Source organism: Primorskyibacter sp. S187A, from assembly GCF_049800955.1.
Lineage (GTDB): Bacteria > Pseudomonadota > Alphaproteobacteria > Rhodobacterales > Rhodobacteraceae > JAKVBH01.
The window spans coordinates 394,182-451,400 of record NZ_JBNAGA010000002.1; the positions used below are offsets into that span (position 1 = coordinate 394,182).

The following is a 57,219-nucleotide window of genomic DNA, read 5'->3' on the forward strand; positions in this document are numbered from 1 at the left end:
GTCGTGATGCAACTCCGGCGCAGATCCAAATATCTGCTCGCGGATTTGTCCAGCGGGGAGAGCCTTCTGATTCATCTTGGTATGTCTGGACGGATCCTCATCACAGGGACCCAGGTGGGAAGCTTTGTCAAAGAGCATGCAGCTCCCGAGAAACACGACCATGTCATTTTACAAATGGACAACGGCGCGCGCATCACATTCAACGACCCTCGGCGTTTCGGCGCCATGGACCTGCTGCCTACAGCACAGGAAGAAACACACTTTCTGCTCAGGTCTTTAGGCCCGGAGCCACTCGGAAATGCGTTTCACGAGGACTATATGGCCCGGGCGCTGGAAGGGCGAAGTACGCCCATGAAATCTGCGCTCCTTGATCAAAGGATCGTGGCCGGTCTTGGCAACATCTACGTCTGTGAAACGCTGTTTCGAGCCGGAATTTCCCCCAAGCGAAAAGCGCGCAACGTCTCCAGAAAACGTGCGGGGCAGCTCGTTCCGATCATCCGGGATGTTCTGGGTGAGGCGATTGAAGCGGGGGGGTCCTCGCTTCGGGATTTTCGGCAAGCTGATGGAGAACTGGGGTATTTTCAACACAGTTTCGATGTCTATGGGCGCGAAGGCGAACCCTGTCGAAATGCTGGCTGTGACACACTTATTCGGCGGATTGTCCAATCCGGGCGGTCGAGTTTCTTTTGCCCGAAATGTCAAAGGTAGTTGATTGCCCCACCCCAAATGCTAAGCAATAAGGCCGAGAGACCAGCGGGAGCGCCTATCAGATGGCCTATGAAACGATCATCGTCGACGTCGATGACCACGTCGCCACGATCACCTTGAACAGACCAGATGCGCTCAATGCGCTCAACTCGCAGCTGTTGGGCGAACTGGCCCATGCGCTGGATGACGCCGGAGAGAACCAAAAGGTCCGATGCATCGTTCTGACCGGCTCTGCGAAAGCCTTCGCCGCAGGGGCGGATATCAAGGAGATGTCTGAAAAGAGCTTTGTCGAAGCGTTTCGATCAGATCTGTTTTCGGCTGAGCATGAAGCCGTGATGCGCGTGCGAAAGCCCGTTATCGCGGCAGTGTCCGGATATGCGCTTGGGGGTGGCTGTGAGTTGGCTATGATGTGCGATTTCATCATTGCGTCGGACACAGCAAAATTTGGCCAGCCAGAAATCAATCTCGGCGTCGTCGCCGGGATCGGCGGCACACAAAGGCTGACGCGTCTGGTCGGCAAAGCCAAATCGATGGACATGCACCTGACGGGCCGTTTCATGGACGCGGAGGAAGCGGAACGCGCAGGGTTGGTGAGCAGGATCGTGCCGGCCAAGAAACTTCTGGAAGAAGCCCATAGTGCTGCGAAAAAGATCGCCGAAAAATCCATGGTCACCACGATGGCTGTGAAAGAAGCCGTGAATCGCGCGGAAGAAACCACGTTGCGCGAAGGCATCCTCTTTGAGAAACGCCTGTTCCACGCGATGTTTGCGACGGAAGATCAAAGTGAAGGCATGTCTGCGTTTCTGGAGAAACGCGAAGCGCAGTTCCGGGATCGCTAATGGCTTGCATTCTTGCGCCGAATCCGTAAGTAAGCCCCATCACATGCGCGTGCAGCCCGCTTTGGCTTGATCTTTTCGAGACCTGAATTTGCAGGGCTTCGTCACGCAATTTTTGAGTAGACATGAAAAGGTCAAACGCACATGGCAAATTCGCCCCAAGCTAAGAAGCGCGCTCGTCAGAACGAGAAGCGTTTTGCGGTCAACAAAGCCCGCCGGTCACGAATCCGGACATACCTTCGCAAAGTCGAAGAAGCGATCGCTTCGGGCGACAAAGACGCAGCCGTCGCTGCTTTGCGCGCGGCGCAGCCCGAGCTTATGCGCGGTGTGACAAAGGGTGTTTTCCACAAGAATACTGCCTCGCGAAAAATGTCGCGTCTTGCATCACGCGTCAAAGCGCTGAGCTGATTCAGCAACAATCGTTGGTGTTTGAAAGGCGCTCTTTTCGGAGCGCCTTTTTTGTTTTCGTGCAGTTTGGCTGGGTTACGAGATTCTTTTCCGACTTGGCGTGAGTCAAGCGCTAAGAGTTGTTGAAGGGCCCGCGTCGCTCTTGGTAACTTCCTTCCAGCGAGTCACATCGCCATGGGGGGACAGGAGTAGCTCAATCTCTCGGCAACAGAGGGAACTGTGCGAGGCGTTTGTCTTGCTCTGCAGCAGGTACGACCAGTCCAATAAATGTTGGTGCATGCACCGAACAATACAACTCCTTGGCATCTGCCATCTGCGGCAGGTGAACGATGTCGTTTGCTTTGAGGTCAGGCGCGGTGGGGCGTCGTGGCTGGGACAACTGCATTGCGGGGTAAAATGACAAAAGATCAGTGGGGCGCTCTTCAGCAGGATCTGAAAGAGTCGATCGGAGCAAGTAACTATAAAAACTGGATCGAGCCACTTGGCTTCGAAGGCTTGGAAAACGGGGTCGCGACTTTTGCCGTACCGACAAGCTTTCTCGGCAATTACGTTTCTCGGAACTACGGCGATCTGCTGCTTTACAAAATGACCTCGTCAGGCGCGAGCGTCAGGCGTATCGAATTCACCGTACCTGCCAACACTGCCGCGCGCCCTGCGTCGACAGGACAATCACAGAGCACGCCCCAGATGATGCACACACCCGCCTCCGATGTTCTGCCCAGCGCCCCGCTGGATAAGCGTTTTACCTTCGACGCCTTCGTAGTCGGCAAACCCAACGAGCTTGCCCATGCCGCGGCCCGTCGGGTTGCGGAAGGGGGCGAGGTTACGTTCAATCCGCTCTTTTTGTATGGTGGCGTCGGACTGGGCAAAACACACTTGATGCATGCCATCGCCTGGGAGCTGCAAACGCGTCATCCGCATTTGAATGTTCTGTATCTGTCAGCCGAACAATTCATGTATCGCTTTGTCCAAGCCTTGCGCGATCGCAAGATGATGGACTTCAAGGAACTCTTCCGCTCGGTCGATGTTCTTATGGTGGACGACGTTCAGTTCATTGCGGGCAAGGACAGCACGCAAGAAGAATTCTTCCATACGTTCAACGCACTTGTCGATCAAAACAAGCAGATCATCATTTCCGCAGATCGCGCGCCCGGTGAAATCAAGGATCTTGAAAGTCGGATTGCCTCTCGCTTGCAAAGCGGCCTCGTCGTGGACCTGCACCCGACCGATTTTGAGCTCCGCCTCGGCATTCTGCACTCCAAGCTTGCAACGCATCGCGCGACTTATCCTGAGCTTGAGATCGAAGGTAAGGTTCTGGAATTTCTGGCGCATCGCATTTCGACGAATGTGCGGGTTCTTGAAGGTGCTCTAACGCGGCTTTTCGCCTTTGCGTCGCTTGTCGGCCGGCCGATCAATCTGGAACTGACACAGGATTGTCTGGCGGATATTTTGCGCGCCTCGGAACGTAAAATCACGATCGAGGAAATTCAGCGCAAGGTCGCGGAGCACTACAATATCCGGTTATCCGAACTGGTGGGGCCCAAGAGGCTTAGGGTTTTTGCGCGGCCTCGGCAGGTTGCCATGTATTTGTGCAAACAACTCACATCCCGGTCTTTGCCAGAAATCGGTCGCCACTTTGGCAAGCGCGATCATACAACAGTGATGCACGGCGTCCGCCGAATTGAAGAGCTTAAAACACAAGACGGACAAATCGCCGAAGATATCGAAATGCTGCGCCGGGCTTTGGAAGCCTGACAATTCCAAGAAAGTGCCCCCTCACAGCCATTGCGAGGGGGCAATGCCTTGACCCTCCCCCAAAAGCATTAGAAACCTTTTGTCATGGGGTAAGAAAGCAGTTGGACCCAGACCCAACAAAGGCTAGCTTGCCGGTCCCGAAGGTTCGGAGGGTCAAGGGATGAAGGTCAGCATAGAACGCGGCACATTGCTCAAGGCGGTGTCTCAGGCGCAATCCGTTGTCGAGCGGCGCAACACGATACCGATTTTGGCAAACGTTCTGATCGAAGCGGAGGGTGATACGGTCCAGTTCCGCGCGACTGATCTTGATATCGAAGTTGTCGATAAAGCTCCTGCGCAAGTCGAGCGGGCGGGATCGACAACAGTCTCCGCTGTCACTTTGCATGAAATTGTACGCAAGCTGCCCGATGGAGCGCTGGTTGCCCTCACCGATGATGGCGCCTCTGGTCGATTGACCGTGGAAGCCGGCCGTTCCAACTTCTCGCTTGCCACGCTGCCCAAAGAAGACTTCCCCGTCATGGCCAGCTCGGAATATGCGTCCAACTTTTCCGCGCCAGCCCCGGTCTTGCGCCGTTTGTTCGACAAGTCCAAATTCGCGATCTCGACAGAAGAGACCCGCTACTACCTGAACGGCGTCTATATGCACATCTCTGATGCCGAAGGCGGACAGGTGCTTCGTTGTGTGGCCACCGATGGCCACAGACTCGCGCGCATCGATGCTGAACTGCCTGACGGCGCAGCGGAAATGCCAGGCGTCATCGTTCCGCGGAAGGCCGTGGGGGAGTTGCGCAAACTTCTTGATGATGACGACATGCAGATCGCCGTCAGCGTGTCAGAGACAAAAGTGCGCTTTGCAACACCGGACATCACGCTCACCTCGAAAGTGATCGACGGAACATTCCCGGACTACACCCGCGTCATTCCGGCAGGCAACACGCGCAAACTCGAGGTTGATGCGGCGGATTTCGCGAAAGCCGTTGACCGTGTGGCCACTGTCAGCTCGGAGCGCTCACGCGCCGTCAAACTGCAGCTTGACGAGGACCGCGTCGTCCTGTCCGTAAATGCGCCGGACAGTGGCGCCGCGGAGGAAGAACTTGCAGTGGCTTACGGTGATGAGCGGCTCGAAATTGGTTTTAACGCCAAATACTTGCTTGAAATTGCCAGCCAGGTTGATCGGGAGAATGCTGTGTTCCTTTTCAACTCCTCCGGCGATCCCGCACTCATGCGTGAGGGCAACGACACGTCCGCAGTTTACGTCGTGATGCCAATGCGTGTCTGAGCCTTGGCTCAGCTCGCGCTCACCTCTCTGATCCTGTCTCATTTCCGATCTCACAAGCGTGTTGCATTGGAATGTGATGCGCGGCCCGTGGCCCTCGTCGGCAGGAACGGAGCGGGCAAAACCAATATCCTGGAAGCTGTTTCGCTGTTTTCTCCCGGCCGTGGCCTGCGTCGCGCGAGCGCCGAAGATATGACCCGGCGACCCGAAGCGCTGGGCTGGACACTCAAAGGGGAGCTCGTTTCCCCTGACCGCACCAGAGAGATCAAAATCCAAAGCCAGCAAAGTGCCGCACGGCAATTGTGGGTTGATGAAAAGGCGACAGCTCAAACAGCTCTCGGTACCTTCTCTCGCATCTTGTGGCTGGTGCCATCCATGGATCGCCTTTGGATCGAAGGCGCGGAAGGCCGCAGACGTTTCCTCGACCGGATGACGCTGTCTTTCTTCCCAAACCATGCAGAGGCAACGCTCGCCTATGATAAGGCTATGCGTGAGCGCAACCGGTTGCTGAAGGATCAGGTGCGCGACGCAAGCTGGTATGACGCGCTTGAGATGCAAATGGCAACGCACGGCGCTCGGATCACTCAGGCACGCCATGACGCTGTCGCGCGTATCCTTGGGGCCCAGATGCAAGCCCAAACGGCCTTTCCTGTGTCTGATCTGACACTTGTCCATCCGGACACGGAATTGCCCAGAGACCCAAGCGGTCTCCGCGCTGCGCTTGAAGAGGCGCGACCGCGCGATTTGATGGCCGGGCGTTGTCTCGTGGGGCCCCATCGGGTGGATATGCTGGGCACCTATGTGACGAAGAATACCCCGGCGAAAGACTGTTCGACGGGTGAGCAAAAGGCATTGCTCATCTCCCTGATCCTCGCCAATGCGCGCGCCCTCAGAAGCGAATTCGAAGCTGCGCCCATCGTCCTTCTTGATGAGGTCGCAGCGCATCTCGATGAAACGCGCCGTGCCGCGCTCTACGATGAGATCTGCTCACTGGGGTCACAGGCGTGGATGACAGGAACCGAGCTCTCCCTGTTCTCGGATTTTGGCGCACGCATGCAGGCTTTTGAGGTCCGCGAAGAAGACGGCGCGTCCAGCATCGCGGAAATCAGCATCTAACAGACGCGAAACCACAAAATCTTGTGCCATCCACGTGACATTCCTGTGGATAATGCGTATATTTTGTCATCAAACAGAGCAAGGCAGCGCATGTCAGACGCAGAACAGCAATCCGCCGACTATGGCGCCGATTCCATTAAGGTTCTCAAAGGGTTAGAAGCGGTTCGAAAACGCCCTGGGATGTATATTGGCGATACCGATGATGGTTCGGGCCTGCACCACATGGTCTATGAAGTTGTCGACAACGGTATCGATGAGGCTCTTGCTGGCCATGCCGATTATGTTCACGTCAAAATTCACGCTGACAGCTCCGTGTCCGTGCGCGACAATGGCCGCGGCATCCCTGTAGATATTCACGAAGAAGAAGGCGTGTCCGCCGCTGAAGTCATCATGACCCAGCTGCATGCTGGCGGAAAATTCGACAGTAACTCCTACAAAGTCTCTGGGGGCCTGCACGGCGTTGGCGTGTCGGTTGTGAATGCTCTGTCCGTTTGGCTGGAACTGCGCATTTGGCGCGATGGTAAGGAGCATTTCGCGAAATTCGAACATGGCGACACGAGCGAGCATTTGCGCGTCGTGACCGAGGCCGAAGGTCAGTCCGGAACGGAAGTCAGGTTTCTCGCCTCAACCGAAACCTTCTCCAATCTGGAATATTCATTCGAAACCTTGGAAAAACGGCTGCGCGAATTGGCGTTTCTCAATTCCGGTGTGCGCATTATTCTTGAGGATGAAAGACCTGCGGAAGCGCTGCGCACCGAGCTCTACTACGAAGGCGGCGTGCGAGAGTTCGTGAAATTTGTCGATCGCTCGAAAACGTCTGTCATGTCGGATCCGATCTACGTGAATGGCGAACGCGACGATATCGGTGTCGAAGTCGCCATGTGGTGGAACGACAGCTATCATGAAAACGTTCTGCCCTTTACGAATAACATTCCCCAACGCGATGGCGGTGCGCACGTTGCGGGTTTCAGGGCGGCTTTGACCAGAACGATTACACGCTATGCGCAGCAAACCGGGATCGCCAAGAAGGAGAAGGTCAACTTCACAGGCGACGATGCCCGCGAGGGTTTGACCTGCGTCTTGTCTGTCAAAGTGCCGGATCCCAAGTTTTCATCCCAAACCAAGGACAAACTCGTTTCCTCAGAGGTGCGCCCCGCAGTCGAAAACCTGGTTGGCGAAAAGTTGTCGGAGTGGTTCGAGGAAAACCCCAATGAAGCCAAGATCATTGTTGGGAAAATCATCGAAGCCGCGCTTGCCAGGGAAGCCGCACGCAAAGCCCGCGAATTGACGCGTCGAAAGACTGCGATGGACGTCAATTATCTGGCAGGCAAGTTGAAGGACTGCTCGGAAAAAGATCCGTCAAAGACAGAAGTCTTCCTTGTGGAGGGTGATAGCGCTGGCGGGTCTGCACAAACGGGCAGAGACCGGCGCACGCAAGCTGTTTTGCCCTTACGCGGCAAAATCCTGAATGTTGAGCGCGCACGTTTTGATCGTATGCTGTCCAGTCAGGAAATTGGCAATCTTGTCATGGCCTTGGGAACGGGCATTGGCCGAGATGAATTCGATATCTCGAAACTTCGCTACCATAAGATCGTGATTATGACCGATGCGGATGTCGACGGCGCCCATATCCGGACCCTGCTGCTGACCTTCTTCTACCGGCAGATGCCAGAACTCATCGAAGGCGGATATCTCTACATCGCTCAGCCTCCTTTATATAAGGTGGCGCGCGGTAAATCTGAGGTTTACCTAAAAGATCAGATGGCGCTGGACGACTACCTCATTCAACAAGGGATCGACGGCGCAGTGCTTCGTTTGAGTTCTGGCGAAGAGATCGCCGGTCAAGACCTTGCACGCGTCGTTGACGAAGCCCGTCAACTCAAACGCGTTATCGATGCGTTTCCAACGCACTATCCCCGGCATATTCTCGAGCAAGCCGCCATCGCGGGCGCATTTGTTCCCGGCGCTGTGGACCGCGACCTTCAGGGTGTTGCAGATAAAGTTGCTGCTCGGCTCGATCTGATCTCCGAAGAATATGAGCGCGGTTGGTCAGGACGGATCACGCAAGACAAGGGAATACGTTTGGCGCGTATCTTGCGAGGTATTGAAGAGGTGCGGACTTTGGATGGACCAATGCTCCGGTCTGGTGAAGCACGCCGAACAGGCAGTTTTTCTGATGCCCTTCACGAAATCTACGCGTTGCCGTCAACGCTTGTCCGCAAAGATCGTATGCAGACAATTCTAGGCCCCCTTACGCTACTTTCCTCAATTCTTGAAGAAGGCGAGAAGGGCCTGAGCCTGCAACGCTACAAGGGGTTGGGCGAAATGAATCCCGACCAATTGTGGGAGACCACTCTGGATCCCGACGCCCGCACTTTACTACAAGTTCAAGTTGACGACGTTACAGAAGCAGATGACATTTTTTCCAAACTCATGGGAGACGTCGTCGAACCGAGACGTGAGTTCATTCAAACCAACGCTCTGAGTGTAGAAAACCTGGACTTCTAGGCTTTGGCGTCACCTTCGGCACCAACTACAATAGATTTGGAAGCTTTTGAGGGGCTCGTTTGGACAACAGGCGTGCCCCATTTGCTTCCACAACAATGTTTTCTTCATGGACCATAATTTTTCCATCCCCGTAGGACATTGCAGGCTCTAGAGTCAGGACCATATTCTCCTTCAATTCTGTCTCATCAAAACTTGCAAGCGATGGCTGTTCAGTCAGCTGAATTCCCAGCCCATGTCCCAATCGGCCAATGTCTGAGACTTCTGAAGATGCTTTTGAGACAACCTTTGACATCGCATTGAAGACATCGAAGGCGGATTTTCCAGGTTTGATGGCTTCAAGCCCCGCTTCCGTTGCATCCCATAGAACTTCATATACGTGATGAACTTGATCACTGACGTGACCCAGACGCCAGTTGCGATCGAAATCGCAGTAATAGCCATCCCAAGTCAGACCTGTATCAAGCATCAGCACGTCTCCTTGATGCAAAGGCCTCCGAGACGGCGGCGATATCACGTTCCGATAGCCGCCCTGATCCGAAGCGCCTACCAAATAGGGAACGTTGTCGGCACCAAGAGCCAAAGCACAGCGTTTGAATTCGCGAAAAAGCGCCTCCAGTGACATAGCGGGTTTGAAAAGACTGGGGATTTGCTCAAAAGCGGCGGACCCTATCTCACAAGCAGCAGACACTTTTTCGATCTCCGTAGGAGATTTTATCATGCGGATTGACTGGATTTGCTTTGTTGCGTCAGCGACGCGCATGCCCGGCAAACCGTTTATCAAGCGCTCCCAGTCAGCGAGGGGCATTCGAAGATAGGTTTCATGTCCTTTCATGACACCGATTGCCGCATTCCTTTGAGAGAAGGGTAACAACAAGTCGGTTAACAGTGAAATTCCGTCATCTTCAGGGCAAGGGGCCGGCCATGTGCGAATGTCACTCACCCAAGTGTCGCGCATCAAATCCGCGCCGATCTCAGGAATTATCGCCGTTGGGTTACCCTCGCTTGGAACAAACAAAAACCAAGACCTCGTAGGGCTCAGCCAAAACTGCGTCTGGAAACCTGCAAAATACTGAATTTCAGGTTCACTCATAACAAGCAAACCGTCCAGTTCGTGCATTTGGAGTGCTTCCTGAGCCCGGGCTATTCGTGTCTTAAATTCAGCTCTTTCAAACCCGCGACTCGGTAGATCAATCATTTAGGTTTGAGACCTCTTGCAAAATCAGACTTCAAGTCGAGAGACCCAGAACTCGCTTCTTAAGGTTTACCTTACAATAAACTCCGCATGCAAAGCACCTGCCGCTTTTATTGTTTTCAGGATATCTATCATATCGCGCGGTGAAACACCCAACGCATTCAAACCAGCGACAACTTCTGAGAGGCTTGTCCCTTCAGGAACTTCCGCCAAATTTATCCCTGGATCTTCATCGATACCAACATTTGTGCGAGGAACGACGACTGTTTCACCATCTGCGAAAGGGTTGGGTTGAACAGCTATGGGCGCCTCTTCAATTCGGAGCGTTAAGTTTCCTTGTGAAACAGCAACGCGCGAAATTCGTACATCTTCACCCATGACAATCGTTCCCGATCGCTGATCAACGACAACACGCGCTTTCCTTTGGGGTTCGACGGCAATATTTTCAATTCTACTCAAAGCATGCGCTGTGGACCTTTGGCGTGTCCGGGAAATATCAACCGAAACGGTTCCTGAATCTTCCATTTCAGCAACGCGGCGACCGAATGCACGGTTGATTGCCCGCTCAATCCGTTCAGCCGTTGTAAAATCTGGCTCGCGCAGAGCAAGCCTAATCTGTTCCAAACTGCCTAAGGCGAAATCAACCTCGCGCTCCACCCGCGCCCCGCTAGGAATGGTTCCAGCGGTAGGTACACCCTGCACAACCGCCGCAGCATCTCCTTCGGCGGCGACCCCACCAGCGATGATCGTACCTTGAGCAACTGCATAAATTTGGCCATCAGCAGCATTGAGCGGCGTCATTATCAGGGTACCACCGAGTAAAGAATTGGCATCGCCTATGGCTGAGACAGTTACATCTATAGTCGAACCTGCCCGAGCAAAGGGCGGGAGGCTTGCAGTAACCAAAACCGCAGCAACGTTTTTTGGGCGAAATTGCTCACCAGTAACATTGACGCCCAATCGCTCTAGAATAGTAGACATGATCTCCTCGGTGAAAGGAGAGTTACGCAATCCGTCTCCCGTACCATTCAAGCCAACGACGAGCCCGTATCCGACCAGATCGTTCCCTCGCACTCCATCAAATTCGACAAGATCCTTGATGCGAACAGACGATGCTTGGGCGAGGCCAGAGAAGCACAGCGTGAAAACCAAAAACGCTTTTATCAAAAATCCCAATCTCATCTCATGAACTCCAAGAAGGATATGCCAGAAATTCGCACCGTTGCCGCGTAAACCAATTCGAGATTTGTGTTCACGTCTTCAAGCCGACTCGCGGCTTCGAACTTATCGACACCGATCAGGTCCAGCTTTGATTGCTCCGCTGCGCTGGCAGCCGCACTCAGCCTTACAGTTGCATCCTCGATCCGGCTTTCCGAGACGCCGATGCGAGACTGGATTCCAATCACATTATCTTTAGCCTCTAGAGCAACGGACCTGGACGAACTTACAAGGGACGTTTTGTCTGCCCGTGTGAGGGTCAAGGCGTCGGATGCGGCCACATAGGCGTAGGCTGCCGCTTTGAACACGTCTCGAATTGAGGCGTCATCTGCCCGTACTGCGAGATCTGTAGTTTCATTCTCGTCCAGATTGATGGGGGCAATATCTGACGCGCCGCCTTGGTAAATTGCGGCTTCAAACCCCCCGCCAACGTCAAAGTAACTTTCGATTGCAGCTTCGATGTCCGTCAAGTTTGTCGATCCCGCAACGGCGGCGTCTAAACCAGTCAACAGGTCTTCTGTGCTAGCGAGAGGCGCTGTAGCGACTTCCGTGCCTGAAAACAAATAGCGGCCACCAATACTGATATTCAGGCTGGAGATCGCAGCATCCATCGTGCCTATCGCCCGTTTACCCGCCAATTCAAGTACTTGATCCATTGACACTTCTGGTGTCACGGACAAATCGGAAAACAGTGATTGCGTACTATTCACGACAGATTCCAAGCTCACCTGCATCCCTTGAGCCCATTGAGCCGTTTCCCGATTGTTCTGGGCATAGCTTTCAAAGATGGACTGAAATCTGTTTAGGGATGCCAATTGAGACAGGTCCCCACGCAGTTTCTTGACAGGATTTGCAGAAACTCCATTGGTCAGCTCCTTCATCAGGTCAGGTTGTCTCGACCGCAACGACTTTGCCTGGTTTTGAGAAATCAGGCTTCTCGCCACGTCACTAATGTTCACAAAACTCATCTTCAAACAGCTCCAAGCAGTGTATCGAGCATTTCATCTACCGTTCGGATGACCTGGGCATTGGCTGCATAGGCTTTTTCGATGGCCATCAAGCGTTGTAGCTCGGTGCTGGAATCCACACCACGCTCGGCCTTTACGTTGGTAAGCACCGACTTTTGGGCATTCGATGACGCCAAAACCGCTTCGGACTGAGTTTTGCTCGTGGCCAGTACAGAGCCAACTCCCGACACGAGATTAACCAAACTCATGCTCGTACCAGCGAAGGAGCCAAATGAAATCACGCCAGACGTTGTCATCGAGTCCCTCAACCCTTGAACGAGTGAGGCATTCCCCGGATCCCCGCCTCCTCCGGACAAAAGTCCGTCTCTCAGGAGTTGAGAGTTTCCACCTGCGTTCAAGTCGATAGCAAGGTTCACTCTAATTCGATTACTGAAACCATCGATATTGGCAGCATCGACAACAACACCCGCATCAGTAAAGAACCCAAGGTCGGTTGGTCCTCTGGAGGGATCCAAAGCTGGATCATTAAAGCGTTGTGCAAAATCAAATGCAAAGGCATCAACTTCACGTTGGGCGGTGACAGCTGTTTTGTCACGAATGTCAAACAATGCGCCCAGCTCACCGCCAACAAACCGACCGCCAGACCCACTAGCTGGCATGGGCTCTCCAGCGATTGTGATTTGCTTCAAATCGCCAGCAGCCAACGACATGCCTGCCGTTATCTGGCCTGAAGGTTCGAATTCAAGAACCGCAGCCTTGCCATCAATCAAGCTGGCACCACCGACTGAATACACCGCGATCCTGTTGTTGTCGCGCTCAAAGACACGAATGTCAGTGATCGAAGACAGATCATCCAACAATGCGTCTCGCTGATCCAGAAGGGAAACCACGGATTCACTGTCATCCCTAAGAGATGCCAATCGCTCGTTTACAGTTTCGATGTCTTTCAGGATCGTATTTGTGCGTTCGACCCGGTTCTTGATCTGCGCGTCAGCGTTGCTGCGCTCAGCCTGAATTGACGCTCCTATATCGTTGAGCTTTGAGGCAACGTCCTTTGCGGCATAGGCAACGCTGTCCAATCTGGGTGTCAGATCCGGGCGCGTAGCAGCTGCCACCAGGCTTGTCTCGAACTCTGTTAGCTTTGTTTCCAGAGAGTTGACATCGCCCGTCAGTCCAAACGACGCGAAAACGCGGGAAGTTGACGCACTCTCCAGTTCGGCAGAAGACGACCGCGTATTCGCAAGACGCCAATCAGACAGAACCAAGGGGTTCGCTGCTCGAGTTACGCCAGCGAACCGAACCCCGCCCGTTACGCTGTTTTGCTCCAGTCGGATCTCTCTTCTTGTGAACGTCTCGTTGAGAGCGTTCGAAAGATTTGAACCTGTGACCCTGGCCGCAGCCGAAGAGGCGCGCAAACCCGAGAGAGCATTTGATAGAGCACCAGATAAGGACATGGCACGCCTCCTTTAGAGCACTAAGGTACTAGCGCTTGATGTTGGTGGTTTCCTGCAGCATCTCATCTACGGTCTGGATGACCTTTGCGTTCGATGAATATGCACGCTGCGTCTGGATCAGGCTGGTCAACTCGCTTGCGACGTCAACCGTGGATTCTTCGAGCGCAAAACCGATAATATCGCCTGTTGGCCCGTCCGCCGCATCCCACAGATAGAAGGTTCCGCTCTCGGGGGATGGCGTATAGGTTTGTTGATCACCTGCTACGAGACCATTGGGATTTGGCAAATCCACCAGTGGGACCTGAAAAATCCGACGAGAAATACCTGTTTCGAAAAAGGCGAAGACAAACCCGTTTTCGTCTACTTCAACGGATGTCATGACACCCACAGGGGAACCGTCCTTGCTGATAGACAGCGGGCGGAAATCATCAGCAAGCTGCGTAATTCCATCGTTCTCATTCAAACGGCCGATATCAATTGTCATGGCACCACCACCGGCTAGCGGAACGGTGATCTCACCCGTTGCGGCTACGTATGCACCGCCGGTTGTCACGCCAACGCCCGTCAAATTACCGCCATTGCCAGTCGCCGCAGAGAAATCCAGAACGTATTCACCGATGGCGGGACCAGGCTGCGCAGAATCGGTGATGACCATTGTCCACTGATTGGAAAGCCCAGCGCCCGGGATCGTCGGCGTGAATTCGATTGTAAGGGTTTGAGATGTCCCGAGGTTGTCAAAATATTCAATCGAAGACGTTTGCGTTTCTGCCGTCAATCCGGCTCCAGACGCCGTCGCAGGCAAGTTTAGACCCAGATCAACGCGCGTTGTAGGCTCACCGGTCAATTGGTTCACGTTAATGCGCACTGGCTCCAATCCTGCCGCAGTGTCTCGCGGAAAAGATGGAATTGAGCCATCCGGGTTCGCAGGCCATCCCAGCAAAACCAGACCACCGTTGGTACGGAGATACCCGTCCTTGTCAGTTCGGAAAGACCCTGTCGTAGTCAGGAGCATTTCGCTATTGCCGTTGCCAACTTCGACTTCAGACGACTTGGCAACAGGCAAGAAGCCACGACCACGCACGGCAAGGTCTGTTGGGTTGGACGTGGTGACAAGGGATCCTCTTTCATCAACCAAGCGTTGGGTCGATGATGAAACACCTCCTGCTGAGTACTTCCCGCTTGCGCTTCCTGATGAAATTACCATCGACTGGAAATCCGTTTGGACCCGTTTGTATCCAAAGGTCGAGGCATTTGCGATGTTGTCGGAAATTGTCGCGAGGCGGTTTGCATTGGCATTCAAGCCCGCAACACCCGCATTCAACGAGGAGGAAATTGTCATGGATACGCCTTTCTGCTGCATCAATCGAGATTGACGCAACAGATACGCGCGTTCCTTTAACAGGCCGCTAACAGCTAAAATCTGTTCTATTCTCTAGCGCAGGAATATGACTTCCACGCGACTGTTTCGGATCGCCATGGGATTTTTAACAGCGTTTTCGCGATCCGCATGGCCAGTTACCCGCTGGATTCGCTCGGCGTCAATTCCGCGATCAGACAGGAACTGACGAACGACTTGTGCACGCTCTGCTGACCTGTCCCAAACCGTGTTGTTCGCAATAACGATCGGGCTTGCGGGCACATGACCTTCAACAGCGATCTCATTGGTCACCAACGTGGATGCCTCAACCACGAGACCCAACAAGCTTTTCAACAACTCATTCGGACGGTCCTGATCGTCAAAAAGACGCGCCTCTGGGAGTTCGAAGAACTCGATCAAAAGACCCTCGTCAGTCACCCGAGTAATCACATGCTTGAACGTATCATCGGCAACGTGGCTTTCCCCGCCACGGCCCATCAAAGCCTCTTCGATGCGCTTCCATGCCTCTTCCGCGGCTGCCTCAGCCTCGCCTTCATCCATGAGGCCCGTATTGCCCTTGGCTTGCGCGTTATCTGTTGTCCTTAGGTTGGTCGCTCCCAGCCCGTCCTGTGGAAGAACGCGCTCTGAGAAAATATTCTCGCCCCCGAAGGACCCGTCACCGCCGCCCGAAACCCGTGCGATCGGAATGGTCGGCGAGAAGTAATCCGCAATCCCGACCCGTTGCTGCTCTGTCGTCGCATTCATCAGCCACATCAGCATAAAGAAGGCCATCATGGCCGTCACGAAATCCGCATAGGCCACTTTCCAGGCACCACCATGATGCCCATCGCCGCCAACGACTTTCTTACGCTTGATGATAACTGGTGCGACATTGCTGTCGACACTCATGTCTCACCACCTTTTTTCACCCGAGTTAAGGGATAGCGAGTAAGTCTTGCTGTGCGGTTAAAGAACAAAAGTTTAGGGATTTGCGCGGCGCTTTGTCTTCACGCTTTTCCCATGCCCATTGTTACGCTCGGGAGCTGTCCGGCAGTACGGGCGGCGTCGGAGCTTCCTCGTTTCCCAAGAACCGAGCCCACTTGGTGCTCAAGACATTCAGGTCTTCGAAATGATACGCTTCGATCGCACGGCCAATGTCCTGCAAAATCGTTGCCATTTCGATCTCGGAAGGATGCACTTCTTGGGCCCGCAAGATCTTGGGATGAAGCGTCGTAAGCATATCAGAGCCGATCAACAACTCTTCTTCCAGCTTCTCACCGTCGCGCAATCCCGTGATGAGGAGCTCGATATCTCCCTGCGGGTTGGCTGCATCGCGCACCTTGAGGCCACTGGCTTCAACAAGGTTGCGAGCAAGATCGCGTATGGGAATGGGAGCGCCCATATCCAAGACGAACACATCGCCCCCACGTGCAAATGATCCTGCCACAAGCACCAGCCGGACAGCCTCTGATACCGTCATGAAGTACCGCGTCACATCTTTATGTGTGAGCGTTACAGGACCACCGCGTGCGATCTGCTCCTGAAACAACGGAATGACCGACCCTGAAGACCCAAGAACATTCCCGAAGCGCACCATGGACATACGGGTTTTTGATGTTCGCGTCGCCATATCCTGAACCAGCATCTCGGCAAAACGCTTGGAATACCCGAGCCAACTCCTGGGTCTGACGGCTTTGTCTGTCGAGATGAGAATAAAGCTCTCGGACTCGTGGCGCATGGCAGCTGCCGCGACCACGCGCGTGCCCAGAACATTGTTGCGCATACCTTCGATCGGGTTTGTCTCAAGCATCGGCAATTGCTTGTAAGCCGCGGCATGCAAGACAACGTCGACGGCATGGCCCTCAAAAACGTGCTCGACGAGATTGGTGCTGCAGACAGAGCCAAGAATGGCTGACTTTTCTACATCTGGAAAACGCGCGCTCAGCTTGCGCTCAATCTGATAAAGCGCGAACTCGCTATGATCTAGCAACAGCAGACATCTAGGCTGCGACGCCGCAACCTGGAGGCAAATCTCAGAGCCGATAGAGCCTCCAGCACCTGTCACCAAGACAACTTTGTCGCGATACATATCCCGAATGCCCGGCAAATCGGCTTCGAGATGATGACGACCGAGGAGCTTGGAAAAATCCAAAGGTTCGGTTTTTTCAATCTTAGCCCGGTTCATGACCAGAGAGGCAAAGGAGGGCAGCGAGTGCACTTCGCATGCCAAATGACTCAGACCTTCCGCGATCGCAGCCTTCTCGGATTCGGACACGGAAGGCATCGCCAGCACGATCCGGTCAATCCGGCTTTTCTCGATGCGCTCGCTGAGATTGTGAGTCGAATGAACCTTCAGGCCATAGATCGTCAAACCGTGCAGCGCGCGATTGTCGTCAACATAGGCTACGGGGCGAATTTCATCATCGCGCTCCAACGCCGCCGCAAGCTGCTGACCTGTGCGCCCAGCGCCATAGATCAGGACGCGAATGGCGCCGCGCCTGTTGCGATAGATCGCCAAAACGATCTCTTTGAGCAAGAGCCGCGCCGTCACTGACATCAAAAGGAACGCCATCGAGACAAAAACAAAGAACGAAACGGAGATACCCGCGCCCCGGGCAACACTGACAGACAGGCCTGCCATCCCGGCCATGACCGCAACGATAAACGTCTGCAGCATGGCTTTGCGTTCGTAGTAATTCAGCGGAACGCGGTGCAATCCAAACAGAACGGTAAAGAACCCCGCCATCGGCACCATCGCGGAGAGATAGGGAACGGCAGGCCAGAAGGTTTCTCGCAAAGATGCGCCGCCAAGCAGCAAGGCGTTGATGGACAGCAACGAAATCGCGATCAACAACATATCCAACGCCAGAAAGACGATGCTTTTCTGACGTCGTGACATGGATGTGAGCAAGCGATGCAGCATTGCTGTTTGAACCCCCAGAGCCGCTGGACCGACTGCGCATCAGGCGCACGCCCGCTGCAAGATGGACACTACCGGCTATTAGACAAACTTACAGGCGGCGGCGGCCGCGGATCGTCATTTTGCGGAAAACTGTGGCGAACATGAGCCAAATATCCCAGCATAGGTGGCGGTTTTTTGCGTAAAGCAAGTCCAATCGGGCCTTACGCGGCACACACCTGCGCGCGTAAATGCGATCCGTGTCTTCCCGCGTTTCACAACCAGACAGCAGGCGTTCTTCAGTTTTATGATAGACGAGCGTCGCCAATCCAGTGATCCCCGGCCGGGATTTCAGAACCTCGGCATATACTTCCGGAAACCGTTCGACGTAGCTCCGCAAAGGCGGTCGCGGTCCGACAAAGCTGATGTCACCGGTCAACACATTCCAAAGCTGTGGAAGCTCATCCAAACGGCGTGCGCGCAATGTTCGGCCGAGAGCCGTGATGCGGTCCTCTTTGTCTTTTCCGGAGACACCACTGTCCTGTGCAACGACGGTCATGGTGCGAAACTTCAAAAGGAAGAACGGTTGATCCACGCCGCGCATCCTCTCCGCTTTGTAGAGCACGGGGCGGCCATCCCGAAGCAAGATGGCCACGGCCACGACGGCGATGAGCGGCCATAGGATAGTGATGAGAAACAAGGCCGCGGCGATATCAAAGCTGCGTTTCTTCCAATCCATCAGGTTTCAACTCGTTCGGAGGCAAAACTGGCAAGGTGGCGCGGCGAAGCAGAGGCTTCCAAAACCACGCCCAAGTCTCGCAGCTTCGACACGTCAAGCACGTGTAGCGGTAAGGCCGTCTTTGGCGCATCTCGAAGAGAGAAGGGCACGCGCGCGGCATCAACAATAGCCTTCATGTCTACTGGTCTCGGCCCGGCAATGTTCAGAATGCGCGGAAGGCGCTCTTCCAGAACGAGCGCTTTCAGGGCAACCGCAAAATCCTGAGGCGAGAGATATGATCGGCGCGGCGACAAACCATTTTCGAACTGATCAAGGGTGATAACCTCATCGCGTCCCATCGCGCCAAACAAAGCATCAGCGCCGGCGACATTTGCCAAACGCAGGACGCAGGCCTCAAGGCCACTGTCCAAAACCACATCTTCCGCGCGCTTCTTCTCCGCACCATAGGCGCCCAAACCCGGGGTTGGGCTGTCCTCATTCTGAGGATTGTCCGCCCGTCCGTAGACAGCTCCTGTCGAAACAAAGAGCACCCGCTGCGCGCCGCAAACTCCGGCAATCTCAAGTGATTTTTGGGCCAGAGACGCATTCTGAGCAAGTTCGCCAGGCGTCCCGCGAGTGATGCCCCACAGCACGAGCACGGCGTCACACTGTGGCATATTCTCCACAGAACCAACATCATCCAGTGAAATTGTGCCGTCTTTACAAGATCCTCTCGCGACGCGGACGGTATCGATAAGTCCCTGAGAATACTGCGTCCAATAGGGTTCAGACAGCTGCCAAACCTGTGAGGATGCACCCAGTACCATCAGTCTTGGGACTGTTTGAAAAGGGCGCATGCGAGAATTCCGGTCTCAGGAGCGTGTCTAACGATTGTTTATCACCAAGCAAACTGGCTAGAAAGGTGGCAAAAGACAAACGGTCTGGGGATCAAAGTGCTCGCATATCTTGCTCGCGCCTGTGCGCTCATCGCAATATCTGGCTTGGCTGCCTGTTCCAATCTCCCTCGTGGCGCCGCGCTTCAAAGTGAAGTGGTCCGGAATGCAGATGAAACCGTCCCCCCCTTCCAACTCGTACAAGTGACACGCGATATCGTTCCTGATTTGGCAGCATGGCCCGCGACCGGCTGGCATGGGCATTATCACTGGATTGAAAGCAGCCATGGCCCCGCGTCGAACACGCTTCAGGCCGGGGACCTGGTTAATCTTCGGATTTGGGACAATCAGGTCAATTCCCTGCTTACCGGCCCCAACACGAACATGGTCAGTATTGATGGGATCACCGTTTCCCCGTCCGGTACGATATTTGTGCCCTATGTCGACGATGTTGTCGTCCGTGGGATGACACCTGACCGCGCGCGTCGCAAAATCCAGAACGAACTCGCTCCGATTGCGCCAGATGCGCAGGTGCAGCTGACGCAGGTTCAAGGCGCCAGCAATTCGGTCTCAGTCGTCGCAGGCGTCGGTGCTCCGGGCAGCTTCCCCCTTCCCAATCGCAATACGACGATCCTGAACGTGCTCGCACTTGCCGGCGGCATCAATGATGACCTTCGCAATCCCATCGTCTCTCTCGTGCGCGGCTCCAAGACATACACCATTCCTGCTGCCGATCTCTTCGCGTCAGCGGATAAAAACACCCGCGTGCGCGGTGGCGACAAAATCCTCGTCGAAGAAGACGACCGCAGTTTCACCGCGCTTGGCGCCAGCGGGATCGAAAACATCATCTACTTCCCGAAAGAACAGGTACATGCGATCGAGGCGCTTTCCCTCATGGGCGGGATAAATGACAATCGCGCCGATCCAAAAGGCGTACTTGTTTTGAGGGAATATTCAGTGCCTGCGCTCAATACCAATGCGATGGGCCCAACAAACCAGCAAGTTGTGTTTGTGATGGATCTGACATCAGCGGAAGGGCTATTTGCTGCCCGGAAATTTCAGATTCACCCGGGCGATACCGTATTGGCAACCGAGAGCCCCGTGACTGTCGTCAGCACAATATTCCGCATCATCGGCCAGGCTTTTGGATTATCGACACAAGCGAGCGCAGTCGTTCGCTGATCAGACCCGTCTGAGATAGACGTAGTACGCGCCATAACCGCCATGCCGATCACTGGCAGGGGTCACCTGCTGCACACATGTATTCAGCGGCGCCTGTGAAAGCCATCGCGGTACCTCGTGGCGCAAGACGCCGACGCGCGTGGGAATAGGATCATCATCATCGCGGACGCGGCCTTTGCCTGTGATGACCAAGACGAGCCGCTTGCGGTCTGCCTGTGCGGAGAGAATGAAACGGGTCAAGCGCGGATGAGCGGCCTGAACAGTCAGACCGTGCAGATCGATCCGCCCTTCGGGCTTCAGCTTGCCTCGCACCATTCGCTTGTAGGTCTTGAAATCCATCGCCACGTCAGCCTGACGCAATTGATCAACAAGCGACGGCGCGATGTCATGCGCTTTGGGCGCGGAAGCTGCCCGGCCACCCAGTCTGAAGGATGGCATCGGCTCCCGCGGCGCTTGAATGGGCTTCGGCGCAAGCGCCGGTTTGCGCGGGGCCTGGTCTTTTTTGGCCGGATGCATGGGTTGCGTGCTGCGGGCGACGGCCTTCCAAAGCTCCAACTCTTCGTCGCGTAATTTGCGACGGCTCATTCCGATGTCTCCGGTAGCATGGCAAATGCGCGCTGGATGGGCATCAGAACGACCATGCGACCCGGATCCTTCAAGCGGCCCGCGCGGCGCCCGGCCTCATCGCCTGTGCCAAAGAAAATGTCGGCCCGTTGAGCGCCTTTGATGGCAGATCCTGTGTCCTGCGCCACCATAAGGCGGCGTAGAGGATCCTGACCGTCTTTTTCGACCCAGACCGGAGCGCCCAGAGGCACGAAGGCAGGATCAACAGCGATGGAGCGCATATCAGTAATCGAGCGGTTCATCGCACCAAGCGGGCCTTTGTTGGCCGGAACTTCGCTCACTTCCCGAAAAAAAACGTAAGACGGATTGTGATACAAAAGCTGTTGGCCAAGTTCGGGATTCCTGCGGACCCAATTCTTGATCACAGCGGCAGACACCTGATGGGGCTCATACACCCCACGGCGAACGAGCTCTTGGCCTATTGACCGATAGTTGTGACCGTTCTTGCCTCCATACCCGACGCGCACCATGCCACCTTCAGCAAGGCGAACGCGACCGGAGCCCTGAACCTGAAGGAAAAACTTTTCGACCGGATCATCGACCCAGACAATCTCCAGGCCTCGACCCTCCATGATGCCAGAGGTGAGCAGCTGCTCGCGCGTGTACCAAGGTTGGTTGCGTCGCGCCTCTTCCGGCATGCTGTATAGAGGAAACCGAAACCGATCAGATCTTTGGCGAGATCCGTCTAACTCCGGCTCATAATAGCCCGTGAAGAGCGCGCCCTTACCTTGGCTGATCAAGACCGGACGGAAAAACAACTCGAAAAACGACCGCCCGTCGTCCACCTGCCCCGCCAAGGCACAGAGCGATTGCCAATCGGGATCGTCAAAATCCATGCACGTGTTGCGAAATACGGCCAGAGCGGCCGAGTGATCATCTTCCGCCCAACCATCCAGGTCGTCAAAACGCAAAATCTCTGTTGTTATGTCGTCTTGTGCCTCGGCCATGCCGACACATAGCCCGAAAACAAAGGCAAGGCCCAGACCGCGCATAACATCAACCGCTTCATTCGCCGGTGGCAACCAGCAGCCAGTTGGGATCGTCGCTTCCCATATTCCGGCCAAACGTCCAGATGTCTTTCTGCTTTTTGATGCTGGTGGTGCTGCCTTCAATGATCTCACCGGCACTGTCTCTGACGGCAACGGTCAGCTCACCAATGAATTTCATGGTGATTTCACCATAATTGGCGTCCGCATCGAAGGTTGCATCATAAACGGAAAGCTCGCGCACACCGATAAATTCCGCTTCGATTGTGAGGCCTTGCGCCTCGCGCGCCTCAACAACTTCCGCGAAGGTCTCGTACACTTCTTCCGACAGGAAAGGCTTGATATCGGCCAGATCACCACGCTCAAAGCCCATCAGGATCATCTCATAAGCGCCGCGTGCGCCTTGCATGAATTCCGAGAGCGAAAAAGACGGCTCAACGCGCTTCATATCTGCCAACGCCGCGGCCTCAGAGCTGCCAGCGTCCACATGGTCTTCGATATCGTGGTCCGGGCCACCATCGATGACTTCGAAGTCACGGCGCGGCCGGTCGTCCTCGACGCCTCGCGGCATGGGCGGCTTTTCAAACCCTTCACGTGTGCCGAGAACCGACTTGAGCCGTAAAATGAGAAAGACGGCGATTCCGGCCAGCACCAGAAGCTGGAGAAGTGGAGAGTTCATGAATACCTCGCGAGACGCTTTGAAAGCCAACCCTGTGCCACTTATGTAAGGTGTTGAGCGGGTCAAGTCCACAAACCCGCAGATCTCGGAGATATGATGCCCCTTTTGCTCGCTTTTTTGCTCGTCCCCCTTATTGAAATCGCGCTGTTTATCCAAATTGGCGGCGTTATTGGGCTTTGGTGGACCCTCGCCATCGTGATCCTGACGGCTGTCGCTGGCGCGACATTGGTCCGGCAGCAAGGACGCGGCGTCCTGGGTCAGGTGCAAAGTTCGTTCAATGAACTGCGCGATCCTTCACAACCTTTGGCCGAGGGCGCGATGATCCTGTTTTCGGGTGCATTGCTTTTGACACCGGGCTTTTTCACAGACGCGATCGGCTTTGCCTTGCTCATACCCGGCGTGCGAGCCGCGCTCTTCAACCGCATCAAGGCGCGCATGACTGTCATGTCTTCGGGATTTCAGAACCAGGCCAATCCTCCCCGCAATCCGCACCCCGCAGATGATATTGTCGAAGGTGAATTTGAGGTCGAACCAGAGGCGCCGCCAAAACAGGATGGACCATCCGGGTGGACGCGCCATTGAGGCTCAGGCACGCCAGTGCTAGACCATCGCAAAATTTATGATCAACCGGAGAAAATGAATGGCCGAAGAAGGCGCTGGCGCACAGGCGCAACAGCAACCGCAGCTCAAAATGAACATCCTCGCGCAGTTTATTCGCGACATGTCTTTCGAGAACATTCTCGCCCAAAAAGGTGGCGCGACTGACATCCAGCCCGACGTGCAGGTTCAGGTGAACCTTGATGCGAAGAAGCGCAATGTCGACCACCAGTACGAGGTGTCCATCAAGCTCAACGTGACATCGAAAGCAAAAGAAAGCGACGTCGTGCTTTTCGTGCTGGAGATGGATTACGCAGGTGTCTTCCATATCGAAAACGTCCCGGAAGATCAGCTGCATCCGTTTTTGTTGATCGAATGCCCGAGAATGTTGTTCCCATTCGTACGCCGGGTTGTAAGCGACGTGACGCGCGATGGTGGCTTCCCGCCGCTCAACCTCGAAAACATTGATTTTGTTGCGCTTTATCGCAATGAGCTGTTGCGTCGCCAGCAAGCTGAAGCGGCCTCGGCCACAAAGTCCTGATCGTCAGGACGTTTTGCGCCAAATAGCATCGTCGCCCATCTGGGCGACGAAATCCCGATGCGCTTCAAGCTCGGCTTCTGTGCATCTCGGTCCCAAAACTTTGGGCCGGGGTGTTGGCTTCCACTGGCCCACAGCTTCGATCCTGTCCCCACCCGTATTCTGAGCAGTCAACGTCAGCCCGGGTTGGCGACCCCCGATCAGCTCCAGATAGACTTCGGCAAGAATTTCACTATCGAGAAGCGCGCCGTGCAATGTGCGTGACGAATTATCGATATTGAACCGGCGACAGAGCGCATCCAAGGACGATGGCGAGCCCGGAAACTTCTTGCGCGCCATAGCAAGCGTATCAATCGCCTGCTCATTCGGAAGCTGCCTCAGACCCATCCACCGCAACTCTGCGTTCAGAAACTTCATATCGAACGCAGCGTTATGGATCACCAGCTTGGCATCGCCGACGAAATCAAGAAATTGCTGCCCCACTTTGGCGAAGACCGGTTTGTCGCGCAGGAACTCATCGCCCAGGCCATGAACCTCGAACGCTTCCTGCGGCATGGAACGCTCGGGATTGATATATTCGTGGAACGTCCGCCCAGTCGGCATATGGTTGAGCAGCTCGACGCAACCAATCTCGACGATGCGATCACCCTGCTCCGGTTCAAACCCAGTGGTTTCTGTATCCAGTACAATCTCACGCATGGTTCAACCTGTCTCGAATGCTTCGCACAATAGTTTGCACCTGAGCGCGCGCGTGCTCAAGCGTATCCGTTTGGATGACGAAATCTGCACGCGCGCATTTTTCGTCATTTGGCATCTGGCGTACGAGAATGGCGGTTAGATCTGCTTCGCTCATCGTTCCTCGCGCTAACACGCGTTGGCGCTGCACCTCTTTGGGAACGGAAACACAGGCAACTGCGTCCATTTCTGTCTCCGCGCCGGTTTCAAAAAGCAGCGGAATGTCGAATACGAGAATATTTGTCTGAAGATTAGAAAAGGCCGCGCGATCTGCCCGCACCAGCGGATGAACGATGGCCTCCAACCTGGGCAGGATGTCTTCGCTTGAGCGGATCAAGTCTCGAAGTTTTGCGCGATCCACTCCGTCGCTCGTCACGACATCAGGCCAAATCTCTGAGATTTTGTCCGTCGCTTCTCCATCTGGGCCGTACAGTCTGGCGACGGCGGCATCCGCATCCCAGACCGCACATCCTTCATCCGCAAACATCTGGGCAGTTGTGCTTTTTCCCATCCCGATAGATCCGGTCAGCCCAAGACGGAATGTCATTTCAAGACGGCTGCGCGCAGTTGATCGTCCACCTCGGGACGCTGACCAAACCAGCGTTCGAAGGCGGGAACCGCTTGATGCAGCAACATGCCCAAACCGTCTACTGTTGTGCAGCCTGCCGCTGCGGCTTCTACCAGAAGGCGCGTGTGCAAAGGGGCGTAGACCAGATCCGTGACCAACTGCCCGGGTCGCAGCCCGTCCAAGGGAACACGCAACTCAGGATGACCGACCATGCCCAACGATGTTGTGTTTACAATAGTATGAGCATCCTCGATCTGATTGCCCACTTGAATCCAATCGATCACCTCAACGCGTTTTCCGAAATCGGCTTGCAGCTTTTCGGCCTTGATACGCGTACGGTTGGCCAAAACGAGTTTTGGAACGCCAACATCAAGAAGCGAGGCGATGATGGCGCGCGCCGCGCCCCCTGCCCCCAATACCAATGCCGGACCTGCTTTGGGCTGCCAGTCCGGGGCACCTTGTCGGATATTCTGAATAAAGCCGTAACCATCGGTGTTGTCGGCGTGGATCTTGCCATCCTTTCGGAAGATCAGGGTATTGGCGGCGCCAATCAGGGTCGCCCGGTCCGTAACAAGATCGGCCAGGCCAAGAACAGCCTCTTTATGCGGGATTGTCACATTCACGCCGACGAAACCAAGTTTCGGCAGAGTGCGAATGACGTCATCGAGATTTCCCGGCGAGACATCAATCGGCACGTAGTGACCGGCAATCCCGTAGCGGGCCAACCAGTGACCATGTAGCTGCGGAGAACGCGAATGTGCGATTGGGTGGCCCAGTACGGCTGCCAATGGAATGATGGTGCTCACGAATCCAGCTCCCCCCGGAGTGTTAGCCAGTTGAGAAGAGGCAACAACGGCAAACCCAAAACGTCGAAGTAGTCGCCTTTGATCGCGACAAACAATCGGGCGCCTTCCTCTTCGAGCTTATAACCTCCCACCGAAGTGCTCAATCCGGGCCAGTTGCGTTCGGCATACGTCTCAATGAACGTATCACTGAGTTTGCGCATCGTCAGGGTGACTGTGCCAACATGCCGCCAGATCGGTTTACCGGCCTCACATACTGTAAGCGCGGAATGCAACTTGTGCGGTCGTCCGGACAGTTCTCTGATCTGAGTTTTGAGCTCTTCCAATGACGTGGGTTTGCTGATGATCGTGCCAGACGCATCCAACACCTGATCACATCCGATAACCAGCGCTTCTGTGTGCTTCTGGCTGACCTTCATTGCCTTGAACTCAGACAGGGCATCGGCGACATCGCGGGGTGACAGATCATCCGCAACAAGCGATGCTTTCAGCATGTCCTCATCGACCAGCGGCCGAATCACTTCATGGGGAACACCCGCATTCTCGAGCAATTTCTGGCGGATCTGTGATCCCGATGCCAAAATGATCCGTTGCGACATGTGTATAACTCCGTGGAGCTCCGCAGGTATAACCGCAGGGGCCGTTTTGTGGGTCAACCAATTGACGTGAGACGTGTGTATGGAACAGGCTTTTGGGGGCAAGAACAAAGTATGACATGCACATGTGGAGAAGAACAAAATTCCTCCCCATCTGTATGTTGAAAACCTTGGAACAAAACCTCGGCTACGGCAACACAATCTGGCTTCTAAACTATAACTTATTGAAACAAATATATTATTTTATAACGCAGAGAAGGTTTTTTCTACAGCGTCCAATCCAGGATGTGGACAAACTTTGGGACAAAATTTGATCCACAGAAAGTGACCCTGCCTAAATCTACAAAATCTTTTCTCTATATTCTTTATTTTTATAAGAACTCGCACTGGCTCAGAAATTTGACGATAGCCAAAAACTTCCTTAGAGAGGCGATGCATCCTGTTCTGGATGTTATTTCCTAATGAAAGATGAACGACAGGTCGTGGTCTCACCGAACACGCCCTGCGGAGTGTAGTATGACGACCGAACGCATTGATCTGAGCCATCTGAAAGCCAAGAGCCCGAAAGACCTGCTTTCGATGGCTGAAGAACTCGAGATCGAAAACGCCTCTACGATGCGTAAAGGCGAGATGATGTTCCAAATCCTGCGGGAACGCGCAGATGATGGATGGACCATTATCGGTGATGGTGTTCTGGAAGTCCTGCAGGATGGGTTTGGGTTTCTGAGGTCGCCGGAAGCAAACTACCTCCCCGGCCCGGATGATATCTACGTTTCGCCGGAAATGATCCGCAAGTTCTCGCTTCGGACAGGTGATACGATCGAGGGTGAGATTACTGCTCCTGAGGAAAATGAGCGGTATTTCGCACTGATCAATGTCAGCGAGATCAATTTCGAGGATCCAGAGAAAGCCCGCCACAAGATTGCCTTCGACAACCTGACCCCGCTCTATCCGGATGAGCGCCTGAAGATGGAAATCGAAGATCCTACGATCAAGGATAAATCAGCTCGCGTAATCGATCTGGTCTCGCCTATCGGGAAAGGCCAGCGATCGCTCATCGTGGCGCCGCCGCGGACGGGTAAGACAGTTATCTTGCAGAACATCGCGGCGAGTATCGAGCACAATCACCCCGAGTGTTATCTCATCGTGCTTCTGATCGATGAACGTCCCGAAGAAGTCACGGATATGCAGCGGTCTGTGAAGGGAGAAGTTATTTCATCGACCTTTGATGAACCAGCGGCGCGTCACGTTGCCGTGTCTGAGATGGTGATTGAAAAGGCTAAACGTCTGGTCGAGCACAAGCGTGATGTCGTGATCCTCCTTGATTCAATCACGCGTCTCGGCCGCGCGTTCAACACAGTTGTCCCCTCTTCCGGCAAGGTCCTGACGGGTGGTGTTGATGCGAACGCCTTGCAGCGGCCCAAGCGCTTCTTCGGTGCGGCGCGGAACATCGAGGAGGGTGGATCGCTTACCATTATCTCGACCGCGCTGATCGACACGGGCAGCCGAATGGACGAGGTTATTTTCGAGGAGTTCAAAGGAACGGGTAACTCGGAGATTGTTCTGGATCGCAAGGTTGCGGACAAGCGTGTCTTCCCTGCGATTGATATCCTCAAGTCCGGTACACGGAAAGAAGACCTGCTGGTTGATAAAATCGACCTGCAAAAGACTTTCGTCCTGCGCCGGATTCTCAATCCGATGGGCACCACAGACGGTATCGAATTCCTTCTGTCCAAGTTGAAACAGACGAAAACGAATTCCGAATTCTTCGATTCTATGAATACCTGACGATAGGTCTGTGTGATGGATACGATCTTTGCTCTGGCCTCCGGCGCGGGGAAAGCAGGGGTTGCTGTCATCCGCATCTCTGGTCCGTCAAGTCTTCATGCTTTGAAATCCTTGCACGGAGTCGAGCCAAAACCGCGTTACGCGTCGCTGCAAAGGCTGAAAGATCAGGATGGCAGCCTGCTCGACGAAGTACTTGTGTTGTTCTTTGAGGCTGGTGCGTCCTTTACGGGTGATGATGTGGTTGAGCTTCATTTACATGGTTCGATATCGATAGTTCAGCGCACGCTGAGCCTTTTGTCTCAGGTGTCTGGTTGTCGTGTGGCCAAACCAGGTGAGTTCACGCGGCGGGCCTTGGAAAATGGTCGGTTTGATTTATCGCAGGTTGAAGGCCTCGCAGATCTGATTGACGCTGAAACGGAGGCGCAACGCAAACAGGCGCAGCGTCTCTTGCAAGGTGGTTTGTCGGATCTTGTCGAAACATGGCGGTCGCTCTTGATCGAAGCGCGGGCGTTTCTGGAAGTAACCATTGATTTTGCAGATGAAGATGTGCCCGTTGATGTCAGTGATGACGTGATGCGCAATATCGAAATGGTCCGAGATGGTGTTCGCACAGAACTGGGAGGATTCACCGCGTCATCGAAGGTTCGTGAAGGTTTTGAAGTTGCAATTGTTGGTGCACCAAACGTGGGAAAATCCACTCTTCTCAATATGTTAGCTGGTCGAGAAGCCGCAATTACATCTGAAATTGCCGGTACGACGCGCGATGTTATTGAAGTTCGAATGGATGTTGAAGGGCTGCCGGTTACGTTTCTTGATACCGCTGGTATTCGCGATACGGATGATGAGATCGAAGCTTTGGGTGTTCAACTTGCCCGTCGCCGTGCGAGAGAAGCGGATATGCGTGTTTTTCTCATGACTTCGGCGGATGATCCAGAGCCGGATCTATTCATGGACGGCGATCTGGTAAAAGTGGGTAAGGCTGATCTTATGCCCGATGTGGTCAACGGCGTTTCTGGTGCAACCGGTGTGGGGGTCCCTGAGTTGTTGAAAGATGTGGGTGATCGCTTGAAGTCACTTGTCTCGGGTGCTGGCGTTGCCGTGAACGAGCGCCACGTTTCATCACTTAGAAAGGCATTGGATCATTTGGACCGCGCTTCTGAGATTTTGAAACTGGGTGCTGAGGGGTATGATTTGTCCTCTGAAGAAGTGCGCTTGGCAACGCGCTCCATTGATCACTTGATTGGACATGTTGATATTGAGTCTATATACGATCAAATCTTCAGTCGATTTTGTCTTGGAAAATAGGAGTGTTTCACGTGGAACATTTCGAAGTCATTGTTGTCGGTGGTGGTCATGCTGGGTGCGAGGCAGCGCATGCGGCCGCTCGCATGGGAGCGCGCACCGCAATCATAACAATGAAGCCAACCGATTTTGGCGTGATGTCCTGCAATCCTGCGATTGGTGGATTGGGCAAAGGGCACCTCGTTCGAGAGATTGATGCGCTTGACGGTCTGATGGGACGTGCAGCTGATGCATCAGGAATTCAATTCCGCCTCTTGAACCGTCGCAAAGGTCCCGCTGTCCAGGGCCCCCGTGCTCAAACTGACCGAGCGGTCTACGCCAACTGGATGCAAAGTGAGATATCACAAACTCAAGGTTTAAAGACGATATTTGGCGAAGTTGCTGATCTTATAATGGCAGATGATGCTGTTCGCGGTGTCATTTTGCGGGACGGAACAGAGATTACATCGGAAGCAGTTGTAATCACGACCGGAACGTTTCTAGGCGGAACAATCCATATTGGCAAAGAAGTTAAATCTGGGGGTCGAGTGGGCGATAATGCGTCAAATCGCCTGTCAGATCGCTTTCGTGATTTCGGGTTGCCGTTGGGACGATTGAAGACAGGGACACCGCCGCGGCTGGACAAAAACTCGATCAACTGGGAGCAACTCGAGACGCAGCCAGGCGATAGCGATCCAGTACTTTTTTCATTTTTGTCATCGAGAACGTCTCTGCGTCAGGTTCCTTGTCATATCACACATACCAACGAAAACACTCACGACATCATCAGAGGCAACTTAGATCAATCTGCTATGTACAGTGGCAATATCAGCGGTCGAGGGCCGCGATATTGTCCCTCCATCGAGGATAAGGTGGTGCGCTTTGCGGATAAAACTTCGCACCAGGTATTTTTGGAACCGGAAAGTCTTTCTTCAGATGCAGTCTACCCAAATGGCATTTCCACCTCTTTGCCAGCGGAGGTGCAGGAAGACTATGTTCGAACCATATCGGGCTTGGAAAAAGCTCGTATCCTGCAGTTAGGCTACGCAATCGAGTACGATTACATCGATCCACGCTCACTGGATTCCACACTGGCGGTGAAGGCCCTGCGGGGTTTGTTTCTGGCGGGTCAAATCAATGGAACAACGGGATATGAGGAAGCGGGTGCGCAAGGCCTGGTGGCAAGCTTGAATGCTGTGCAATACGCTCGAAATGAAGAGCCCATCAGGTTTGCGCGGTCTGAGAGTTATATCGGCGTGATGGTTGATGACCTTGTGACACGCGGCGTCACGGAGCCCTACCGCATGTTTACGTCGCGGGCTGAATATCGACTGACGCTGCGGGCTGACAACGCGGATCAACGGTTGACGGAAAAAGGTCGTGTCGCGGGGTGTGTATCCCGCGAACGCCGAGAAGCATTCGAGCGTAAATTGAATGAACTTCAGTCGGCCAAGTATAAGCTTGAAGCCTTTTCGTTGACGTCTAACGACTTGCGAAAGCTGGGCATTAAAGTTGCCGAAGACGGATCGCGGCGTTCAGGATATGACCTACTGGGTTTAGCGCAAGTTGATTTTGATGTCCTGCTGTCGTGTGCGCCGGAGTTGGAATCGGTTCCGGTTCCGGTTCTCAAACAGCTAAAATGTGAAGCGCTGTATGCGAATTATGCGGATCGGCAAAATCGCGAAATCGCATCAGTTCAAAAAGAAGAGGCTTTGAGAATACCAGCTGATTTTGATTTTTCCGGTGTCGGTGGGCTGTCTGCTGAATTGTGTCGGAAGCTCAGAGAAGCTCAGCCAGAGTCCATGTCCCAGGTTTCCAGAATTGAGGGAATGACGCCGGCGGCCATGGTGTTATTGATTGGAAAGTTGAAGAAAGAGCAGAGAAAAAGGGCATGACGCCGGGCCTGCCAGTTGATGTTTCACGTGAAACAATCGAACTCCTCCAGCACTATAAAGAGCTGATCCTGAAGTGGAACCGCAGCATCAACTTGATCTCTCCGTCCACGGTTGCCGTTTTGTGGGATCGTCATATTAGCGATTCTGTCGAGACCGTCTACGAAATGAAATCCGTTCCTAATCATTGGTTGGACCTTGGATCAGGCGGGGGTCTCCCTGGGATAGTTGCGGCCATTCGCTCGAAGCTCGACGATGATCCGTTTCAGGTAACCCTGCTTGAAAGTGATACACGGAAGTGCGCATTTTTAAGAACGGTTTCTCGAGAGCTCAACCTCTCTACAGAGGTTGTTTGCGGGCGGATTGAGGAAATGCCCCCGCAGAATGCTGATGTCATTTCCGCACGAGCGCTGGCGCCTCTTCCAAAACTGCTAGGCTATTGCTTAATGCATAGCTCAGAGAGCACCCAATTGATCTTGCCTAAAGGGCAAGCTTGGAAATCAGAAGTTGAAGAAGCTCGAAAGCACTATGAGTTCTCTCTTGAAGTGAGGCCCAGTGTAACGCAAGAAGGAAGCGTAAATCTTGTCATTGAGGGACTAAAGCGTGGCTGAGATTGGATCGCCTGGGGCCAAAGTAATTTCTATCGCCAATCAGAAAGGTGGCGTCGGAAAAACGACAACAGCGATCAACCTCGGTGCAGCGTTGGCTGATGCAGGTTTATCGATTCTCATTGTTGATTTAGACCCTCAGGGCAATGCGTCGACCGGATTGGGTATCGATCCGGAGAGCCGCCGGGCCACCTCGTATGAGCTTTTGATTGATGGTGACCCACTTGCAGACGTCGTTCATAAAACGTCTACAGAGCGTCTATCAATCGTACCTGGAACAGTCGATTTGAGTTCTGCGGACATTGAGTTGGTGTCGAACGAGAAACGAAGCCATCTTTTGAAAGATGCGCTGAATCCGATTGATTTGGAAGCTTTAGGGATCGACCTTGTCCTGATCGATTGCCCGCCGTCTCTGAGTCTTTTGACTGTAAACGCATTTGTCGCGTCCCATTCAGTTCTCGTCCCATTGCAGAGCGAGTTTTTTGCTCTGGAAGGCCTATCGCAACTCATGCTGACGATTCGGGAGGTACGATCCTCTGCAAACCCAGATCTTAGGATTGAAGGTGTGGTGCTGACGATGGCGGACCGACGCAACAACTTGTCTCAGCAGGTTGAAGCGGATGCGCGCGACACTTTGGGTGACCTTGTGATGAAAACGGTTGTTCCGCGCAATGTTCGACTCAGTGAATCGCCTTCTTTTGCGCTGCCGGTAACGGAATATGACCCTACGTCTAAAGGAGCCGCGGCTTACAGGGAACTGGCGCGAGAATTCTTGAGCCGAAATCCCAAACTTCAACCAATCGAAAGAGTGTGACCATGGAGCCTAAAGACAAACGCCGTGGATTGGGCCGCGGATTGTCTGCCCTGATGGCAGACGTTGAAACAACAAGTCCCGAAGCCGGTTCCAATCTGTCCGCTGATCGAAGCCTTCCAATAGAGAAAATTCACCCGAATGCAGATCAGCCGCGTCGGGCATTTGACGAAGCGGCGCTTGAAGATCTGACGGCGTCTATTTCGCAAAAAGGTGTGTTGCAGCCTCTGATCGTCCGCCCACATCCTTCGAAGACAGGAGAGTATCAGATAGTTGCTGGAGAGCGGCGATGGCGTGCGGCACAACGCGCTAATTTGCATGAGCTCCCGGTATTGGTGCGAGAATTTACAGATACAGAGGTCATGGAAGTTGCCATAATTGAAAATGTCCAACGCGCAGACCTCAATCCCGTTGAGGAGGCTGCCGGCTACAAAATGTTGATGGAGACCTTTGGTCATACACAAGATCAGGTAGCTAAAGCTCTGGGAAAAAGCCGTAGTCATATTGCAAATCTTCTGCGGTTACTCACGCTGCCTGACGCGCTTCAAGCCTTTGTTCGAGATGGCTCATTGTCCATGGGACATGCGCGCGCTTTGTTGACGGCAGAAGATCCCCATGGGCTGGCCTCACAGGTCATCAAGAAAGGCCTGTCGGTGAGGGAAACCGAGCGGCTAGCAAAAGGCGTCGAGACCAAAACTACTACAGGATCGAAGACAAAAGCCCCCGCCAAAGATGCCGACACGCGTGCCTTGGAGGGTGATTTGAGCGCTCACTTGGGTATGGCAGTTTCGATCAATCACAAACCGGGCGGAGAAGGTGGTACAATCACGTTAAGTTATCGTGACCTTGACCAATTGGACAGTCTCTGCCGGTTGCTCAGCGGAGACACTTAGTCTCGCAAGAGTTCGACAAGAACGGCATTCAGGAGAGGTCGCCCTTTTGGCGTCACTTTGATCCACGAGTCGCCATGTTCAAGAAGCCCGTCCGCGGCGAGACTTTTGATCCTTTGATTGTTGATTTTAAGTCCGGTCTCTTGTTCAAGGCGGTCCAAGTACAGAGGTTCTGACAGGCGCAAACCCATCAGCACCATCTCCAACCCCCAGTCATCAGGCGCAATGACTGCTGTGGTCGTGGCTCTACCTGAGTTCGACAATCTCAGCCAATTTTGCGGTGAAAGCTCTGTGGCGGTCTCAAAGCGTTGACCATTATTCGTATAGCGACCGTGAGCGCCCGGCCCTATCCCAAGAAAGTCGCCGGAGTTCCAGTAGATCAGGTTGTGGCGGGATTCAGCGCCCTTTTTAGCATGATTAGAGACTTCATACGCAGGTAGCCCCGCCTGTTCGCAGAGGTCTTGGGTTATGAAGTACATGTCGCTACTTTGAGCATCCGTCGGCAACCCGCCCAGCTTTCCGGCAGCGAAACGATCGCCAAACGCCGTGCCCTTCTCAATCGTCAATTGATATAGTGACAAATGATCAGGTTCTCTGCTGAGTGCTTGTGTCAGCTCTTTGGCCCAATCCTCTTCCGTCTGATCTTGCCTGGCGTAAATCAGATCGAAGCTGACCCGTTGGAACGTGCTTTGCGCAATATCGAGCGCTTGCATGGCATCTTCTAAAGAGTGGAGACGGCCAAGTCGTTTCAAGTCGTAGTCGTTCAGCGCCTGCACCCCGAGAGACACACGATTGATCCCAGCAGATCTGAAATCAGAAAATTTCGCGGCTTCGACTGAACTGGGGTTGGCTTCTAGCGTGATCTCGATGTTGTTGGTGAAAGTGTAATGCGAAGAAAGCCGATCCAGAACAGTTTCAATCGTGCGGGGTTCCATCAAAGACGGCGTGCCCCCGCCGAAGAACACCGAGGTCAGGACGCGGTCTGGTAGACGGGACGCAATGAGATCAATCTCGGCACTATACGCATCGCGCCAAGCAGTATGATCGATGAACCGCGTGACATGGCTGTTGAAATCACAATAGGGACACTTGGCCTCGCAATAGGGCCAATGGATATAGGCACCAAAGCCGCCGGTTTGCCAAGGTTCAGGCAAAACAATCATTCACGAGTTTTCGGAATGCGTCGGCGCGGTGACTGATCTTGTTCTTTTCCCACCGATCCATTTCACCGAAGGTAACATCGTACCCCTCCGGCATGAAAATAGGATCATAGCCATGCCCTTGATCGCCCCGCATCGGCCAAACCAGTTGCCCGGGCATAACGCCTTCAAAGACTTCGTCATGTCCATCAGGCCAGGCTAGAACAAGTGTGCAGCGAAATTGCGCAAGCCGTGGCTCGGGCGCGTTTACTTCTTCGAGCATATTATGCGTTTTGGTCATGGCCATCACGAAGTCACGACCAGTCTCTGTTTCCGCCCAATCTGCTGTGTAAACGCCGGGGGCCCCATCGAGCGCATCGATTGTAATACCGCTGTCGTCTGACATAGCCGGAAGTCCGGTGGCTTTGGCTGCGGCATGCGCCTTGATGCGCGCATTGCCGACAAAGGTCGTCTCGGTTTCGTCAGGCTCCGGCAGGTTCTTGTCCTTAGCGGATATGCAGGACACACCAAAAGGCTGGAGGAGCGCGGCGATTTCTTCCAGTTTGCCCTGATTATGCGTCGCGATCAGGAGTGTTGGGTCGGTGAACCGTCTGGTCATGCGACAGCTGCGTTTTGAGCGTCCATAAGTTCCGAGACGCCTTTGTCCGCCAGATCGAGCAATTCGATCATCTGCGCCCGGCTGAACGCCGCGCCTTCGGCTGACATCTGGACTTCGACCAGGCGTTGATCGCCCAGCAAGATGAAGTTGCCATCAACCCCGGCCTCGCTGTCTTCGGGATAGTCCAGATCAAGAACAGGCTGACCCGCGTAGATGCCGCAGCTCACGGCGGCAACGTTGGTGATGATCGGATCAGACACGCAATCGCCCGTTTTCAGAAGTTTGTTCACCGCGAGACGTAGGGCGACCCAACCGCCGGTAATCGAGGCGCAGCGCGTGCCTCCGTCGGCTTGAATAACGTCGCAATCCACTGTGATTTGACGTTCGCCCAATGCAGAACGATCCACGCCAGCGCGCAGGCTTCGGCCAATCAAGCGTTGGATTTCGACAGTGCGGCCACCTTGCTTGCCCGCACTGGCTTCGCGGCGCATGCGAGACGTTGTCGAGCGGGGCAACATACCATATTCAGCCGTGACCCAACCAAGGCCACTGCCCTTGATGAACGGGGGCACACGGTCCTCGATGGTTGCGGTGCATAGAACATGGGTGTCACCCATTCGGATCATGCATGAGCCTTCTGCGTGTTTCGTGATACCAGTTTCGATTGAAACAGCGCGCATTTCGTTTAGGTTTCGTCCGGATGGTCGCATGATATGTCCTTTGGGGCTGATGGTTCTGAATAGGCATTGGTGCGTCCAGATGGCAAGCCCAGGACCCGCGAAATGAACAGCATGAATAAAGGAACCCAGGACCCCAATTCGCCACAGCTCTTGCAAGAGCTGAATGACCGCTCGCGCGAGGTCTTTCGTCAGGTTGTAGAAAGCTATTTGTCCAATGGGGAGCCGGTTGGCTCGCGGACGCTGACGCGAACGCTGTCTGAAAAGGTCAGTGCGGCGACGATCCGCAATGTCATGCAAGATCTCGAGTTTCTGGGTCTTCTCGATTCACCGCATGTGAGCGCGGGTCGAATTCCGACGCAAACGGGCCTGCGCATGTTTGTCGATTCCCTTCTCGAAATTGAAGATCTCGATGTCGAAGACCGTCAGGCAATTGACGCCACCCGGGGCAATAACGCTGCGGATGTTTCAGATATCTTTGACAGGGTTGGCAGCGCCCTGTCGACCGTTACCCAAGGGGCCTCACTCGTTCTGACGCCCAAGCGGGAAGCACCCATCAAACATATCGAATTCGTCGCTCTGGCGCCTGAGCGCGCCCTGGTCGTTCTGGTGTTTGCCGATGGTCACGTGGAAAACCGGGTGTTTTCGCCGCCACCGGGACAGACACCCAGCGCCATGCGCGAGGCAGCAAATTTCCTCAATTCCATGATTGAGGGGCGCACCGTCTCTGAGTTGCAGCGATTGATGACAACGGAAATCTCCAAGCGTCGACAAGAGATCAACACCTTGGCGCATGACCTTGTCGAGAGGGGCATCGCGGTATGGGCGGATGAAGAAGATGGTGCGGAGCGTTTGATTGTACGCGGCCGTGCCAACCTTCTGGACGCCCCTGCTGAGGGCGCTGAATTGGAGCGGATCCGCGTCCTGTTTGATGATCTCGAACGCAAGCGCGACATCGCTGAGTTTCTTGATCTGACGGAAACCGGCGACGGTGTGCGCATTTTTATCGGTTCCGAGAACAAACTTTTCTCACTTTCGGGTTCCTCTTTGGTCGTGTCTCCTTATATGAACGCTGATCGAAAGATTGTGGGCGCAGTCGGCGTTATTGGTCCGACGCGTTTGAATTACGGAAGGATCGTGCCGATTGTAGATTACACGGCACAGCTGGTTGGGAAGCTCCTTTCTGATCGGACATAGAGGATGACCATGGCGGAACCCAAAGAAGAGCCGTTTCTGGATGATATCGATGACGCTGATGCCGAAGAGCACGACGTCTTGAATGAAGATCACTCGGATGAAGAGGTTGAGCTCGATGCCTTGCGGGCCGAGCGCGATTCGTTGAAAGACAAATGGATGCGTGCGCTGGCGGATGCCGAGAACGCACGTAAACGCTCGGACAAAGATCGGCGCGAAGCGGAGCGCTATGGCAGCACACGTTTGGCGCGGGATCTGCTCCCGGTGTATGACAACTTGCACCGCGCTTTGGCGGCAGCGGAAGACGGCGAAGATAAGCCCTCTGAAGCGCTTCTGGAGGGTGTGAACCTTACGCTCCGCGAACTCATGAATATCTTTGAAAAACATGGCGTTAGCATCATCATACCGGAAGTTGGTGATAGGTTTGATCCCGAAGAACATGAGGCCATGTTCGAAGCGCCTGTGCCCGGCACAAAAAAAGGCGAGATCATTCAGGTGTCAGCGCATGGATTTATGTTGTTTGACCGGTTGCTGAGGCCCGCCCAAGTTGGCGTTTCGTCCAATCCGGGCTAACGACGAGGCGGGGGATCACCCCGCCTTTTCTTTGAGCTCATAGATCAGCTGCAAGGCTTCTCGCGGCGTAAGTTCATCTGGGACGATATCCTTGAGCCGTTGCTCAACTTCCGATTCCTTGACGGGAGCAGCAACTGGTGCGGGCGCGGCGGAAAAGAGCGGCAAGTCATCTATGAAGGCTTTGGGCCCCTGCCCTTCCCGATCATCTCTTTCCAGTGAATCCAATACGATCCGTGCGCGTTCAATCACCGCGTGAGGCAAACCCGCCAGTTTGGCGACCTGCACACCGTAAGATCTATCTGCCACGCCTTGATGGACTTCGTGCAGGAAGATCACATCCCCTTCCCACTCTCGGACTGCGACAGTCGCATTTTCAACACCGTTCATGCGATCCGCCAGAGAGGTCATCTCGTGGTAGTGTGTCGCGAACAATGCGCGGCATTTGTTGACATCGTGCAGATGCTCCAGCGTTGCCCAAGCGATGGACAGTCCGTCATAGGTTGCCGTTCCGCGACCGATCTCATCGAGGATGACCAGCGCGCGATCATCGGCTTGGTTCAGGATCGCAGCCGTCTCCACCATTTCGACCATGAAGGTTGAGCGCCCCCGCGCCAGATCATCGGATGCGCCGACACGACTAAAGACCTGACTGACGAGCCCGATATGCGCCTGCGTCGCGGGAACGAACGAGCCCATCTGCGCGAGAATGGCGATCAGAGCGTTTTGTCGAAGATAAGTCGATTTACCAGCCATGTTGGGGCCGGTGAGAAGGCAAAGCCGCGCGGCGTTGTCCTCAGCGCTTAGCTCACAAGTGTTGGCGATAAACGGCGCCTGGCTGGCCCGCAGCGATGCTTCAACAACGGGATGTCTGCCTTCCACGATCGAAAAAGCGCGGGAAGGATCGACTTGGGGCTGCGTCCAGTTTTCTTCGCGCGCGAGGATTGCGAGAGCGGATACGACATCAAGCTCCGCAAGACCGCGCGCCAGAATCCCCAAAAGATCCTTTTGGGCAAGAACAGTCTCTTTTATCCGCTCAAAATGCGCTTTCTCCAGTTCGATCGCTTGTGACCCGGCGTTATGAATGCGGGTCTCCAGCGACGACAGCTCCACCGTCGTGAAACGTACTTGGTTGGCTGTGGTTTGGCGGTGAATGAACGTTTCGGACAGAGGCGCTGACAGCATCTTGTCGGCATGGGTTGCGGTGGTTTCGATAAAGTAGCCCAGCACATTGTTGTGCTTGATCTTGAGCGACGAGATCCCCGTCTGACTGGCGTAGTCTGTTTGCATCTGTGCGATAACCGAGCGGCCTTCATCCCGAAGCCTGCGCGCGTCGTCCAGAGTGTCGTCAAACCCACTGGCAATGAAGCCGCCATCACGCGCGAGCAGTGGGGGCTCGGCTACGAGGGCTTCGTCCAGAAGGTCAAGAAGCGCATCGTGGCCTGTCAGCGCATCCGCCGCCTTGGCAATGTCATCCGGAAGCGCATGCGAGGTGCACAGCTCCGCAATGCGCAGCGCCTGGGTTAGCCCGGCTCGGATGGCTGTGAGATCACGCGGTCCGCCACGATCCAGCGCGATGCGCGACAAGGCGCGATCCACATCGGGAACGCTGCGCAAAGACTGCCGCAGATTGTCCGTAAAATCGGCCTGTTCCAAACAAAAGGAAATCGCATCGAGGCGCGCGCGGATGGTATCGAGCTTCCGAGACGGGCTGGACAGCCTCCGTTCCAAAAGCCGTGCTCCGGCGGAGGTAACCGTTCGGTCGATGACAGACAGGAGAGATCCGGATCGATGCCCGGACAGCGTTTGGGTCAGTTCAAGATTTTGCCGGGTTGCGGCGTCAATCTGCATGATTTGCTCAGGTTCTTCCCGCGCTGGACGCCGCAGAAGAGGCAGCTTTCCCTTCTGTGTCAGTCGCAGGTATTCCACGATACCGCCCATGGCCGCGATTTCAGGCCGCGAAAAGGTTCCAAAAGCTGCCAGATCTTTGACACCGAAAACCTCTGAGATCCTTTTCTCAGCAGCTGTGCTGTCAAACGTCGCGCGGCTGAGCGGGGTTATCGAGGCGCCGGATTCAGTCACTATTTCTGCCAAACGCGCCTCCAATGCTTCAGAGACGATCACTTCAGAGGGTGCGAGCCGTGCCAATTCGGGTCCCAGCCGCGTGGGAGGAAGCGCCATGACCTGAAAGACACCTGTCGACATGTCGATCCATGAAATCGCAGCGGCGTCCCGGACTTCGGCATATGCCGCGAGAAAGTTGTGGCGTCGCGCCTCAAGCAGCGTTTCTTCGGTCAAGGTTCCCGGAGTCACGAGCCGCACAACACCGCGCTTGACGACAGATTTTGAGCCGCGCTTTTTGGCCTCGGCCGGGCTTTCGAGTTGCTCGCAGACTGCGACGCGGAATCCTTTGCGGATCAATGTGAGAAGATAGCTTTCTGCCGCATGTACTGGCACGCCGCACATGGGGATGTCTTCGCCCGCGTGCTTGCCGCGTTTGGTCAAGGCAATATCGAGAGCTGCGGCAGCTTCCTTCGCATCATCGAAGAAGAGCTCGTAGAAGTCTCCCATCCGATAGAACAAGAGCGCGTCGGGGTGGTCGTCCTTGATCTCAAGAAACTGCGCCATCATTGGCGTCACATTGCTCATGGCTCATCCCCCGAATGCCAATGCGTTTGTTCCGCACAACATAGTCAGACCCAGGCTAAGCCGAAAGTCGAAAGCCATGCGCTTGGCATGACAGGGGCAGGGCACTATGAGAGGAGGAACACTGATCGGGGATCGTCATGAGCAATACCAAATACACGCGCGAGGAAGCGCTCACCTTCCATCTCGAGCCTACGCCGGGAAAATGGGAGGTCAACGCAACGGTTCCCATGACAACGCAGCGTGATTTGTCTTTGGCGTATTCGCCGGGGGTTGCCGTGCCGTGTGAAGATATCGCGGCGCAGCCTGAAACGGCCTACGATTACACAAACAAAGGCAATCTTGTTGCCGTCATTTCCAACGGCACCGCCGTTTTGGGCCTTGGAAACCTCGGTGCGCTGGGCTCCAAGCCGGTCATGGAAGGCAAGGCGGTTTTGTTCAAACGTTTTGCAGATGTGAACTCCATCGACATCGAATTGGACACCGAGGATCCCGATGAATTCTGCAAGGCCGTACGTCTCATGGGTCCGACCTTTGGCGGCATCAACCTGGAAGATATCAAGGCGCCAGAGTGTTTCATCATTGAACAGCGTCTCAAGGAAGAAATGGACATCCCCGTCTTCCATGATGACCAGCATGGCACAGCGGTCATTTGTGCGGCGGGGCTGATCAATGCGCTGCATCTATCGGGCAAGAAGATCGAAGATGTGAAGATCGTGCTCAATGGGGCAGGGGCCGCTGGGATTGCTTGTATCGAGCTTCTGAAATCCATGGGCGCCAAGCATCAGCATTGCATTGTTTGTGATACAAAAGGCGTGATTTATCAGGGGCGCACCGAAGGGATGAACCAGTGGAAATCTGGTCATGCCGTCAAAACGGAGATGCGTTCGCTGGAAGACGCGATGGTGGGTGCGGATGTCTTTCTGGGTGTGTCCGCCAAGGGAGCAGTGACGCCTGAGATGGTGGCTTCCATGGCGGATGATCCTGTCATTTTTGCCATGGCCAACCCCGATCCGGAGATCACACCGGAAGAGGCGCAGGCCGTGCGGGCAGATGCCATCGTGGCAACCGGGCGGTCTGATTATCCCAATCAGGTCAACAACGTCCTGGGGTTCCCGTATCTCTTCCGCGGCGCGTTGGACATTCACGCGCGCGCCATTAACGATGAAATGAAAATCGCATGCGCCCGCGCGCTTGCGGAATTGGCGCGCGAAGATGTGCCTGATGAGGTCGCCATGGCCTACGGGAAAAACCTGACCTTCGGACGGGACTACATCATTCCGACGCCTTTTGACCCGCGCCTTATTCACCGCATTCCCCCTGCCGTGGCGAAAGCCGGAATGGACACTGGTGTTGCGCGGCGTCCGATCATTGACATGGAGGCCTATGAAGCCTCCCTCCGGTCGCGGATGGATCCGACCGCATCGATCTTGCGAGGCATCAATGCCCGCGCGCGTGCTGCTCAGGCGCGCATGATTTTTGCCGAAGGTGATGATCCCCGCGTGTTACGCGCTGCGGTCATGTACCAGCGTTCGGGCTTTGGGAAAGCGCTTGTTGTTGGACGCGAAAGCGATGTGCGTGAGAAATTGACGGCATCGGGGCTTGAGGATGCGGCGCGCGAGCTTGAAGTCGTTAACGCCGCCAATACACTCCATCTCGATCAGTATAAGTCTTTTCTGTTCAATCGCTTGCAGCGGCAGGGGTTTGATCACACTGATATTCACCGCCTCGCTGCGCGCGATCGGCATGTCTTTGGCGCACTTATGCTGGCCCACGGGCACGGCGATGGTTTGATCACGGGCGCAACGCGTAAATCGGCACATGTTCTGAAGTTGATCAATCACGTGTTCGATGCCGACGCCGAGCATGGCGCATGTGGTATCACCGCGGTTCTGCACAACGGGCGGATCGTATTGATTGCCGATACGCTTGTTCATGAATGGCCCAATGATGAAGACCTTGCCGATATCGCGGAGCGTGGCGCTGATGTTGCGCGTTTGCTGGGGTTGGAGCCGCGTGTGGCGTTCTTGAGCTTTTCGACCTTTGGTTATCCGGTGTCCGAACGGGCTACGAAGATGGCTGCTGCGCCGAAGGTGCTTGATGCGCGCGGCGTGGATTTCGAATACGAGGGCGAGATGACCGTTGACGTCGCGCTCAACACAACTGCGCAGGCCTCTTATCCCTTTTCGCGACTCACGGGTCCGGCAAATGTTCTTGTTGTGCCTGCGCGCCATTCGGCGTCGATCTCCGTTAAGTTGATGCAGGAAATGGCAGGCGCCACAGTGATCGGCCCGATCCTTGCGGGCGTCGATAAGTCCATCCAGATTTGTTCTGGCGTCTCGACCGCCAATGATATTTTGAACATGGCGGTTTTGGCGGCCTGCAAGGTCAAATAGGGTATGGCGGAGCCGATATGACGATCTTCAACATCGGGTCGATCAATATCGACAAGACATACCAAGTGCCACATTTGCCATCGGAGGGAGAAACCCTCGCGGCGCATGATCTGACGCTAGGTCTTGGCGGCAAAGGCACAAACATGTCCGTGGCCGCGAGCCGTGCTGCTGCTCATGTGGTTCATATCGGTGCGATTGGGCCGGAGGGTCGTTGGACGGTGGATCGCATGACAGAATATGGAGTCGATACGCGGCACATTTGCCAGGTGGATGCCGAGACGGGCCATGCGATTATTGCTGTGGATACTCAGGGCGAAAACCTGATCCTGCTGTGGCCCGGCGCCAATCATTGTATCAGCGAAGCGCAATGTATCGCTGCCTTGGCGGAGAGTGTCCCGGGGGATGTGTTTCTGACGCAAAACGAGACCAACGCCCAGACGGATGCAGCGCGCATTGCACGCTCACGGGGTATGAAAGTTCTCTACGCCGCCGCTCCGTTCTCGGCTGAGGCCGTGCAAGCCATCTTGCCTCTGACGGATTTGCTTGTCCTGAACGAGGTTGAAGCAGAGCAGCTTGAACACTCGCTCGGAACCCCTCTGACAGAGCTTGGTTTGAACGATGTTGTTGTCACACTTGGCGCGGACGGGTGCAAACACATCAATGCGGCTGGTGACGCGGCGCATTTCCCAGCTTTCAAGACTGAGGTCCGCGACACAACCGGAGCAGGCGATACGTTTACGGGGTATCTGGCGGCAGGATTGGATCGTGGCCAACCAATGGCGCAGGCTATTCGCACGGCTCAAAAGGCCGCGGCCCTGATGGTCAGCCGCTTGGGCACGGCTGACGTTATTCCCGATCTCAAGGACGTGCAGGACGCGTCCTTCTAGCTCAGCCGCCGACAAACGGTGCGGCACTGCCCCAAAGCTCTTTGACCCGAGCATCACGACCGCAGGCTGTGCGGTAGCGTTTATAGGCCTTTGCTTTTGTCAAAGGTCCAAACCGTGTCAGGATGCGATCCTTCGACTTGTAGTAATCCTGATGATATTCATCGGCGGCGTAGAATGCGCTGGCTTGTTTGATCGGTGTGACGATCTTGCGGCCTAATGCAGCTTGTGCATTCGATTTCGCGGCTTTCGCGGCTTCATTTTGCGCTGAATTCGTGACGAAAATGGCTGTGCTGTAGCTTTTGCCCCGGTCACAGAACTGACCACCAGCATCCGTTGGGTCGATAGACCGGAAGAACATGTCATAGAGCTGTCGCGCGGACACCTGATTGGGGTTGAACGTGATCTTGACGGCTTCAAGATGCCCTGACCCACCCTTCGTGACTTGCTTGTACGTGGGGTTGGCGATCGAGCCGCCCGTAAACCCGCTGACTGCTTCTTTAACGCCGCGCACTTTTTCAAAGTCGGATTCGACACACCAGAAACATCCACCCGCAACGATGATGGTTTCTGTCGATTGCGCATGCGCTTCCTTGGCTTTGGCCACCATGCCCAAGGCGATGGTGAGGCCGAGAAGGAAGAGTTTGATATTTGTGAAACGTGCCATGAAACAGCCCTCCATGCCCACACCATTCCTCAGCCATTGCCAATCGTGCAACGGTTTGACATGTGATTTCACCAAGTAGTGAGAGCTTGTGAGGGGAGGCTTATATGCAGGAAACAAAACGGATCGCGATGTGGTCTGGCCCGCGGAATCTGTCCACCGCAATGATGTATGCCTTTGCCCAGCGCGGTGATTGCCAGGTTGTCGATGAACCTTTTTATGCGGCTTATCTGGCGGCAACGGGCATTGAACACCCTATGCAGGAAGAGGTTTTAGCCAGCCAACCCCAAGATGGCTTGGAGGTTGTGGCTGAACTATCAAAGCCCGCAGACCGGCCTCTTTTCTATCAGAAACACATGTGCCAGCATATGGTGCCTGGCATGCCGCGCGATTGGATGGCTGACGTCAAGAATGTGTTCCTGATCCGGCATCCGGCCCGTGTCATTGCGTCTTATGCGCAGAAAAGGGAAGCGCCAACCCTGGCGGATATCGGCTTTGATCTGCAAGACGCTCTCTACGATCATTGCCTTGCGCTGGGCCAATCTCCCGTTGTGATTGACAGCTATGATATCCTTCAAAATCCCGAAGGCATGCTTCGCACGTTATGCGATGCGCTGGAGATCGCGTTTGATCCGGCGATGTTGTCCTGGCCGGCCGGGGGGAATGCCGCAGATGGTGCTTGGGCGCCGGTGTGGTACGGCGCGGTGCATCGTTCAACCGGTTTTGCGGGCGCGGAAGGGCCATTGCCGGAGCTTGATACAGAAAAAGCAGCCATCGCACAGGCCGCTTTTCCACTGTATCAGAGACTGAAAGACGTAAGCCTTACCCTTTGACGCGACGATCCCGTGCGGCAAGGAGTTTGAGGCGCAGCGCGTTCAGCTGGATGAAGCCGGCCGCGTCTTTTTGATCGTAGGCACCAGCATCCTCTTCAAACGTCACATGCGCCTCAGAGTACAGCGAGTGATCCGACCAGCGCCCTACGCAAGTGGCGGCACCTTTGTAGAGCTTGAGGCGGACCGTGCCGGTCACGTGTTCCTGGCTCTTGTCGATGGCGGCTTGCAGCATTTCACGCTCGGGCGAATACCAGAAGCCGTTGTAGATCAGTTCCGCATAACGCGGCATCAGGCTGTCCTTGAGGTGGCCCGCGCCGCTATCGAGCGTGATCTGTTCGATGCCTCGATGGGCCTCCAGCAGAACAGTGCCGCCGGGGGTCTCGTAGATGCCGCGGGATTTCATGCCGACGAAGCGGTTTTCAACAAAATCGAGACGACCGATGCCATGTTTGCCGCCGAGCTCGTTGAGCTTGGTGAGGACCGTGGCGGGGGACATCGCTTCGCCATTGATCGAGACAGCATCACCGCGCTCAAAGCCGACTTCGATAAACTCGGGCGTGTCGGGCGCCTCTTCGGGAGAGACGGTGCGCTGATAGACATAATCCGGCGCCATCTCGGCGGGGTCCTCGAGGACCTTGCCTTCAGAAGAGGTGTGCAACAGGTTTGCATCAACCGAGAAGGGCGCCTCGCCGCGTTTGTCCTTGGCGATCGGGATCTGGTTCTTCTCGGCGAAATCGAGAAGCTTGGTCCGCGAAGACAGGTCCCATTCCCGCCATGGCGCGATGACCTTGATGTCGGGGTTGAGCGCATAGGCCGAAAGCTCGAAGCGCACCTGATCGTTGCCCTTGCCAGTCGCGCCGTGGGAGACGGCATCGGCGCCTGTCTCGGCCGCGATCTCGACAAGGCGCTTGGAGATGAGAGGCCGGGCGATGGACGTTCCCAGCAGGTAGAGACCCTCATAGAGCGCATTGGCACGGAACATCGGGAAGACGAAATCGCGGACGAATTCCTCGCGCACGTCTTCGATGAAGATGTTCTCGTCCTTGATGCCGAGCAGCTTGGCTTTCTCGCGCGCGGGCTCCAGCTCTTCGCCCTGGCCGAGATCAGCGGTGAAGGTCACAACTTCGCAGCCGTATTCGGTTTGCAGCCATTTCAGAATGATCGATGTATCGAGGCCGCCGGAATAGGCGAGCACAACTTTCTTGGGCGCAGACATCAAGGGTTCCTTTCGCGGCTCAGATCGCGTCGGGCGATAGCGGTTTTTGGGCGGCTTCACAAGGGAGCGAGCCGGCGTGTGGGGAATCAAGTCCGCAGGTCGCTGCGCCACTCCCGACTTGCAGATGACGTGGCCTCGGTTAGCCGAAGACGGGGCTGATTTCCTTGAGTTCGACCATCCGGTGTTCCTCTGCCGAGCGCTGGGCCGCCATGCCCATGGCAACCGCGCGCCAGCCATCGCGAAGCGTGACCTCGACATCGCCCTTGCCCTGCACAGCTTTCAGAAATCGCTCGTGCTGGTAGAAGGTCGAGCCGTGGTGATCCCCCGCAGCCAAAAGGGCCTCGTCCACTTCGATGGGAATCGTGCGCATTTGGCCGCGATCACGTGGCGAGATGACCACCTTGGACACCGGCTCCGGGCCCGCGTCCTGCGGCCAGAAGCGCCCTGGCCCGGGGATAAAACACTCAATCTTGCCCGCAGGTCCGACGGCTGAGATCACCTCCTGATATTCCGAGCCTTCCGCATACATGCAAAGCTCCAGCATAGCCCGCTGACCATGGGCAAAGTCCACAATGGCATAGCCGCTATCCCAGATGTCGGACCGGGCGCCGTCGTAGAATTCATCGAGATGGTTCACCATTTGACCAGATGTTGCCATGACGCGCATCGGCTCTGACCGGGTCACAAGTCGCATCAAATCAAAGAAATGACAGCATTTCTCCACCAACGTGCCGCCCGTGTAGGCGTTCATCCGGTTCCAATGGCCCACCTTCTGCAAGAACGGAAAACGATGCTCGCGGATCGTCAGCATTTTGACGCCACCGGTCGCCTCATCGGCCAATTCGAGAAACCTGGCCAGCGGCGGCATGTAGCGATATTCCATAGCGACCCAGATCGGCGCGGCGTAGTCTGTCACGAGTTTATGCAGGAAAGCTTCATCCGCAGGGTCTGTCGCGAGAGGTTTCTCGACAAGGATCGGCAAGGTGCGCAGGTCAGTGATTTGCTTGAGCTGTTCCACATGCAGGAAATTCGGAGAGGCGATCATCAGACAATCAACGTCATCGCCCATCACGAGCGAGATCAGCGTATCGGCAACGCGGGCCTCCGGTACAAGCGCACTGGCTTTGCTCAGCATCTCCGGGTTTGGCTCGTAAATCGCGCTCACGACGGCGCCGTCGAGCAGTGCAATATTGCGGATGTGTTCCTGTCCCATCATGCCGCAGCCGATGATGCCGTACCGTGTCATTGTCTTGATGTCCTATCTTGCCACGAAGCGGGCGCGTTGCGGGTCAAACCATGTGCGGGAGAACTCGGCAAGCGTGTCGTTCTCATCGCGTGAAAATCGTTCGATATAGCCCCATGAGGGATAAGACAGGTCCGCGAAGTAGGGCAGAGCCCACCCTGTGAGCGGGGCGGTTGTAACCCGATCTTCCACGCGTGTGATTCGAAAACCGAGACGGTTTGCATAGAATTGATACAGGCTGTCACTAACCTCTGATGCATTCACCTGTTGGGCGCGGGCGCCGCCCAGCCAGATCTCTTCGGCTGCGATCTGGATACCATCGAGGGATCGAATGCGCCGAAAGCGGAAGGCATAGGGCGCCTCATCGATGCGTGGGATGTCAGGCGATAGCATGAGCCGATCCACCGCGATCAACTCTGCCGTGGGCAGGCCGCCGCCAGACGCCAATTCGAGCCGAAACAAAGCGTAAATATTGCTGACGGCGGGATTGTTGCGCACGTAATTGCCCGATCCCTGTACGCGCTCCAGCATGCCTTTTACCGCAAGATCTTGCAGCGCTTTGCGCAAGGTCCCAACCGAGACTCCAAGCTCTTTCGCGAAGTCCCGCTCAGGGGGCAGGCGATCCCCTTCGAGGCGCACGCCAGCCTTGATCTCGCGGACAAGCATTTCGCTGATTTGCAGATGTCGGGGGAGGGCAGTCATTAAAATTGATACACCATTGATAAAATGATGCATAATTGCTACCCCTTTCCCAAGCCAGATGGCAAGGGAGAGTTGCATGTCCGTCGTTCCGGTCAGGTCAGAAAGCCTGGATGCGTCTGAAGTGTCGTGGTTCGCGCCGCTGTGTTCGGACGATTACCAGTATCTCGGACAACCCGATGGCGATCTGAGATCGTCCTTCGAGAACACTTCGGCCATCATTCGCAAAGCTGATCAATTGGGGTTCCGCAATATTTTGTGCCCTTCATCCTATCAGGTTGGGCAAGATACGCTGAGCTTTGTTGCGGCCAATGCGCCGCTGACCGAGCAGATCAATATGCTGGCTGCGGTGCGCTGTGGAGAAATGCAGCCCATCATGTTGGCCCGCACGATTGCGACGCTCGATCACATGCTCAAAGGTCGTTTGACGGTGAATATCATTTCCTCGGATTTTCCCGGTGAAACGGCATCGTCAGATTATCGCTATCAGCGCTCCCGCGAAGTCGTTGAAATTCTCAAACAGGCCTGGACGCAGGACGAAATCAACTTCGAGGGCGAAGTTTATAATTTCAAAGGCCTGACAACGGATCCGGTGCGCCCGTATCAGCAGAACGGTGGGCCTTTGCTCTATTTCGGAGGGTATTCGCCTGCCGCGCTCGAGCTGTGCGGTGAGCATTGTGATGTTTATCTGATGTGGCCCGAGAAGAAAGAAGAGCTGGCGGAGCGCATGAAAGCTGTGCACGCTGTGGCCGATCGCTATGGGCGGACCATCGATTACGGATTGCGTGTGCACATGATTGTACGCGAGACGGAAGCCGAGGCGCGCGAGTATGCGCGTGAGCTGGTCTCGCGGCTTGACGATGACAAAGGCCAAGCCATCCGCGAGCGCGCTCTCGATGCCAAATCGCTGGGCGTCGCGCATCAGGCAAAGAACCGTGACAACGCGGATGATGAAGGTTTCATCGAACCCCATCTCTGGACTGGTGTGGGGCGCGCGCGCTCGGGCTGCGGCGCGGCGCTGGTCGGGACGCCCGACCAGATTATGTCCGAGATCGAAGACTATCGAAAGATGGGTATCCGGGCGTTTATCTTCTCGGGATATCCGCATCTTCAGGAGTGTGAGTATTTCGGCAAACTCGTTTTGCCTGAATTGAAAACATGCTCACTGCCGCAGGAATACGGTCGGGTGCCGGCAGATGTGCCGGCCACGCCGCTTGGAAATGGAGTGCGTCGCTGATGGAGCGCGTTAAACTATGTGATACCCTCGAGATGAGCCGCCTTGTCTATGGCATGTGGCGCTTGGGAGATGTGGAAGATACGTCTCCCGCAACGGTTCAAGCCAAGGTCGAAGCTTGTCTGGAGCAAGGCATCACGACGATGGATCAGGCCGATATCTATGGCGATTATGGTGCGGAAGCGCTTTTCGGTGCTGCGCTCAAAGCCGCGCCTACGCTGCGCGAAAAGGTCGAGATCGTGACGAAGTGCGATATCGTCGCGCCGATTGGCACGTTCTCGGATGTGCCTGTCAAATATTATGACACGTCGCGCGCCCATATTCACAAGCAGGTGGATGCGTCGCTCACGCATATGAACATTGATCACATCGATCTTCTCCTGATCCACCGCCCGGATCCATTCATGGATCATCACGAGACGGGCGCTGCGCTCGACGAGTTAGTTGCCTCCGGGAAAGTGGCGCATATTGGTGTGTCGAATTTCCGGCCTTGGGATTGGTCGCTTTTGCAATCGGCGATGTCGACGCCGCTCATCACCAATCAGATCGAGATGAGCCTTTTGGCCAATGATGCGTTCACGAACGGCGATCTTGCGCATTTGCAACAACATGGGATTGCACCAATGGCGTGGTCTCCGCTTGCCGGTGGGGCCTTGTTTTCCTCCGCGCCGCCGAAATTGATGGCTATGCTCAAGGAAATGGCGGAGGCGCAATCTGTTGGCGTGGATGCTGTCGCGGTTGCCTGGCTGCTGGCGCACCCGGCCAAAATCATGCCTGTGATGGGAACGAATAACCTGTCCCGGATCAAAAATCTGTCCGACGCATGCAAGGTTGAGATGGACCGCATCAGCTGGTTTGCGCTTTATGAGGCGGCAAACGGGGTGGAAGTCCCATGAACACAATGGTGCAGAACCCAGAAATGACACGTCCAACACGCTTTTCGCCAGATGATACGCGCAGTTTCCGGGATGCGCTGGGCCAGTTCGCCACAGGTGTCACAGTTATCACAACGCATACCGACGCAGGCCCGGTTGGCATGACGTGCAATTCGTTTGCATCTGTCTCGCTTGAGCCTGCGCTTGTCCTGTGGTCCGTGGCGAAGTCGGCCAGCCGGCACAGCGTCTTTGCGCCTGCCGAGCGATTTGCCATCAATGTTCTGAATGCGGAACAAGGCAGCCTCGCGCGGACCTTTGCGAAAGATGGCCAGGCGTTCACACCGGAGAATTCCTACCTCAGCGAGGGCGGAGCGCTCATGCTGCGCGGTGCGGTCTCGATTTTTGAGTGCTCCAAAGCGTCAGTGATCGACGGTGGCGATCATTCGATCGTTTTGGGCAAGGTCGAACATGTAACACTTGGCGCGGGCGCGCCGCTGGTGTTTCATCACGGTAAATTTGGCAGTTTCCTCGGAAGCTGACCCGCTTGTCATCAGGGCAAAATAAGCGCTGAGGCAAGGTCACAAGAGAAGGTCCGAGATGGTCTCGGACACAGGGAGAGAAAAATGACGAAACATACCCTTATGTTGGCTGCGGCCAGCGCGCTCGCCATGACGGCAGCGCAGGCAGAAGAGATCAAGTTCCTCTGCTATCAGGACGGCAATGAATGTGAGGTCCTCGGCGAGCTGGCCGCAAAATTCGACGCCAGTTCTGATGTCGACGTCATGGTCGAGACGGTCGGCTACGATATCATTCGCGATCAGCTTGAAAACCAGCTGCAAACCGATGCCGCGCCGGATCTGGCCCGTGTCACCAATCTCGGTGGCCTGAACCAATACTACCTTGATCTTGCTCCCTACGTGGACACGGCTGCCTGGGAAGAAGCCTATGGTGCGACACTGCCGTGGTTCCGTGCGCCCGGCGGCGAAGATCAGGGGGTCTACGGCTGGATGACCGGCCTCACGGTCACAGGTCCTTATGTCAACGTGTCGATGTTTGATGACGCGGGCGTCGATATGCCGGGCGAAGGCGCGACCTGGGATGACTGGGCGGCAGCGCTGACCGAAGTCAAAGATACATTGGGTTTGACGGCCGGTCTCGCGATGGACCGCACGGCGCACCGTATGGCCGGTCCTGCGTTTTCCTATGGCGCCGCTTTTTTCAATGACGCGGGCGAACCCATCCTTGTAGACGATGGCTTCCGGACATTTGCCGAAAAATTCCTCGAGTGGCACACGTCAGGCTTGATGCCCGCAGAGGGTTGGCCCGCGGGCTCCGGGACACAATACCGCAACGCGGCGCCTTTGTTCCTGTCCGGTGATGTGGCGATGCACATGTCCGGCTCGTGGATGATCAACAACTACGCGGAAAACATCAAAGACTTTGAGTGGCAGGCGGTTCCTATCCCCTGTGGTCCGGGTGGCTGTGGTGCAATGCCGGGCGGTGCGGGCGTTGTTGCGTTCAAATCCACGTCGCAGCCTGAAGCCGCCGCTGCTTTCGTTGATTTCCTTGCTCAGAAAGACAACGCGGCGATGTTTGCTGCAGCAACGCGCCAAATCCCCGCGCATGCTGAATTGCAGGCCGAAGGTGTTGACTACGGCGATATTGCTCCGGAAATCGCGCAGGCGCTCTCCGTCTTCGCAGCCAATGCCGGTGTCGCGGCGGAATCCACACCGCAAGCCTATACCTTCCAGGGCTACAACAAGAACTTTGTCATCTACGGCGTTGTGCCGGACTACATGACGAAAGCGATTACAGGCGAGATGACGCTCGATGAGGCGCTCAGCGCCATTGATGCGGATGTCGCCGCGAAGATCGCTGAGTAAGACGTAGCGCGGGCCCGGACCGATGTGGGATGCACTTTATGCTGCCTTCGCCGGGACGGGCTGGCCGCTCGCCTTGCTTGCGTATTTCCTCGTGGGCTTCGCCGTTGGCGGAGCGACAGGAGGAGGGCGCTCGCGCTTCATGACCGCGCTGGGATGGCCGCTTGAGCTGACCCAGCGCCTCGCGGGCACAACCGGCCTGCCTTACCTCTTTCTTGTGCCGAACCTTCTGGTCTTTGGCCTGTTCACCTTCTCGCCCATGTTTATCAATGTTGGCTTCTCCGTGACGGAGGGCCAGTCGATCCTGTTTGAACAACGCGATTGGGCGGGCGGCGAGAACCTGACGCGCCTCCTGTCGGAAACCAATCCCGACACAGGCGGCGAAAACCGCGAAGACGACAAGTTTCTGGCAGCTGTTGCCGATACCTTTGTTTTCGTGATTTTCCAGGTGCCGATCATGGTTCTGATCGCCTTGGTGACCGCGCTTGTCCTCAATCGGGAGATCATCGGGCGCGGCTTCTGGCGTTCTGTGTTTTTCTACCCCGTGATGCTCTCGCCTGTCGTCGTGGGGTTTCTCTGGACGCTGATCCTCAAGCGGCAGGGCGTCCTGTCGCTGACCCTGATGCAATGGGGCTGGATCGATGAGCCGATCCAGTGGCTCACGGACCCAAGCTGGACAATGTTCTGGTCTGTCTTCGTCTACACATGGGCGCATCTCGGCTTCTACATGCTGATTTTGCTCGCCGGATTGCAGGCCATTCCGAAGGACCTTTATGAGGCCGCGCAGATGGATGGGACCTCGGATTGGCGCGTGCTATGGCGCATCACGCTGCCGCTTTTGATGCCGACCTTGCTGGTCGTCATGGTCTTGTCGCTCATCAAGGCATTTCAGGCCTTTGAGGAACTCTATGCGATGCAGGTCCGCTGGACATCGCTTGTGGCGTATATCTTCGAGACGTCCGGTCTTCGCGGACAACCCACCGCAAATGGGCTCGGGGTTGCGGCGACAGCCTCGCTGCTCGTCGCAATTGGTTTGATCCTGCTGTCGCTCATTCAAATCTACCTTACTTCGAGGCAAAACCGATGAGTGCTGTCTGGTCCTTCCTCACGCGCACCCAAGGCCGCAACGGCCCGTCGCTGACGGATTGGTTGGCCTATGCCTACTTGCTTGTTGGGTTTTTGCTGATCTTCATCCCTGTCATGTGGCTGGCGCTGAATTCAGTAAAGTCCGCCTTTCAGCTGGAAAAGCAGGATATTGCTCTTCTGCCATCAGATTTTGAGCGCGTCGGCCGAGGGACAGTCAACGGACCCGACGGGCGGGAGATCGTGATCATTGATGGGCTGCCCGATTGGGTCCTGAACTGGCGCGATCTGTCCGATGACGAAAAAGCGGATCGTGATACCGCTGCCTTCTGTGCCACCTTGCAGGGCAATGCCTTCTTTGCTTGCCGGTCTCACCTGGGTCTGGTGCCGCAACAAGCGCGGCAGATGATCGAGGAGCTGGGCTTGCCGGAGTGGCTCAATCGATATGCAACCATGCCTGCGGCGACCAAGCAGGACTTTGATCTCGAGGCCGTGCTCTCCACCTTGAGTGATGATCAGGATCGCCTGCTTCTGGAATATCTGGGCGTTGATCCATTCAAGCCCAATCGGCTGGTGAGCCAAGTGCTTGTAACGGCGCCTGATCCGGATACCGGGATCATCAAGAGCTGGGCTGTCCCCAATGTGGATCGGACGAAAGACGTGCTTCCCGCGCGCGCCCTGGACAATCCAGGGCAAGTTGTCCGCTTGCCCATCGAGACCGTAGATGCGACCCGGATCATCCAGCCATCCTGGGGCAATTACTCCGAACCCCTGACCGGGCAGGCCTATGGCGTGAATATCAACTTCATGACCTGCATCACCAATTCCGTTTTGGTCACTGTGATCGCGACGCTACTGACTCTTCTGATCAATTCGATGGCTGCCTTTTCCCTCTCGAAATATCAGTTTCGCGGTCAGATGGTCTTTTTCTTCGTCATCCTGGCGACGCTCATGGTCCCGCCCACGATCACGCTGGTCGGGGTTTTCAAAGCGATTGATGCAACCGGCCTGTCAGGCTCGATCTGGGGCGTGATCATCCCGGGGGCTGCGACGCCGGCGGGCGTGTTTCTACTGCGCCAATATATGCTTACGATCCCCGATGAACTCATTGAGGCCGCCCGGATGGACAGTGCGACGGAGTGGAAAGTCTATTGGCGGATTGTCCTGCCTTTGGCGTTGCCCGCAATTGCCGCGCTGGGCATTCTGTCCGTCATCTGGCGCTGGAACGATCTGATTTTGCCAATGGTCGCCATCGCCACAACGAAAGAAGCATACACTTTGCAATTGTGTTTGCTGGAGTTCCGCGGTGAGCATCTCAGCCAAGAGCACTATCGCCTCGCGATGACAGTTGTGTCGCTGGTGCCGACAACGCTCGTCTTCGTTTTCCTGCAAAAATACATCACCACAGGTATCGCCAATTCGGGGATGAAATAATGGCCACACTTGAGCTCAAGAACATCCGCAAATCCTATGGCGCGACGCAGGTGATCCACGGGATTGATTTGGACATTCCTTCGGGCGATTTTTGCGTTTTTGTTGGGCCGTCGGGCTGTGGCAAGTCCACGTTGCTGCGCATGATTGCCGGGCTTGAAGACATTACGAGTGGCGCAGTTTGCATCGAGGGTGAGGTTGTTAACCATATCTCAGCCGCCAAGCGTGGCCTTGCGATGGTGTTTCAAAGCTATGCGCTTTACCCGCATATGTCCGTCAAGGCGAACCTCTCGTTTGGACTGGAAAACATCGGCATGCCACGCGCAGAGATTGAAGAACGCGTGATGCAAGCCGCCCGTATGCTCCAGCTTGACCAGTACCTGACGCGCAAGCCGGGCCAGCTGTCCGGGGGGCAGCGCCAACGTGTTGCCATCGGACGCGCCGTAGTGCGTGAGCCCAAGGTGTTCTTGTTTGATGAGCCGCTGTCCAATCTTGATGCCGAGTTGCGCGTTGCCATGCGTGGCGAGATTGGCGATCTGCACAGGCGTTTGGGCAATACGATGATTTATGTGACCCATGATCAGGTCGAAGCCATGACGATGGCGGACAAGATTGCAGTGCTGCGCGATGGCAAGCTGGAGCAATACGGGCCGCCCCTGGATCTTTATAATGCACCCGCAAATCGATTTGTGGCCGGGTTCATTGGTTCGCCCAAAATGAACTTTCTTCCGGGCGAATTCCGATCGGGCCAAGTGCATTTGAAGGCAGGATCCGCCATCGACGCGACGGCATTTGCAGGCGCCGGTGACGTCGAGCTTGGGGTACGGGCCAATCATCTGGAAATCACGGATGTCAGCGATGGCGCATTGGTCTGCGAAGTCCACTCCGCCGAGCAGCTGGGCGGAGAGACTTATATTTACGGAGCGCTCAGCGATGACACGCCTATCACTTTGCACCGGCCCGGGCAGGTCCCCGTGCGGCGTGGCGAGAAAATAGGCGTTCGCGTGGATGCATCTGTCGTGCATCTATTTTCAATGGAAACAGGTGCATCGCTCGCGACGTGATGATGCAAGACTGCGCGCCATTCTTGCACGATTTGCACATTCGGCCTTGTGGGGATGGTTGGCTTGCTACCGCGGGCTTCGATCCGGAGCATCTGCATGCCGCGGCGCTGCCTGTGTCATTGCCGGATCGATTGAGGGGAGCCGTCCTGAAGCGACAAGCCGAGTTTCTCGCGGGGCGTACTTTGTGTTTTCTCCTGCAAAAGCACATGGGTCTCGCGCCAACTGCGGTTCATATTGGCGCTGGGCGTGCGCCTGTCTGGCCGTCAGGGCTGGCGGGGAGCATTTCCCATTCCAATAATCAAGTTGCTGTATTGCTGTTCTGCCGAACGGATCTGTTTATCGGGCTGGATATCGAAGCCATCGCGACGGAGAGGGCGCTATCGGCCATACGCAGCTCTGTGTTGAACTCTGCCGAAGTCTCGCTTCTGGAACACAATCCAGAAAAGATGACGGCTGCTTTTTCGGCAAAGGAGACGCTTTACAAGGCGCTTTGTGCGCATGCCGGGCGCTTTTTCGGTTTCAGCGCGGCGCACGTTGTGCGGCTGACGCAGGAGTGCATCACGCTGTCTTTGCAGGAAAACCTTGGGCGCAGTTTCCTCGCGAATGATCACATCGACATTCATTGGCGCATCGCCCCGCCTGGCGTGCAAACATGGGTGGCCTTGTCACCGCGCATAAAAAACCGTTGAGTGCTGGCATGGAAGACATGTTCAAGACTGCCGCTCGCAATGCGGAGAGCGCGATGCGGGAGATATTCCCGCCGACGCCGCTACAGCAAAACGCGCATCTTAGTGCCATATATGATGCCGATATCTGGTTGAAGCGAGAGGATCTGAGTCCGGTTCGCAGCTACAAACTGCGCGGTGCTTTCAACGCCATGCGCAAACATCCGGACGCCGAGTTGTTTGTCTGTGCCAGTGCGGGCAATCATGCGCAGGGCCTCGCGTATATGTGTCAGACGCTAGGCAAACGCGGCGTTATCTTTATG

The 57,219-nt window shown here is 55.3% G+C and carries 54 protein-coding genes (2 of these 54 running past the window's edge); 30 read left to right on the plus strand and 24 right to left on the minus strand.

Going from position 1 to position 57,219, the window contains the following annotated elements; translation table 11 throughout:
* From mutM to gyrB, 7 genes are all read left to right on the plus strand, one after another.
* Positions 1-708: the 3' portion of a bifunctional DNA-formamidopyrimidine glycosylase/DNA-(apurinic or apyrimidinic site) lyase gene (mutM, locus tag ACP15S_RS12895; protein ID WP_425040046.1), read on the plus strand. The gene continues 144 nt to the left of window position 1, outside the view; 708 of the gene's 852 nt are visible here — the last part of the coding sequence; the start codon falls outside the window, past its left edge; the stop codon is at positions 706-708.
* 62 nt (positions 709-770) lie between these two features.
* Positions 771-1,547 (plus strand): enoyl-CoA hydratase, encoded by a 777-nt coding sequence (locus tag ACP15S_RS12900; protein WP_425040047.1) that lies wholly within the window; start codon positions 771-773, stop codon positions 1,545-1,547.
* A 141-nt stretch (positions 1,548-1,688) separates the two neighbouring features.
* On the plus strand, positions 1,689-1,952 hold the full coding sequence (gene rpsT, locus ACP15S_RS12905) for a 30S ribosomal protein S20 (RefSeq protein WP_425040048.1): 264 nt from the start codon (positions 1,689-1,691) through the stop codon (positions 1,950-1,952).
* Between the two features lie 396 nt (positions 1,953-2,348).
* Complete coding sequence (gene dnaA / locus ACP15S_RS12910) at positions 2,349-3,707, plus strand: chromosomal replication initiator protein DnaA (protein WP_425040049.1); 1,359 nt, start codon at positions 2,349-2,351, stop codon at positions 3,705-3,707.
* A gap of 160 nt (positions 3,708-3,867) precedes the next feature.
* The gene (dnaN, locus tag ACP15S_RS12915; protein ID WP_425040050.1) at positions 3,868-4,986 is read left to right on the plus strand and encodes a DNA polymerase III subunit beta; all 1,119 of its coding nucleotides are present in this window, start codon (positions 3,868-3,870) and stop codon (positions 4,984-4,986) included.
* A gap of 3 nt (positions 4,987-4,989) precedes the next feature.
* Complete coding sequence (recF, locus tag ACP15S_RS12920) at positions 4,990-6,099, plus strand: DNA replication/repair protein RecF (protein ID WP_425040051.1); 1,110 nt, start codon at positions 4,990-4,992, stop codon at positions 6,097-6,099.
* 90 nt (positions 6,100-6,189) lie between these two features.
* Positions 6,190-8,607, plus strand: coding sequence for a DNA topoisomerase (ATP-hydrolyzing) subunit B (gene gyrB / locus ACP15S_RS12925; RefSeq protein WP_425040899.1), 2,418 nt, complete (start codon positions 6,190-6,192; stop codon positions 8,605-8,607).
* Between the two features lie 25 nt (positions 8,608-8,632).
* Here the strand turns inward: gyrB and ACP15S_RS12930 are convergent, their stop codons facing one another.
* The 9 genes from ACP15S_RS12930 to ACP15S_RS12970 form a co-directional block, all read right to left on the minus strand.
* Positions 8,633-9,802, minus strand: coding sequence for a M24 family metallopeptidase (locus tag ACP15S_RS12930; protein ID WP_425040052.1), 1,170 nt, complete (start codon positions 9,800-9,802; stop codon positions 8,633-8,635).
* A 66-nt stretch (positions 9,803-9,868) separates the two neighbouring features.
* Positions 9,869-10,981: a flagellar basal body P-ring protein FlgI gene (locus ACP15S_RS12935; protein ID WP_425040053.1), complete on the minus strand. Its 1,113-nt coding sequence runs from the start codon at positions 10,979-10,981 to the stop codon at positions 9,869-9,871.
* Positions 10,978-11,985: a flagellin gene (locus tag ACP15S_RS12940; RefSeq protein WP_425040054.1), complete on the minus strand. Its 1,008-nt coding sequence runs from the start codon at positions 11,983-11,985 to the stop codon at positions 10,978-10,980. Before ACP15S_RS12940 ends, ACP15S_RS12935 begins: the two co-directional genes overlap by 4 nt.
* Before the next feature lie 2 nt (positions 11,986-11,987).
* Positions 11,988-13,439 carry a flagellar hook-associated protein FlgK gene (flgK, locus tag ACP15S_RS12945; RefSeq protein WP_425040055.1) on the minus strand — a complete coding sequence of 484 codons (1,452 nt, stop codon included), beginning with the start codon at positions 13,437-13,439 and terminating at the stop codon, positions 11,988-11,990.
* Positions 13,440-13,467: 28 nt separating this feature from the next.
* Positions 13,468-14,778 (minus strand): flagellar hook protein FlgE, encoded by a 1,311-nt coding sequence (locus ACP15S_RS12950; protein WP_425040056.1) that lies wholly within the window; start codon positions 14,776-14,778, stop codon positions 13,468-13,470.
* Between the two features lie 93 nt (positions 14,779-14,871).
* Entirely contained in the window at positions 14,872-15,705 is an 834-nt protein-coding gene (locus ACP15S_RS12955; RefSeq protein ID WP_425040057.1) for a flagellar motor protein MotB, read from the minus strand.
* 121 nt (positions 15,706-15,826) lie between these two features.
* Positions 15,827-17,695, minus strand: a complete 1,869-nt coding sequence (locus ACP15S_RS12960; protein WP_425040058.1) for a polysaccharide biosynthesis protein — start codon at positions 17,693-17,695, stop codon at positions 15,827-15,829.
* Between the two features lie 112 nt (positions 17,696-17,807).
* Positions 17,808-18,434, minus strand: a complete 627-nt coding sequence (locus ACP15S_RS12965; RefSeq protein WP_425040059.1) for a sugar transferase — start codon at positions 18,432-18,434, stop codon at positions 17,808-17,810.
* Complete coding sequence (locus ACP15S_RS12970; protein WP_425040060.1) at positions 18,434-19,090, minus strand: NAD-dependent epimerase/dehydratase family protein; 657 nt, start codon at positions 19,088-19,090, stop codon at positions 18,434-18,436. The genes ACP15S_RS12965 and ACP15S_RS12970 overlap by 1 nt, the downstream gene beginning before the upstream one ends.
* Positions 19,091-19,510: 420 nt before the next feature.
* On the opposite strand from ACP15S_RS12970, the gene ACP15S_RS12975 reads away from it, so the two are divergent.
* The gene (locus ACP15S_RS12975) at positions 19,511-20,488 is read left to right on the plus strand and encodes a polysaccharide biosynthesis/export family protein (RefSeq protein ID WP_425040061.1); all 978 of its coding nucleotides are present in this window, start codon (positions 19,511-19,513) and stop codon (positions 20,486-20,488) included.
* On the opposite strand, the gene ACP15S_RS12980 is transcribed toward ACP15S_RS12975, so the two are convergent.
* From ACP15S_RS12980 to ACP15S_RS12990, 3 genes are read right to left on the minus strand one after another with little or no spacing between them, the layout of a single operon-like run.
* The gene (locus ACP15S_RS12980; protein WP_425040062.1) at positions 20,489-21,073 is read right to left on the minus strand and encodes a Smr/MutS family protein; all 585 of its coding nucleotides are present in this window, start codon (positions 21,071-21,073) and stop codon (positions 20,489-20,491) included. It abuts the gene before it with no gap.
* The gene (locus ACP15S_RS12985; protein WP_425040063.1) at positions 21,070-22,059 is read right to left on the minus strand and encodes a murein transglycosylase A; all 990 of its coding nucleotides are present in this window, start codon (positions 22,057-22,059) and stop codon (positions 21,070-21,072) included. The genes ACP15S_RS12980 and ACP15S_RS12985 overlap by 4 nt, the downstream gene beginning before the upstream one ends.
* 58 nt (positions 22,060-22,117) lie before the next feature.
* On the minus strand, positions 22,118-22,777 hold the full coding sequence (locus ACP15S_RS12990) for a Tim44/TimA family putative adaptor protein (protein ID WP_425040064.1): 660 nt from the start codon (positions 22,775-22,777) through the stop codon (positions 22,118-22,120).
* 96 nt (positions 22,778-22,873) lie between these two features.
* Between ACP15S_RS12990 and ACP15S_RS12995 the strand changes: the two genes are divergently transcribed.
* Both ACP15S_RS12995 and secB read left to right on the plus strand, forming a co-directional pair.
* Positions 22,874-23,359: an FxsA family protein gene (locus ACP15S_RS12995; protein ID WP_425040065.1), complete on the plus strand. Its 486-nt coding sequence runs from the start codon at positions 22,874-22,876 to the stop codon at positions 23,357-23,359.
* Positions 23,360-23,417: 58 nt separating this feature from the next.
* Positions 23,418-23,915 carry a protein-export chaperone SecB gene (gene secB, locus ACP15S_RS13000; RefSeq protein ID WP_425040066.1) on the plus strand — a complete coding sequence of 166 codons (498 nt, stop codon included), beginning with the start codon at positions 23,418-23,420 and terminating at the stop codon, positions 23,913-23,915.
* A 3-nt stretch (positions 23,916-23,918) separates the two neighbouring features.
* Here secB and dnaQ read toward each other — a convergent pair whose 3' ends face one another.
* The 4 genes from dnaQ to ACP15S_RS13020 are packed head-to-tail and all read right to left on the minus strand — an operon-like array spanning position 23,919 to position 26,617.
* Complete coding sequence (gene dnaQ, locus ACP15S_RS13005; RefSeq protein WP_425040067.1) at positions 23,919-24,611, minus strand: DNA polymerase III subunit epsilon; 693 nt, start codon at positions 24,609-24,611, stop codon at positions 23,919-23,921.
* Entirely contained in the window at positions 24,604-25,194 is a 591-nt protein-coding gene (gene coaE / locus ACP15S_RS13010) for a dephospho-CoA kinase (protein WP_425040068.1), read from the minus strand. The genes dnaQ and coaE overlap by 8 nt, the downstream gene beginning before the upstream one ends.
* Positions 25,191-26,021, minus strand: a complete 831-nt coding sequence (locus ACP15S_RS13015) for a shikimate dehydrogenase (RefSeq protein ID WP_425040069.1) — start codon at positions 26,019-26,021, stop codon at positions 25,191-25,193. The genes coaE and ACP15S_RS13015 overlap by 4 nt, the downstream gene beginning before the upstream one ends.
* A complete protein-coding gene (locus ACP15S_RS13020; RefSeq protein WP_425040070.1) occupies positions 26,018-26,617 on the minus strand; it encodes a Maf family protein in 600 nt (199 codons plus the stop codon). Before ACP15S_RS13020 ends, ACP15S_RS13015 begins: the two co-directional genes overlap by 4 nt.
* 513 nt (positions 26,618-27,130) lie before the next feature.
* Between ACP15S_RS13020 and rho the strand changes: the two genes are divergently transcribed.
* From rho to ACP15S_RS13050, 6 genes are read left to right on the plus strand one after another with little or no spacing between them, the layout of a single operon-like run.
* Positions 27,131-28,402: a transcription termination factor Rho gene (rho, locus tag ACP15S_RS13025; RefSeq protein ID WP_425040071.1), complete on the plus strand. Its 1,272-nt coding sequence runs from the start codon at positions 27,131-27,133 to the stop codon at positions 28,400-28,402.
* Positions 28,403-28,417: 15 nt separating this feature from the next.
* Entirely contained in the window at positions 28,418-29,707 is a 1,290-nt protein-coding gene (gene mnmE / locus ACP15S_RS13030; RefSeq protein WP_425040072.1) for a tRNA uridine-5-carboxymethylaminomethyl(34) synthesis GTPase MnmE, read from the plus strand.
* A gap of 2 nt (positions 29,708-29,709) precedes the next feature.
* Positions 29,710-31,578 carry a tRNA uridine-5-carboxymethylaminomethyl(34) synthesis enzyme MnmG gene (gene mnmG / locus ACP15S_RS13035; RefSeq protein ID WP_425040073.1) on the plus strand — a complete coding sequence of 623 codons (1,869 nt, stop codon included), beginning with the start codon at positions 29,710-29,712 and terminating at the stop codon, positions 31,576-31,578.
* Complete coding sequence (gene rsmG, locus ACP15S_RS13040) at positions 31,575-32,186, plus strand: 16S rRNA (guanine(527)-N(7))-methyltransferase RsmG (protein ID WP_425040074.1); 612 nt, start codon at positions 31,575-31,577, stop codon at positions 32,184-32,186. Before mnmG ends, rsmG begins: the two co-directional genes overlap by 4 nt.
* A complete protein-coding gene (locus tag ACP15S_RS13045) occupies positions 32,179-32,997 on the plus strand; it encodes a ParA family protein (protein ID WP_425040075.1) in 819 nt (272 codons plus the stop codon). Before rsmG ends, ACP15S_RS13045 begins: the two co-directional genes overlap by 8 nt.
* 53 nt (positions 32,998-33,050) lie before the next feature.
* Positions 33,051-33,887: a ParB/RepB/Spo0J family partition protein gene (locus ACP15S_RS13050; RefSeq protein ID WP_425040076.1), complete on the plus strand. Its 837-nt coding sequence runs from the start codon at positions 33,051-33,053 to the stop codon at positions 33,885-33,887.
* On the opposite strand, the gene hemW is transcribed toward ACP15S_RS13050, so the two are convergent.
* The 3 genes from hemW to rph are packed head-to-tail and all read right to left on the minus strand — an operon-like array spanning position 33,884 to position 36,352.
* A complete protein-coding gene (gene hemW / locus ACP15S_RS13055) occupies positions 33,884-35,038 on the minus strand; it encodes a radical SAM family heme chaperone HemW (protein WP_425040900.1) in 1,155 nt (384 codons plus the stop codon). The genes ACP15S_RS13050 and hemW overlap by 4 nt on opposite strands.
* Positions 35,031-35,642: an RdgB/HAM1 family non-canonical purine NTP pyrophosphatase gene (gene rdgB / locus ACP15S_RS13060; RefSeq protein WP_425040077.1), complete on the minus strand. Its 612-nt coding sequence runs from the start codon at positions 35,640-35,642 to the stop codon at positions 35,031-35,033. The genes hemW and rdgB overlap by 8 nt, the downstream gene beginning before the upstream one ends.
* Positions 35,639-36,352: a ribonuclease PH gene (gene rph, locus ACP15S_RS13065; RefSeq protein WP_425040078.1), complete on the minus strand. Its 714-nt coding sequence runs from the start codon at positions 36,350-36,352 to the stop codon at positions 35,639-35,641. Before rph ends, rdgB begins: the two co-directional genes overlap by 4 nt.
* An 81-nt stretch (positions 36,353-36,433) precedes the next feature.
* Between rph and hrcA the strand changes: the two genes are divergently transcribed.
* Complete coding sequence (gene hrcA / locus ACP15S_RS13070; protein WP_425040079.1) at positions 36,434-37,516, plus strand: heat-inducible transcriptional repressor HrcA; 1,083 nt, start codon at positions 36,434-36,436, stop codon at positions 37,514-37,516.
* Between the two features lie 9 nt (positions 37,517-37,525).
* Positions 37,526-38,086 (plus strand): nucleotide exchange factor GrpE, encoded by a 561-nt coding sequence (locus ACP15S_RS13075; RefSeq protein WP_425040080.1) that lies wholly within the window; start codon positions 37,526-37,528, stop codon positions 38,084-38,086.
* 15 nt (positions 38,087-38,101) lie between these two features.
* Here ACP15S_RS13075 and mutS read toward each other — a convergent pair whose 3' ends face one another.
* On the minus strand, positions 38,102-40,732 hold the full coding sequence (gene mutS, locus ACP15S_RS13080) for a DNA mismatch repair protein MutS (protein ID WP_425040081.1): 2,631 nt from the start codon (positions 40,730-40,732) through the stop codon (positions 38,102-38,104).
* Positions 40,733-40,869: 137 nt separating this feature from the next.
* Between mutS and ACP15S_RS13085 the strand changes: the two genes are divergently transcribed.
* Positions 40,870-43,125: an NADP-dependent malic enzyme gene (locus ACP15S_RS13085; protein WP_425040082.1), complete on the plus strand. Its 2,256-nt coding sequence runs from the start codon at positions 40,870-40,872 to the stop codon at positions 43,123-43,125.
* A gap of 17 nt (positions 43,126-43,142) precedes the next feature.
* Positions 43,143-44,012: a ribokinase gene (locus ACP15S_RS13090; protein WP_425040083.1), complete on the plus strand. Its 870-nt coding sequence runs from the start codon at positions 43,143-43,145 to the stop codon at positions 44,010-44,012.
* A gap of 1 nt (position 44,013) precedes the next feature.
* On the opposite strand, the gene msrA is transcribed toward ACP15S_RS13090, so the two are convergent.
* Positions 44,014-44,676: a peptide-methionine (S)-S-oxide reductase MsrA gene (gene msrA / locus ACP15S_RS13095; protein WP_425040084.1), complete on the minus strand. Its 663-nt coding sequence runs from the start codon at positions 44,674-44,676 to the stop codon at positions 44,014-44,016.
* 104 nt (positions 44,677-44,780) lie between these two features.
* Here msrA and ACP15S_RS13100 point away from each other — a divergent pair, with 104 nt between their 5' ends.
* A complete protein-coding gene (locus ACP15S_RS13100; RefSeq protein WP_425040085.1) occupies positions 44,781-45,506 on the plus strand; it encodes an HAD family hydrolase in 726 nt (241 codons plus the stop codon).
* Here the strand turns inward: ACP15S_RS13100 and ACP15S_RS13105 are convergent.
* The 3 genes from ACP15S_RS13105 to ACP15S_RS13115 all read right to left on the minus strand — a co-directional run bounded on the left by ACP15S_RS13105 (position 45,496) and on the right by ACP15S_RS13115 (position 48,667).
* Positions 45,496-46,722: an argininosuccinate synthase gene (locus ACP15S_RS13105; protein WP_425040086.1), complete on the minus strand. Its 1,227-nt coding sequence runs from the start codon at positions 46,720-46,722 to the stop codon at positions 45,496-45,498. The genes ACP15S_RS13100 and ACP15S_RS13105 overlap by 11 nt on opposite strands.
* 139 nt (positions 46,723-46,861) lie before the next feature.
* The gene (locus tag ACP15S_RS13110) at positions 46,862-47,968 is read right to left on the minus strand and encodes a Gfo/Idh/MocA family protein (protein ID WP_425040087.1); all 1,107 of its coding nucleotides are present in this window, start codon (positions 47,966-47,968) and stop codon (positions 46,862-46,864) included.
* A 12-nt stretch (positions 47,969-47,980) separates the two neighbouring features.
* Positions 47,981-48,667 (minus strand): GntR family transcriptional regulator, encoded by a 687-nt coding sequence (locus ACP15S_RS13115; protein WP_425040088.1) that lies wholly within the window; start codon positions 48,665-48,667, stop codon positions 47,981-47,983.
* A gap of 76 nt (positions 48,668-48,743) precedes the next feature.
* On the opposite strand from ACP15S_RS13115, the gene ACP15S_RS13120 reads away from it, so the two are divergent.
* The 9 genes from ACP15S_RS13120 to ilvA form a co-directional block, all read left to right on the plus strand.
* Positions 48,744-49,901 carry an LLM class flavin-dependent oxidoreductase gene (locus ACP15S_RS13120; protein WP_425040089.1) on the plus strand — a complete coding sequence of 386 codons (1,158 nt, stop codon included), beginning with the start codon at positions 48,744-48,746 and terminating at the stop codon, positions 49,899-49,901.
* Entirely contained in the window at positions 49,901-50,794 is an 894-nt protein-coding gene (locus ACP15S_RS13125; RefSeq protein ID WP_425040090.1) for an aldo/keto reductase, read from the plus strand. The genes ACP15S_RS13120 and ACP15S_RS13125 overlap by 1 nt, the downstream gene beginning before the upstream one ends.
* 23 nt (positions 50,795-50,817) lie before the next feature.
* Positions 50,818-51,312 carry a flavin reductase family protein gene (locus ACP15S_RS13130; RefSeq protein ID WP_425040091.1) on the plus strand — a complete coding sequence of 165 codons (495 nt, stop codon included), beginning with the start codon at positions 50,818-50,820 and terminating at the stop codon, positions 51,310-51,312.
* An 84-nt stretch (positions 51,313-51,396) separates the two neighbouring features.
* On the plus strand, positions 51,397-52,656 hold the full coding sequence (locus ACP15S_RS13135) for an ABC transporter substrate-binding protein (protein WP_425040092.1): 1,260 nt from the start codon (positions 51,397-51,399) through the stop codon (positions 52,654-52,656).
* A gap of 22 nt (positions 52,657-52,678) precedes the next feature.
* A complete protein-coding gene (locus ACP15S_RS13140) occupies positions 52,679-53,740 on the plus strand; it encodes a carbohydrate ABC transporter permease (RefSeq protein ID WP_425040093.1) in 1,062 nt (353 codons plus the stop codon).
* On the plus strand, positions 53,737-55,170 hold the full coding sequence (locus ACP15S_RS13145; protein ID WP_425040094.1) for a carbohydrate ABC transporter permease: 1,434 nt from the start codon (positions 53,737-53,739) through the stop codon (positions 55,168-55,170). The genes ACP15S_RS13140 and ACP15S_RS13145 overlap by 4 nt, the downstream gene beginning before the upstream one ends.
* The gene (locus ACP15S_RS13150; protein WP_425040095.1) at positions 55,170-56,231 is read left to right on the plus strand and encodes an ABC transporter ATP-binding protein; all 1,062 of its coding nucleotides are present in this window, start codon (positions 55,170-55,172) and stop codon (positions 56,229-56,231) included. Before ACP15S_RS13145 ends, ACP15S_RS13150 begins: the two co-directional genes overlap by 1 nt.
* A 2-nt stretch (positions 56,232-56,233) precedes the next feature.
* Positions 56,234-56,920, plus strand: a complete 687-nt coding sequence (locus ACP15S_RS13155) for a 4'-phosphopantetheinyl transferase family protein (RefSeq protein WP_425040901.1) — start codon at positions 56,234-56,236, stop codon at positions 56,918-56,920.
* Positions 56,884-57,219, plus strand: partial view of a threonine ammonia-lyase IlvA gene (gene ilvA, locus ACP15S_RS13160; RefSeq protein WP_425040096.1) — the start only. 939 nt of this gene lie beyond the right edge of the window; 336 of the gene's 1,275 nt are visible here — the first part of the coding sequence; its start codon is at positions 56,884-56,886; its stop codon lies off the right edge, out of view. Before ACP15S_RS13155 ends, ilvA begins: the two co-directional genes overlap by 37 nt.

What these genes read in the sequence shown, in the direction of transcription:
- rpsT (WP_425040048.1), top strand. Translation starts at nt 1,689, where the DNA reads ATGGCAAATTCGCCCCAAGCTAAGAAGCGCGCTCGTCAGAACGAGAAG.
- ACP15S_RS13075 (WP_425040080.1), top strand. Translation starts at nt 37,526, where the DNA reads ATGGCGGAACCCAAAGAAGAGCCGTTTCTGGATGATATCGATGACGCT.
- msrA (WP_425040084.1), bottom strand. Translation starts at nt 44,676, where the DNA reads ATGGCACGTTTCACAAATATCAAACTCTTCCTTCTCGGCCTCACCATC.
- ACP15S_RS13085 (WP_425040082.1), top strand. Translation starts at nt 40,870, where the DNA reads ATGAGCAATACCAAATACACGCGCGAGGAAGCGCTCACCTTCCATCTC.
- ACP15S_RS12955 (WP_425040057.1), bottom strand. Translation starts at nt 15,705, where the DNA reads ATGAGTGTCGACAGCAATGTCGCACCAGTTATCATCAAGCGTAAGAAA.
- ACP15S_RS13125 (WP_425040090.1), top strand. Translation starts at nt 49,901, where the DNA reads ATGGAGCGCGTTAAACTATGTGATACCCTCGAGATGAGCCGCCTTGTC.
- ACP15S_RS13135 (WP_425040092.1), top strand. Translation starts at nt 51,397, where the DNA reads ATGACGAAACATACCCTTATGTTGGCTGCGGCCAGCGCGCTCGCCATG.
- ACP15S_RS12935 (WP_425040053.1), bottom strand. Translation starts at nt 10,981, where the DNA reads ATGAGATTGGGATTTTTGATAAAAGCGTTTTTGGTTTTCACGCTGTGC.
- ACP15S_RS12960 (WP_425040058.1), bottom strand. Translation starts at nt 17,695, where the DNA reads ATGTCACGACGTCAGAAAAGCATCGTCTTTCTGGCGTTGGATATGTTG.
- ACP15S_RS13130 (WP_425040091.1), top strand. Translation starts at nt 50,818, where the DNA reads ATGACACGTCCAACACGCTTTTCGCCAGATGATACGCGCAGTTTCCGG.
- ACP15S_RS12965 (WP_425040059.1), bottom strand. Translation starts at nt 18,434, where the DNA reads ATGGATTGGAAGAAACGCAGCTTTGATATCGCCGCGGCCTTGTTTCTC.
- ACP15S_RS13145 (WP_425040094.1), top strand. Translation starts at nt 53,737, where the DNA reads ATGAGTGCTGTCTGGTCCTTCCTCACGCGCACCCAAGGCCGCAACGGC.
- ACP15S_RS13105 (WP_425040086.1), bottom strand. Translation starts at nt 46,722, where the DNA reads ATGTCTGCGCCCAAGAAAGTTGTGCTCGCCTATTCCGGCGGCCTCGAT.
- hrcA (WP_425040079.1), top strand. Translation starts at nt 36,434, where the DNA reads ATGAATAAAGGAACCCAGGACCCCAATTCGCCACAGCTCTTGCAAGAG.
- ACP15S_RS12970 (WP_425040060.1), bottom strand. Translation starts at nt 19,090, where the DNA reads ATGCCACAGTGTGACGCCGTGCTCGTGCTGTGGGGCATCACTCGCGGG.
- ACP15S_RS12980 (WP_425040062.1), bottom strand. Translation starts at nt 21,073, where the DNA reads ATGAGCCGTCGCAAATTACGCGACGAAGAGTTGGAGCTTTGGAAGGCC.
- ACP15S_RS13050 (WP_425040076.1), top strand. Translation starts at nt 33,051, where the DNA reads ATGGCAGACGTTGAAACAACAAGTCCCGAAGCCGGTTCCAATCTGTCC.
- ACP15S_RS13120 (WP_425040089.1), top strand. Translation starts at nt 48,744, where the DNA reads ATGTCCGTCGTTCCGGTCAGGTCAGAAAGCCTGGATGCGTCTGAAGTG.
- ACP15S_RS13155 (WP_425040901.1), top strand. Translation starts at nt 56,234, where the DNA reads ATGCAAGACTGCGCGCCATTCTTGCACGATTTGCACATTCGGCCTTGT.
- ACP15S_RS13020 (WP_425040070.1), bottom strand. Translation starts at nt 26,617, where the DNA reads ATGTCGCAACGGATCATTTTGGCATCGGGATCACAGATCCGCCAGAAA.
- dnaQ (WP_425040067.1), bottom strand. Translation starts at nt 24,611, where the DNA reads ATGCGTGAGATTGTACTGGATACAGAAACCACTGGGTTTGAACCGGAG.
- ACP15S_RS12930 (WP_425040052.1), bottom strand. Translation starts at nt 9,802, where the DNA reads ATGATTGATCTACCGAGTCGCGGGTTTGAAAGAGCTGAATTTAAGACA.
- rho (WP_425040071.1), top strand. Translation starts at nt 27,131, where the DNA reads ATGACGACCGAACGCATTGATCTGAGCCATCTGAAAGCCAAGAGCCCG.
- ACP15S_RS12950 (WP_425040056.1), bottom strand. Translation starts at nt 14,778, where the DNA reads ATGACAATTTCCTCCTCGTTGAATGCGGGTGTTGCGGGCTTGAATGCC.
- rph (WP_425040078.1), bottom strand. Translation starts at nt 36,352, where the DNA reads ATGCGACCATCCGGACGAAACCTAAACGAAATGCGCGCTGTTTCAATC.
- coaE (WP_425040068.1), bottom strand. Translation starts at nt 25,194, where the DNA reads ATGACATTCCGTCTTGGGCTGACCGGATCTATCGGGATGGGAAAAAGC.
- ACP15S_RS12995 (WP_425040065.1), top strand. Translation starts at nt 22,874, where the DNA reads ATGCCCCTTTTGCTCGCTTTTTTGCTCGTCCCCCTTATTGAAATCGCG.
- ACP15S_RS12940 (WP_425040054.1), bottom strand. Translation starts at nt 11,985, where the DNA reads ATGAGTTTTGTGAACATTAGTGACGTGGCGAGAAGCCTGATTTCTCAA.
- ACP15S_RS13150 (WP_425040095.1), top strand. Translation starts at nt 55,170, where the DNA reads ATGGCCACACTTGAGCTCAAGAACATCCGCAAATCCTATGGCGCGACG.
- gyrB (WP_425040899.1), top strand. Translation starts at nt 6,190, where the DNA reads ATGTCAGACGCAGAACAGCAATCCGCCGACTATGGCGCCGATTCCATT.
- dnaA (WP_425040049.1), top strand. Translation starts at nt 2,349, where the DNA reads ATGACAAAAGATCAGTGGGGCGCTCTTCAGCAGGATCTGAAAGAGTCG.
- rdgB (WP_425040077.1), bottom strand. Translation starts at nt 35,642, where the DNA reads ATGACCAGACGGTTCACCGACCCAACACTCCTGATCGCGACGCATAAT.
- ACP15S_RS13115 (WP_425040088.1), bottom strand. Translation starts at nt 48,667, where the DNA reads ATGACTGCCCTCCCCCGACATCTGCAAATCAGCGAAATGCTTGTCCGC.
- ACP15S_RS13100 (WP_425040085.1), top strand. Translation starts at nt 44,781, where the DNA reads ATGCAGGAAACAAAACGGATCGCGATGTGGTCTGGCCCGCGGAATCTG.
- ACP15S_RS12985 (WP_425040063.1), bottom strand. Translation starts at nt 22,059, where the DNA reads ATGGCCGAGGCACAAGACGACATAACAACAGAGATTTTGCGTTTTGAC.
- ACP15S_RS13140 (WP_425040093.1), top strand. Translation starts at nt 52,679, where the DNA reads ATGTGGGATGCACTTTATGCTGCCTTCGCCGGGACGGGCTGGCCGCTC.
- ACP15S_RS12900 (WP_425040047.1), top strand. Translation starts at nt 771, where the DNA reads ATGGCCTATGAAACGATCATCGTCGACGTCGATGACCACGTCGCCACG.
- secB (WP_425040066.1), top strand. Translation starts at nt 23,418, where the DNA reads ATGGCCGAAGAAGGCGCTGGCGCACAGGCGCAACAGCAACCGCAGCTC.
- ACP15S_RS12990 (WP_425040064.1), bottom strand. Translation starts at nt 22,777, where the DNA reads ATGAACTCTCCACTTCTCCAGCTTCTGGTGCTGGCCGGAATCGCCGTC.
- flgK (WP_425040055.1), bottom strand. Translation starts at nt 13,439, where the DNA reads ATGTCCTTATCTGGTGCTCTATCAAATGCTCTCTCGGGTTTGCGCGCC.
- rsmG (WP_425040074.1), top strand. Translation starts at nt 31,575, where the DNA reads ATGACGCCGGGCCTGCCAGTTGATGTTTCACGTGAAACAATCGAACTC.
- dnaN (WP_425040050.1), top strand. Translation starts at nt 3,868, where the DNA reads ATGAAGGTCAGCATAGAACGCGGCACATTGCTCAAGGCGGTGTCTCAG.
- ACP15S_RS13110 (WP_425040087.1), bottom strand. Translation starts at nt 47,968, where the DNA reads ATGACACGGTACGGCATCATCGGCTGCGGCATGATGGGACAGGAACAC.
- mnmE (WP_425040072.1), top strand. Translation starts at nt 28,418, where the DNA reads ATGGATACGATCTTTGCTCTGGCCTCCGGCGCGGGGAAAGCAGGGGTT.
- mutS (WP_425040081.1), bottom strand. Translation starts at nt 40,732, where the DNA reads ATGAGCAATGTGACGCCAATGATGGCGCAGTTTCTTGAGATCAAGGAC.
- ACP15S_RS13090 (WP_425040083.1), top strand. Translation starts at nt 43,143, where the DNA reads ATGACGATCTTCAACATCGGGTCGATCAATATCGACAAGACATACCAA.